The organism is Kribbella sp. CA-247076, assembly GCF_050942445.1.
Taxonomy (GTDB): domain Bacteria; phylum Actinomycetota; class Actinomycetes; order Propionibacteriales; family Kribbellaceae; genus Kribbella.
Genome location: NZ_CP192051.1, coordinates 3374879 through 3431280 on the forward strand (window position 1 = coordinate 3374879; position 56402 = coordinate 3431280).

Consider the following 56402-nt stretch of genomic DNA (forward strand, 5'->3'; position numbering starts at 1 on the left):
GGTCCAGCCCTGCATCTGGTCGATGCCCCGGTGGTGAAGCTTGCCGCAGGCAACTGTCGCGTAGCCGTGCCGCGCCAGCGTGCGCGCGAGGGTGTTGTGCCCTGGGGGCAGATCCTGCCCGTAGCGCAGGCAGCCGGTGGTGCGGGGCAGTTGCCCCGCCATCAGGCTCTGCCGGCCCGGAATGCAGACCGGTGACGGCGTGTAGGCGTTGTCGAAGACCACACCGGTCGCGGCCAGGTGGTCCAGAGTCGGCGTCCTGATCACCGGATCGCCGGCGAAGCCCGCCACGTCGTAGCGGTGCTCGTCGGACATCAGGAACAGGATGTTGGGACTCTTCTCGCGCATCGAGGTCACTTCTGCAACCTTCCTTAAGAAGATCTATTCATCGTGGCACCGGCACACGGGGTCGTCAACACCGAAGGAAAGATTCTGCCTTTTCTGTAAGGGATGTTGACGGCCGTCCACTGCGCCCGGATCATGAGGGGAAGCACTTCTTCAGACGGGTTGAGAAAGTGGGTCGCGTGCGACGTGTGAGGGACGAGCATCGGGCGCAGGTGCTCGGTCGGCTGCGGGCCGACGGCCCGTTGTCCAAGGCGGCGCTCGCTCGTGACCTAGGTCTGAGCGTGCCGACGATCTCGGAGATCCTGGCCGACTTCGAGGCCGAGGGTGTCGTCGTGCCGGTCAGTGAAGGCGCGTCGTCCGGTGGCCGCCGGCCGATCCTGTACGGCGTCCGCATGGACGGACTGCTGGCCGTCGGAGTGAGTGTCGGTCGGCAGCACATCTCGGCGGTGGTGTCGGACCTGTCTGGCCGGGTTCATGCCGAGGTGTCGGCGGACTGCGATCTCGCGGACGGACAGCGGCGGTTCGAACGGACGCTGGAACGCGTGGTCCGTCAGCTGCTGGCGCGGGTGGAGCGGCCGGACCGGGTGACCGGCCTCGGCGTCGCCGTGCCGACCCGGATGCAGCGGTCGCGGCCGGGGCTGTTCCTTCCGCAGCAGGCGCCGGACTGGACCGGTGTGGACCTGCACGCCTTCCTGGCCGAGCGGTTCCAGCTTCCGGTCGTCGCCGAGAACCGCGCGCACGCGGTGGCCGTCGGCGAGCATCTGTTCGGCGCCGGCCAGGGCGCGACCGACCTGCTGTGCCTGGTGCTGGACGAGGGTCTCGGTGGCGCGGTGATCACCGGCGGCCGGTTGTTCACCGGCGGCGACGGCGGGGCCGGAGCGGTCGGCCGGATGATCCTGGACCTGAGCGACGGCAACGGTGGCGTGACACCCGTCAAGGCCTCCGAGGTCGTCGGTGCCGCGGGCATCGCCCGCGCGGCCGTCGCCCGCCTCCGCGAGTCCCGACGCAGGCGCCTCGGTGGTGTGCCGTTGTCGGCCGTCGACGCCGACGTCGTCATCGACGAGGCGCTGGCGGGCGATCTGACCATGGCCGACGTACTGGCCGGCACCGGCCGCAGCCTGGGTGCGGTCGTCGCGGCGACCCTGTGCGTGACGGACTCGCCGCTGGTGGTGCTGTGCGGTTCGACGATGCGGGCAGGAGAGCTCGTCGTCGGTCCGTTGCGCGAGGTCACCGACCGGCGGCTGCCGTTCGCGCCGCCGGTGATCCGGCTCGGTCGCCTCGGTGCCCGGGGCGGTGCGCTCGGCGCGGCCGCGCTCGTACTCACCGACATGCTCGGCACGGTCGGGGACCCGATCTCACCGGTTCAGGAGACCACGAGGACGCGGTAGCGGCCCGCACGTCCGGACGTTCCGGTGTGCGGGGCTCGGGTCCGCTGCCGCGTCTCGACCGTCATCGACTCCCAGCTACGGAGGAATCATGCGAGTTCTGGTCCGTGCGGCAGCGGCCGTCGCGGCCCTGGGCCTGGCCGCCGGTGGCATCGTCCCGGCGTCGGCGGGTCCGGCGGGTCCAGCGGGCAGGGCGGGTGCGGCGGTGCCGTGCCCGTCACGGAGCGGCCCCGGTGCCTATCCCAACCCGTTGCACGAGTGTCCGGCCGCCGATCCCGGGATCGTCGTCCGCGGCAACACCTGGTACGCGTTCACCACCGGACTCAAGCAGTACCGGTCGCGCGATGCCGGCCACACCTGGGAGGACCTCGGCCGCTTCGTCGAGCCGCCCGCCGGGTACGTCGACTTCTGGGCGCCGGAGGTGTACGAGATCGACGGGAAGTGGGTCGCCTACTTCAACATGCGGACGGCGCCCGGCCAGTTCAACAAGATCTACGTCGCCACGTCCGACGACCTCGAGTCGGGCTGGGTCCTCGACCCGACGCCGATCGCCGGTGAGCCGGACTACTCGCTGATCGACGCGAGCATGTTCCTCGACCGGGACGGGACCAGGTACCTGATCTGGAAGGACGACATCCAGGGAACCCTCACGAAGCGCATCTCGATCGGCAAGCTCTCGCCGGACGGGCTGACCAGAGTCGGGCCAGCGACCCAGATCATGCATGTGACGCTGCCCTGGGAGGGCAACTCGGTCGAAGGGCCGACCATGATCTACCGGCCCGAGCACGGTCTGTACTACCTGTTCTACAGCGGGAACCTGTACACCTGGAACGGCAACTACGCGGTCGGCGTCGGCCGGGCCACGTCTCCGACGGGGAACTTCGACGCCGGCAAGCACCGGGAACCGATCCTGCGCGGCGACGACCGGGTCGCGTCGCCTGGCCACCAGTTCGTCGCCGACGTCCGCATCGGCGGGCAGCAGCGGCAGATGCTCTTCTACCACGGGTACCCGTGGTACGACGCCGACGGCAACCAACTGCCGTCGGTGCAGACGCGCAAACTCATGATGGACGAGTTGCACTGGGACGCGGAGGGCTGGCCATGGGTGTACGACGGCACTCCCAGCGACTGACGGACGACGATCGCGAGCTGTCGCCGTACACCGGCTGGACGCACGAGCACTGGCGGACGATCGCCGACCGGACCTTGCTGGCGCTCAGGGATTTCGGGAGTCCCGGTCACGCGAGCCTGGATCTCCCGGGCCCGCCGTCCAGGTCCGGGCCGGCCAGTGACGGGCTGGAGGGCTTCGCCCGATCCTTTCTCACCGCGGGGTTCCGGCTCGCCGGGTCGGACGAGGACCCGCACGACCACGCCGGTTGGTACGCCGAAGGTCTCGCCGCGGGCGCGGATCCTTCGTCCCCCGAGGCCTGGCCGCGGCTGACCGACTTCGGCCAACCGCGCGTCGAGGCAGCCGCGATGGCGATCGCTCTGCACGAGTCTCGCCGGCAGGTGTGGGACAAACTCGACGACCGGACCCGGTCGCAGGTCGTCGAGTGGATGGCGCCCGCACTCGAGGTCACCTACCCGGCGAGCAACTGGCTCTGGTTCCAGAACGTCACGCTGGCCTTCCTGCGCTCGGTCGGCGGGCCCTGCGACGACGGCGTGATCCAGGAGAACATCGCGACGCTGGACACGTTCTACCAAGGCGACGGCTGGTACACCGACGGTCTCCGCTCCGGCCGCGCCACGCACTACGACTGGTACAACGGCTGGGTCATGCACCTGTTCTCGCTCTGGTACTGCCGGATGTCGGGCTCGGACCTGCTCGACGGCTACCGGGACCGGCTGCGGCAGTACCTGGACACGGCCCAGCATCTGGTCGGATCCGACGGCGCACCTCTTCATCAGGGTCGCTCGCTGGTGTACAGGTTTGCGACCGCCGCTCCGTTCTGGGCCGGCGCGATCTTCGACGCCGGTTCGCTGCGGCCGGGTGCGACCCGGCGGCTGACGAGCGGCATCCTGCGCTGGTTCGTCGAGGCCGGTGCCTGGGACGACCGCGGTCTCCTGGGTCTCGGCTGGCGTACGGCGTTCCCGCCGATGCGGCAGTCGTACTCCGGCCCGGGATCGCCGTACTGGGCCGGTCTGGGTTTCGCAGGCCTCGTGCTGCCACCCACCCATCCGGTGTGGACCGACCGCGAGGAGCCGTTGCGCCTCGAGCAGTCGGACGTCGCCGTGGTGGCGCGGCCGCCGGGGTGGCTCATCTCGGGTACGACGGCCGACGGCATCGTGCGGGTGGTCAATCACGGCACGGACCATGCCGGACCGGAGCCTGGCCTGGAGGATCCGCTCTACTCCCGGCACGGCTACTCGACGACCACCGCGCCTGACCTGGTCGGCGCCGAGGAGCGCCCGGACAGCCAGGTCGCGATCCGAACTGCCGACGGCCGGTGGTCGCAGCGACGCCCGATCACGGTGCTGACGTTGACCCCGCACGTGGCGGTCAGTCGCTTCCCGGTGCACTTCGGCGAGGCGGAAGTCGGCCTGACGGTCGTGACCGCGTCCGTCGTCCGCGGCCCCTTCGAAGTCCGCATCGTCCGCGTCGACGGAGAGTACGACGGGGAGTCGCTCGCGCTGACGATCTCCGGCTACGCGACCTGCGGGCCGGCGTCCACCGTCAGGCCCCTGATCGGCGAGTGGCAGGAGGGCTCCACGACCCGCCACGGCGTGAACGCCTTCGGTGACGTGTCGGTCACGCCCTGGGTCGAGGCAGCGCTCGAGCCGGGACGCATCTACGCCGCGCTCGTCGTCCTCGGCGACTCCGAGTACGACGACCAGATCACCGCCGGCATCGACGGTGCCACGGTTGTCGTCACCTGGCCCGACGGTCGGCAGGATCTCGTCAGTCTGGCGGAGTAGCGGCCCGGGCCTCGGCGGACATGGCTTCGGTGAGGACTTCGGCGGTCAGGGCGATCTGCCATTCGCGGGCGCCGTGGTCGCGGAGGAAGTTGCCGACCACGTCGAGCGTCAGGTCGGCCGGGGGCGCCCAGGCCAGCCGGCGGATCGTGTCCGGGGCCATCAGGTTCTCGGTCGGGAGGCGGTGGGCCTCGGCGATCTCGCCGACGGCCGCGCGGGCGGCCGACAGCCGGGCGGCCGCGTCCGGGTCGCGGTCGGCCCAGGCGCGGGCCGGCGGCGGGCCGTCGTACCGCGGGCCCTGCTTGGGGAGCTGGGAGTCGGGCAGCCGGCGGGCGTGGTCGATGGCCTCCCACCAGGTGCGCATGTGCCGGTGCGCGCCGCGGCCCTTGAACGCGGTCAGCCGCTGCAGCGTGTCCCGGTCGGCCGGCATCGCCGACGCGGCCTCGACGATCGCGGCGTCCGGCAGGATCCGGCCGGGGGAGATGTCGGCGGCCTCGGCGATCTGGTCGCGGGCCTCCCACAGCGCGCGGACCACGGCCAGGCTCCGGCGGTTGCGGACCCGGTGCATCCCCGACGTCCGCCGCCACGGGTCCGGCTTCGCCTCCCGCGGGGGCGCGGACAGGATCGCGGTGAACTCCTGCACGGCCCAGTCCCACTTGCCCTCGCGGCGCAGCTCCACCTCGATCGCGTCCCGGAGCTCGATCAGCATCTCGACGTCGAGGGCGGCGTACACCAGCCACGGCCCGGGCAGCGGGCGGGTCGACCAGTCGGCGGCGGAGTGCTCCTTGCGCATCCGGTAGCCGAGTACTTCGCTGACGAGTGAGGCCAGCCCGACCTTCGGGTACCCGAGCAGGCGGCCGGCCAGCTCGGTGTCGAACACCGTTCGCGGCACCATCCCGACCTCGGCCAGGCAGGGCAGGTCCTGGTTGGCCGCGTGGATGATCCACTCGGCGTCGACGATCGCGTCGCCGAGCGCGGACAGGTCGCCGAACGGGATCGGGTCGACCAGGGCCGAGCCGGCGCCCTCGCGGCGCAGCTGCACCAGGTACGCGCGGTGGGAGTACCGGTAACCGGAGGCGCGCTCGGCGTCCACGGCGACCGGGCCGGTGCCGGACCGGAACGCCTCGACCACGTCGGTCAGCGCGGAGTCGGTGTCGACGACGTCGGACAGGCCGTCACGGAGCTCGAGCAGGGGCAGGTGCGCGGTCGGGTCGTCCGGGACTGGCGGCTGCTGGGTCTCGGCCGGGCTCATCGGCCCCGCTGTCCGCGCCGGGTCGGCATCGCCACCACCCCCGGCGGCACCGGCGGCAGGCCGGCCGCCGTGCAGAGCACCTCGCCCCACGCCTCCGCGTGCCGGGTCACGTCCACGGCGCCAGCGGCTCCCGGGACCGGACTCCAGGACGCGCGGATCTCGATCTCCGCCGTCGCCTCGTCGTCGGCCATGCCGCCGAAACTCTCCGATACCACCCTGGTGACGGTACCGCTCGGCGCCAGGAAGTCGGCACCCCGGTCGGCGAGCGCCTCCATCAGCCAGGTCCAGCCCACGCCGCCGAGCAGCGCGTCGGTCACCATCTCCGGCTCGACGGCCGCACGCACGTACGCGACACAGCGGAAGGTCGACTGCCAGGCGTCGTTCCCGTCCGGGTCGTAGAGGATGACCAGCCGGCCGGTGGCGATGTCGTCGCCGTCGACCGTCACGTCGGCGCTGACCGCCGCCGCATGCGGTGCGATCCGCTGCGGTGCGGGCATCTCCTCGACGAATACCTCGGGCCGGAACCGGGCACCGCGCAACTGCGACACTGCCTCGGCGAACTCCGCGGGTGGCGCGTCGACCTGCTTGCGGGCACCCATGCTGGCAGCCTACGACTGATTACACACCGACGCTGCCCTCGACGCGCCGGTAACTGTTCGCGGTGCTTTGGCCGGGCCTCCGTGTCAGCGTGGTCGAGGCTGCGTGGGATCATCGCGGTGTGTCTTCGACTTCGCCCTCGCTGGATCGCTCTCCGTTTCTGCTGGCTGCCCGGGGTGAGCGCGGTCCGCACACGCCGGTGTGGTTCATGCGGCAGGCGGGGCGCTCGTTGCCGGAGTACCGGGCGATCCGTGCGGGCACCACGATGCTCGAGTCCTGTATGCGTCCCGACCTCGTCGTCGAGATAACGCTGCAGCCGGTACGCCGTTACGGCGTCGACGCGGCCATCTTCTTCTCCGACATCGTGCTGCCGCTGAAGGCGGTCGGCTTCGACATCGAGATCAAGCCCGGCGTCGGCCCGGTCGTCGCCGTGCCCGTCCGGGACGCGGCCGGCCTGGACTCGGTCCGCCCGGTCACGCCCGCGGACGTGCCGTACACCACCGACTCGGTGAAGCAGTTGGTCTCCGAGCTCGGCGGCACCCCGCTGATCGGCTTCGCCGGGGCGCCGTTCACCGTGGCGTCGTACCTGGTCGAGGGCGGGCCGAGCAAGGACCACGCGAAGACGAAGGCGCTGATGCACGGCGACCCGAAGCTGTGGCACGCGCTGGCGGACCGGCTCGCCGACGTGGCGATCGCGTACCTGACCGTGCAGATCGAGGCGGGCGCGTCCGCGATCCAGCTGTTCGACTCCTGGGCGGGCGGACTCTCGGCCCGCGACTACGCCGAGTTCGTCCAGCCGCACTCGGCCAAGGTGTTCGACGCGCTGGCGTCGTACGGCGTCCCGCGGCTGCACTTCGGCGTGAACACCGGCGAGCTGCTCGGCCTGATGAGCGAGGCGGGCGCGGACGTCGTCGGGGTCGACTGGCGGGTCCCGCTGGACGAGGCCGTACGGCGGATCAGCGCGGCCGGATCGGGGCCGAAGCCGGTGCAGGGCAACCTGGACCCGGCGCTGCTGTTCGCCGGCTGGGACGCGCTGGAGCCGGAGCTCGACCGGATCCTCGCGGAAGGCGCGGCGGCCCCCGGCCACATCTTCAACCTCGGCCATGGCGTACCGCCGGACGCCGACCCCGAGGTCCTGCACCGCGTCGTCCGTTACGTCCAGGAGAAGTCGGCGCATGTACCGGCTGCCTGACCACGACGTGACGCTCGAACCGCTGACCGCCGGGCACGCCGACGCGGTCCTGGCCTTCGAGCTCGAGAACCGGGCGTACTTCGCGCAGTCGATCACCGACCGTGGGGACGCGTTCTTCGAGGAGTTCCCGGCCCGGCTCGCGGCGCTGCTGGCCGAGCAGGACGCCGGGATCTGCCGGTTCCACGTGCTCGTCGACGACGCCGGAGCCGTGGTCGGCCGGGTGAACCTGGTCGACCTCGAGAACGGCTCGGCCGAGCTCGGCTACCGGATCGCGGAGAAGGCGGCCGGGAAGGGTCTCGCCACGGCGGCGGTGCGTGCGCTCGCCGGGCTGGCCGCCTCCGAGTACGGGCTGACGACGCTGCGCGCGGGGACGTCGGCAACCAACGTCGCCTCGCAGACGGTGCTGACGCGCGCCGGTTTCCGCCGGGTCGGTGAGGACCACCAGAACTACGAGTTGACGCTGGAGGGCTCGTGACCTCGGTCGTCGTGGTCGGCGGCGGGATCAGCGGGCTCGCGGCCGCGCACGCGCTGGCGACCGGCCCGAATCCGCCCCGGATCACCGTGCTCGAGGGCGCGCCCCGGCTCGGTGGCAAGCTGGCCGGCGCCGAGCTCGAAGGCGTGCCGGTGGACCTGGGCGCCGAGTCGGTGCTGGCCCGGCGGCCGGAGGCGATCGACCTGATCAAGGCGGTCGGGCTCGGCGACGACCTCGTCCACCCGGCGACCACCTCGGCCGGACTGTGGATCGGCGACCGGATCCGGGCGATCCCGCCGACGGTGATGGGCGTCCCGGTCGACCCGTCCGCGACGGCCGACGTACTCGGCCCCGAGGCGGCCGAGGAGGTCGCGCACGAGGCAGAGTTGCCGTCGCCTGCGCTGGCGGAGGACGTCGCGATCGGCCGGTTCGTGGCCGAGCGGATGGGCAGCGCGGTCACCGACAAGCTGGTCGACCCGCTGCTCGGCGGGGTGTACGCCGGCCGGGCGGAGGAGATCTCGCTCGCGGCCGCCGTACCCGAGCTGTATGCGAAGCTCCAGACCGCGCCGAGCCTGCTGGCCGCGACGGCCGAGCTGCGCGCGGCCGGGCAGAAGCGCGCCGGGCAGCCCGTGTTCGCGGGCATCGTGGGCGGCGTCAACCGGCTGATCGAGGCGTTGGAGAAGGACCTGACCGCCCGCGGTGTGGACATCCGCCGGAAGCTCGCGGTCCGCAAGCTCACCCGTGGACCGGAGGGCTTCGGGCTCGAGGCCGGGCCGGTGCCGGCACCGACGTACCTGACCGCGGACGCGGTGATCGTCGCCGCTCCCGCGGCGCCCGCGGCGCGGATGCTGGCCGGCCTCGTGCCCGCGGCGTCGACCGAGCTGGCGTCGATCGAGTACGCGAGTATGGCGATCGTGACGCTCGCGGTCCGCAAGCGGGACTGGCCGGAGGCGGCGACCGGGTCCGGTTTCCTCGTGCCGTCGGTCGAGGGGCGGACGATCAAGGCGTCGACGTACTCGCACGCCAAGTGGCAGTGGTCGAGTGACGCCGGGGGAGAGCTGGCCGTACTGCGTGCCTCGGTCGGACGACTCGGTGAGGAGTACGTGCTGCAGCGGTCCGACGACGAGCTGGTCGCGCTGGCTGCCGCGGACCTGCGGCGCGCTGTCGGACTACAGGCGCCCGTGGTGGGGTCTCTGGTGACCAGGTGGGGTGGCGGCCTCCCGCAGTACGCCGTCGGGCACCTGGGCCGGGTGGATCGGGTCGAGCAGGCTGTCGCGGCCGAGCCCGGTCTGGCGGTGTGCGGAGCGGCGTACCGGGGTGTCGGGATCGCTGCGTGCGTCGCGTCGGGCGGCCGGGCGGCAACCCGGGTGCAGGCTCACCTGGCGGCATTGGAGACAATGGCACCGTGACAGAGAAGCCGAAGGCGCGTGAGCTCAACAATGTGATCCGGTACACCATGTGGTCGGTCTTCAAGGTGGAGACCCCGCTGGGCGACGCGGACCGCGACGAGCTGACCGCCGAGCTGTCCGACCTGGTCGCCAAGCTGCAGGCCGACGACGTGGTCATCCGCGGGATCTACGACGTGGAAGGATTCCGGGCGGACGCCGACTTCATGATCTGGTGGCATGCGCCGACCTCGGACGCGCTGCAGAAGGCGTACCACGCGCTCCGGCGCTCCCGGCTCGGGCGGCACCTGTCGCCGGTCTGGTCGCAGCTCGCGCTGCACCGTCCGGCCGAGTTCAACAAGAGCCACATCCCGGCGTTCCTGGCCGACGAGGAGCCGCGGGCCTACGTCTGCGTCTACCCGTTCGTGCGGTCCTACGAGTGGTACCTGCTGCCGGACGAGGAGCGCCGGTTCATGCTGGCCGAGCACGGCAAGATGGCCCGCGGGTACCCCGACGTCCGGGCGAACACGGTGGCCTCGTTCGCCCTCGGCGACTACGAGTGGATGCTCGCGTTCGAGGCCGACGAGCTGCACCGGATGGTCGACCTGATGCGCGACCTGCGGGCGTCCACCGCGCGCCGGCACGTGCGCGAGGAAGTGCCGTTCTACACCGGCAAGCGGACCGAGCTCGGCGAGCTGGTCGCCAACCTGGCCTGACGGTGCGGCGCAAAGCGTTCCCGGTGCTGTACGTCACCGACGTCCGCCGGTCCGTCGACTTCTACACGCTGCTCGGCTACGAGCCGACGTACCAGTTCCCGCTCGAGGGCGACCCGCACTACGTCGGCCTCGAGCGCGGCGACTCCTCCCTCGGCATCGCCGATGCGAACTGGCCCGAGGCCCAGCTCGGCATCACCGTCGGCACCGCCCCGCGCTTCGAGCTCTTCGTGTACGTCGACGACGTCGAGGCCGAGGTGGAGACGTTCCGCGCCGCCGGTTACCCGATCCTGCAGGAGCCGGCCACCATGCCGTGGGGCGAACGCCAGGCCTACGTCTCCGACCCCGACCAGAACCCGATCGCCCTGGCCACCCCGGTCTGATGCCCGAGCACCTCACCGGCGGCCGGTTCGCCGCGCCGGTCCGCCACGGCGATGTGGTCGAACGCCAGGCGCTCCCGCCGAACTCCCGGGCCCTCCTCCGGCACTTCGAGACCGTCGGCTTCGACCTGGCCCCGCGCTACCTCGGGACCTCGGCCGACGGCCGGCGGGACCGGTTGAGCTACGTCGAGGGCGCGACCGGCTCGCCGCCGCTGCCCGCGGCCCTGCGGTCGGACGAGGCGCTGGTCAGCGTGGCGCGGGCGATCCGGGCGATGCACGACGCGACCGAGGGATTCGTCCCGGTCGACGACGGGTGGCGGCACCAGGAGTACGCCGTACCGGTGGTGACCGACTGCATCGGCCACGGTGACCTGGCGCCGTGGAACCTGGTCTTCGCCGGGACCGAAGTGACAGGCATCATCGACTGGGACACCGCCCGGCCGTCGAACCGGGCCTGGGACCTCGCGTACGCGGCCCACCAGTTCGTCCCGTTCCACCCGACCGGCGACCTGCCGCTGTGGGGCTGGCCGACACCACCCGACCGATCCGCCCGCCTCCGGCTGTTCTGCTCGGCGTACGGCGCGGACGTCACGCCGGCCGACCTGGTCGACCTCGCGGTCCTGCGCCTGCTCGGGGTGGCCGCCGAGATGGCGCAGCAGATCCGCGCGGGCAACCGGGCGTACGCCGTCCAGGCCGCGGACGATCATCCGGCCGGCTACCGCAAGGCGGCGGCCTGGATCCTCGCCGAGCGCGAGTCGCTGCTCGGCTGAAACTCAGGTGCCGGGTTTCTGGAAGAGGTAGTCCTCGGCGCGCATCGACGTCGGCGGTTTGACGTCGATCGGGAGGAGCTCGCGCAGGTCGCGTTCGGTCAGGCTGTCGGGGTCGCGGGCGGACAACCGGGTGGCCTGGTTGGAGATGGCTTCCTCGAGCACGTTCCGGATGAAGCGGCCGTTGCCGAAGTTGTGGCCCCGCGGAGCGGGCGGGATGATGTCGCGGACGACGTCCAGCACCGCGTCGGTGTAGAGCATGCCCTTCTGCCGCGCCTGCAGCTCGAAGATCGCGACCAGCTGGTCGGTGTCGTACTCGCTGAACGACAGCAGCTTCGGGAAGCGCGACGCCAGACCGGTGTTGGACTCCATGAACCGCTGCATCTCGCGGTGGTACCCGGCGACGATCACCACGCACTCGTCGCGGTGGTCCTCCATCATCTTCAGCAGCGTGGCCACGGCTTCCAGGCCGTAGTCGCCCGGGCTGTTCTCCGGGACCAGCGTGTACGCCTCGTCCACGAACAGCACCCCGCCGAGCGCCTCGCGGAACTTGGCCGCGGTCATCGGCGCGGTGGTGCCGACGGTGGAACCGACCAAGTCGGACCGGTCGACCTCGACCACGTGGCCCTTCTCCAGTACGCCGAGCTGCTTGTAGACCCGGCTGAGCAACCGGGCGATCGTGGTCTTCGCGGTACCGGGCTTGCCGACGAACACCATGTGCCGCGCGCGCTCGTGACTCGGCAGCCCGAGCTCCTGGCGGCGCAGGTTGGTCTTGATCTCGGCGACCATCCGGCGGACGGCGTCCTTGACCGACTCCAGACCGATCAGCGAGTCCAGCTCGGCGAGCGGGTTCTCGCTGTAGTCCACCGGTCCCTCGGTGCCGGGCTCCGGGTCGGCCTGCGCGCCGGCGGAGCCGGTGTCGCCCTGGATCGACCGCCACGCGCCCGACAGGCTCTGGTCCGACTGGGGCGACGCGGACCGCGCCCCGAGGGCTTCCCGCTCCCGGTCGAGGGCCCGGAAGAACGTGGTCAGGTCGGGGACCTGCGGCTCCGGCCACGGCCGGTCCGCGAGTACGCCGGCCAGGTGGACGGAGACCCGGGTCGCCGCGGCGGCCCACGACCGCGCGAGCGGTGCCTGGCCGTGTCGGACCGCGCGCGCCAGCCGCTCGGCGTTGCCGGTCAGCCAGAGCTGCGCGTCGTACCCACCCCGGATCTCGGCCAGCGCCTTCTCGACGTCCTGGGTGGCGCTGCCGAGGACCTGGGCGACGGCCGGTGGGATGCCGCCGAGCCCGGTGGTCAGCAGCACGCGGGACAGCAGTTGGGCGAAGTCGTCGGTGTCGTCGTCCGGCAGCGCCATCACCAGTCTGGCCTGGGCGTCCCGGAGTGAGTTGAGCGAGTAGCGCAGAGCCGACGTCGGGCCGGCCAATTCCGGGAGGGCTGCCCGCTCGGTGTCGGTCAGTGCCGTCGTCCGCCAGTACTGCACGATCTCGTCGTACCCGGCACTCGTGTGCATCCGGGTGGTCTCACGGTCGGCCAGCACCCGGTCGAACGCGCCCACCAGCGCCCTCGCACGGGTGGCCATCGGCGGCGCGTCGACGAACAGGGCGACCACGTCGCGGGAGAGCTGCAGTGCTTGCCGACGGCCCTGTTCCCGGAAGCCTTGCGCGCCGGCGAGCATCTGCAACGGCCAGTCGAGCGCCGCCACCCGGATCACGTGTCCCGACCCGCCGATCCGGACCGACGGCCGGTAGAAGTCCCGGGTGAGGACGGCGGAGATGTCGGCGTACTCGCCGTGCAGCACCGGGATCCAGCCGGTCAGCAGCGGTGCGACCTGGTGGGTGAACCACACCGCCGCCGGCGTCCCCTTGGCGAAGTCCGGGAAGGCGTCCGACCGCAGCGGCCGCAGCGTGCCCGGGTCGTCGCCCCAGGCCCGCGTCCGGCCGCGGATCCCGGCCAGCCACTCCTCGGGCACCTCCCAGGGCTCTCCAGCCCCGAGAACGTCGAGCACACGCCGTCGACGGGTCTGGTCAGCCACATGAATCCTTTCCGCCCTGAGGCACAGCGCACCGGGCCGGCTACGCGCTGGCTCACTCTAGTGCGTCAGCAGCCGACCGCGGCGGCCGGACTCAGGAGGCGGGCTGGAGGGTCAGGCTGACGCTGTTGATGCAGTAGCGCAGGTCGGTCGGGGTCGGGTAGCCCTCGCCCTCGAACACGTGGCCGAGGTGGGAGCCACAGTTGGCGCAGCGGACCTCGACGCGCTTCATGCCGAGCGTGGAGTCCTCGATGTACTGCACCCGGTCCTCGGCCAGCGGGGCGAAGAACGACGGCCAGCCACAGTGCGAGTCGAACTTGGACTCGCTGCGGAACAACTCCGCGTCACACGCCCGGCACTTGTACACCCCGACCGTCTTGGTGTCGGTGTACTCACCGGTGAACGGCCGCTCGGTGCCGGCCTGGCGCAGTACGTGGAACTCGGCGGGGGAGAGCTGCGCCTTCCACTCCGCCTCCGACTTCTGTACGGCGTACTGCTTGATGTCATCTGTCACGCCTCAAGTATCGGCGTCCGGGCAAGGAAAACCCCGCCCGGACGCCGCCCGTAAGGCTCCCGTGATCAGCGCACCCAGGACGGCAGCGGGATCACCCGGGCGACCTGCGGGTCGTGGTCGCTGATCTGGTCGGGGAACTCGGAGTTCATGTGGACGATGTCGTACGACGACGCCGGCCGCAGGTTCTGCGAGATCAGGATCTGGTCGAGGATCTGGCTGTTGCCCTCGAACACGTAGCTGTAGCGCTCCTTCACCGGCAGTGTCCGCGGCAGGTCGACCAGCGCGGTCTTGCCGGAGCCGACCAGGATGTCGGTCGTCCGGGAGAAGTCGAAGTCGTTGATGTCGCCGAGCACGATCACGTTCGCGCCCTTGTCCTTCGCCAGGAGCTGGTCGACGAAACCGCGCACCGACTGCGCCTGCTGGTGCCGCTTGGGTGCGGTCACCTGGACCGGCGGCTGGGTCCGGCCCCACAGCGGGTCGTCACCACCCTTGGAGCTGAAGTGGTTGACCACTACGAACAGACTCTGGCCGTGCCAGGTGAACTCGCCGGCGAGCGGCACGCGGGCGGCCTCCCACGCCGGGTTGGCCGGGTCGACGCGGCCGGGCGAGGAACTCAGGTGCGGCCGGCCGAACCGGTCGGTGACGATCGTGGTCGGGACGGTGGAGCCGCCGCCGGCCCGGTCGACGAACTTGACCGGCTTGTCGGTCCGGTACAGGAACGCGACCCGGATGTTGCCGCCCGGCTCGCCGCCCTCGGCGTTGTTCACCGGGTCGATCTGGCGCCACGCGTACTTCGGCCCGCCGGCCTTGACGATCGCGGCCGTCAGCAGGTTCAGGGTCACGTCGGCGGCCGTCGTACCGGAGTTGGTCGCGCCGTCGTTGTCCTGCACCTCCTCCAGGCCGATGATGTCGGGCGAGGCGAGGTTGCGGACGACCGTCTGGGCCAGCCCGTCGAACTTGGCCGCGCCGTCGGACGGGTCCAGGTTCTCCACGTTGAAGGTCGCCACCGACACCTGCAGCGGCGACGACCGCCGGGTCGACTCACGCTGCACACCACCGTCGACGACGGTCGGGGTCTGCGTGGGCAGGAACTTGAAGTTGCCGAACGAGTAGTCGAGCACACCGGCCACGACACCGGCCAGCTTGTCGCCGGTCTTCGCGTCCGGGATCGGCGCCAGGACGTCGTCGAGCAGTACGCGCTCCGGGTTCGAGTCGGTCTTCTGCAGCACGATGCCGCCGCGGACGGTCCGCACACTCGAGCCCGCCGGTACGACGGACAGCTCGCGGAAGGAACTGGTCGGGCCGGTGACCTGCGGCCGGTCGATGCCCAGCCACATGCCCTCCAGCGACTCCCAGAAGTCGAGACCGTCGGTTGCCGGCTGGAAGGTGCCGGTGGTCTCGACGTCACCGGTGGAGTCGTCGTCGATCACGGTCGACGGCGGCACCCGGCCGCCCGGGCCGACGATCGTCGGAGCCGGTACGGCGGCCGTGCCCGTGACCGTGATCGTCGGGTTGGTGAGCTCGGTGGTGGTCAGGTTGTCGGTGCCGCCCGAGCCGCCGGGACGGAACTCGGTGACCGTGCCCTTCACGGTCACGGCGTCACCGGCGTTCACCGTCGGCGCCGAGCCGGTGAAGACGAACAGGCCCTCGCTGGTCGCCGGGTCGGTGTCCGGCTGCGGGTCCTGGAACCAGAAGCCGTTGCCGCTCTTCGCGGTGACCACGCCGGTGACGTTGCCGACGACCTTGCCGGCCAGCGGCGACAGGTGCGCGGAGCCCTGGATGTCGTGGATCTTCGCGTCGACGGGGTCCGGGTCCGGCGGCGTCGAGGTCAGCGTCTTCGGCGACGGCGCGGCCGCGGCGAACTCGGTGCTGTTGTTGTCCGCGTCCGCGGTCGGGACCTTGCGGGTGGCCGACGTGGTGTTCGACAGGCCCGGCGCCGCCGCGGTCTCGAAGTCGTTCGCCGTACCGTAGCCAACGAAGTCGACCACACCGGCCGCGGTCGAGCAGGTCGCCCCGCAGGTCAGCGCCGTCTGGCCGTTCACCAGGGCGACCTTGCCGGACGACGAGGACATCGGGATGGTGCCGGTCGCGTCCGGAGCCGGCAACGGCGTCGTACCGCCGGCGCCCTGCGCCTCCTGGACGAGGTAGGCGGCTCCCGGGGCGATGCTGCCGCTGAGGTTGGTGACCTGCCACGTCGTGCCGGCGGCCGACGCGTACTGGACCGACCATCCGCTCAGGTCGATCGGGCTCGTGCTGTTGTTGGTCAGCTCGATGAAGTCGTGCGTGTACTGCGCGCCGCTGTTGCCGCCACCGCCGTACACCTCGGTGATGACGACGGTCGACGAGGCGGCGTCGGCCGGTGCGGCGACGACGGCCACCACCGCTCCGGAGACGACGAGACTTGAGGTGACCACGAGGGCGCCCAGGCGGCGCCGTGATCGGATCTGGGCAGACATGGCCCGGATTCTCACACCCGGACCGGTCCCGGCCAAGGTCCAACACATGAACACCAGGTACGCCCGCGAAAGGCACGGGGGATCATTCGCCGGCCAGCGACACCAGTCGGTAGACCTCGAGCGGCTCGGCCTTGCCCTTGAGCTCCACCAGCCCCAGTGACTCGGTCACCGCCGCGGGCAGGAGCGCCTTGGTCGCCGGCCCGATGGCCACGCCGCCGCCGGGTGCCTTCCCCTCGATCCGGGAGGCGACGTTGACGGTGTCGCCGATGACGGTGTGCGTCCGGCCGCCTTCGGTACCGAGCAGGCTGACGGAGGCGACCCCGCTGTTGATGCCGACCCGGAACCGCGGCCACTGCGGGTGCGCCGCCTGGACGGCGGCTGCCGCGTCCTGCAGGGCGAGCCCGGCCGCGGCCGCCCGTGCGGCGTGGTCCGGCTGGTCGCCGCGCTTGTTGAAGGTGACCATCAGCGCGTCGCCGATGATCCGGTCGACGTCGCCGCCGTGCCGCCGTACGACGGGTGGGACGACGACCTGGAAGTACGTATTCAGCATCGCGGTGACCTCGGCCGGGTCGTGGTGCTCGGAGAACGTGGTGAACCCCTGCAGGTCGGCGAACAGCACGCTCAGCTCACGCCGGCCGGACACGGTGTCCTCGAGGTACAGGTCGGCGAACCGCTCCTCGTACCACTGGATCCGGACACCGGCCACGACCAGTACGAACGCGGCCAGCATCAGCACGTGCCACTCCCACCACGACAGCGCCCAGTTCCGCGCGAACACCAGCGCCACCATCGCCTCGGCGAGCAGGACGAACGCGGCGATCATCGACAGCAGCATCAGCGACGGCCGCTCCCACCACGTCCGCAGGTACCGCCCGGCCGCGACGGCGTACAGCACGATCGCGGGAATCGCGAGCCCGGTGAGGATGCCGTCGGCAACCTCCGGTACGACGGTGTCGTGCAGCGGAGGCAGTCGCAGCACCGACGCGAGTGCCCACAGCGCCATCAGCACCAGCAGGGCCGCCCGCAGCCACCGTCCCCACCTGACCGCGGAGACCGCCCGTCCGCCCGAGAAGTTCAGACTCGACAGGACCGCGAACACCGAGGCCAGCGCGACCCCGAACGGCGTCGCAAGCGTGAAGCCGGCGTTCGGGGTCTCGAGCAGGACCTTCGGCGTCGCCAGCGCGTGCAGCCCCAGGAAACCGGCCGCCGAGAGGAACGCCAGCGACACGAACAGCACCCGCGGATCACCCCGCCGCAGCGCGGCCGCACCAGTCACGTACGCGAGTACGGCGCTCAGCACCGCGGTCACCAGGACCAGCCAGAAGTGCGACGGGTGGTGCTGCCAATGAACGTCCAGTTGCGGCCGCTGCAACAGCAGGAGCAGGCCCGCCAGCGGGATGAGCAGCACCAGTGCGGTCAGCGCGATCATCGCCGGCGTGTAGACGAACCGCCGTTCAGACATCCGCGGTCGCCTTCAGGTGCGTGTGGATCTGGGACACCACCACCGAACCCTCGCCGACCGCCGAGGCGACCCGCTTGACCGACCCGCAGCGGACGTCGCCGATCGCGAACAGACCGGGCAACGTCGTCTCGTACGGCTGCGGCGGCCGGGACTCGTTCCACTGCGGATCGGCGGCCGCGTCGGTCCCGCTCAGGACGAACCCGCGGCCGTCCCGGCCGACCTTCTCCGGCAACCACTTTGTGCCCGGGACCGCGCCGATCATCACGAACAGCCCGGCGGACGGCATCGACTCCTCGGCGCCGGTCTGCCGGTCCCGCACGGTCACCTGCTCGAGCCGCCCGTCACCACCTCCGCCGACGATCTCGCTGTCGGCCCGCACGGTCACGTTCGGCGCCGCGTCGATGGCGTCGATCAAGTACTGCGACATGCTCGCGGTCAGATCGGGTCCACGGATCACGAGCGTCACCAGGCGGCAGTACCGGGCCAGGTGCAGGACCGCCTGCCCGGCCGAGTTGCCGCCACCGACCACGCAGGCATCCATGCCCTGCAGACCATGGGCTTCCGAAACACTCGCGCCGTAGTACACGCCGTTGCCCATCAACGACTCCAGCGCCGGTACGTCGAGCCGTCGGTACGACACCCCGGTCGCCAGGACGACGGCCCGCGCGGTCACCTCACCGACATCGCCGATGACAGCGCGGAAGTGGTCGTCCTCCTTCTCCAGCGAAACGATCGACCGCATCAGCACGAAGTGAGCGCCGAACACCCACGCCTGCTGGTACCCGCGCTGCGCCAGCTCCGACCCGCGGATGCCGCGCGAGAACCCCAGGTAGTTCCGGATCAGCGAGCTCGTGCCGGCCTGCCCACCGATGGACTCCCGCTCGACCACCAGCGTCCGCAGCCCCTCCGAGGACGCGTAGACCGCAGCGGCCAACCCGCCCGGCCCGGCGCCGATCACCAGGACGTCGAACGCGTCCGCGCCGTCGGCCAGCGTCGTCGGCACCCCCCACGCCTCGGCGATCTCCGCGTCGGTCGGATCATGCAGTACGGCGCCGCCGACGGCCGGCATCCACACCAGGACGCCGTCGCCGGGATCCGGCTCGCCGATGAACCCGAGCGCGGCCTCGGCCAGCGGCGTACCGCTGGCGCGGAAGGCGCTCGGGATCCCGTTGCGGGCCAGCAGGCTGCGGATCGCCTGCCCGCGGACCGAGTGGTCGGACGCGATCACGACCACCTCGCGCAGGTTCGCGACCTCGGTGCGGGACCACTCCTGGATGAACTCGGCCACCGTCCGGTGGAACAGCTCGTCGCGCTCGATCCACGGCTTCAGCACGTAGTAGTTGATGTCGCCGACGGACATCGCGGTCAGGATCGCGGACGCGGTCGAACGGTCCGCCCACGATCCCCACTCGACCAGCAGGGCCCGGCGCGCGTCCGGGTGCAGCGTCCTGGCCTGGTCGAAGATCGCGGTCCGGTCGTCGTCGGCGAGCACGTGGTCGACGAGGACGACGGCGACCCGCTGTTCCAGCTCGTGCGCGAGCCGCAGGACCTCCGACGCCGCGGCCGCGGTCAGCTCGCCGCGGACGCGGAAGTCGACGCCGAACGCCCGCTCGAGCTCTGTCTCACTCCGCTCCAGCTGGACCGGATCGGTATCCACGACCAGTATCAGTGGCCGTGCCTCACGCAGGCTGGACCTGCCCCCGGGTTCCCCTCCCATGCTTGTGACGGTAGGTCCGCGCGCAGCGATGAGCAATGGACAAAACGTTTGTTCGCCGGTCCTGTCCGCCCCAGTGGGACAGGACCGGCGAAAACCGATCACTCAGTTGACGCTGACCGCCGACCACGCCGCGGCGACGACCGCGCGCTCGTTGCTGCTCGCGCCGTACAGGTCGGTGGCCGCGTTCAGCGTCGCGGTCCGGGCCTGCGCGTACGTCGTCCCCGTCGTCATGTACGTGGTCAGGGCGCGGTACCAGATCTTGCCGACCTTGTCCCGGCCGATCCCGGTCACGGCCGAGCCGTTGCAGCTGGTGGAGTTGTGCGGCAGGCCGCCGAACTCCTTGGCGCCGGTGCCCTCCGCGGCCAGGTAGGCGAAGTGGTTCGCCACGCCGGACGAGTAGTGCACGTCGAGGTTGCCGACACCGGAGTAGTAGCAGTCGACCGAGTTGCCGTCCTTGCTGGGCTTGTCCATGTACCGCAGCGCCGGCCGGTCCTTCATGATCTCCTCGCCGATGTAGTAGTCACCGGGATCGGCGGCGTTGCCGGCGTAGAACTCGACGAAGGTGCCGAAGATGTCGCTGGTGGCCTCGTTCAGGCCGCCGGACTCACCGGAGTAGGTCAGGTTCGCGGTGGCGGTGGTGACGCCGTGGGACATCTCGTGACCGGCCACGTCGATCGACACCAGCGGACCGGCCACGACGCCGTCGCCGTCGCCGTACGTCATCTGCTTGCCGTCCCAGAAGGCGTTCACGTAGTTGTTGCCGTAGTGCACCCGGCTCGGGACGCCCTTGCCGTCGTTGAAGATGCCGTTCCGGCCGTGCTGGGTCTTGTAGTAGTCCCAGGTCTTCGCGGCGCCGTAGTGCGCGTCGACGGCGGCGGTCTGCCGGTTGGTGTTCACCCCGTTGCCCCAGTGGTTGTCGGCGTCGGTGAACCGGGTCGGCACCGGGCAGCCCAGGCCGAACAACTGGCACAGGATCGAGTCGGTCTTGTTGTTCGCGTCCGCGGTGAAGCCGTTGCCACGAGCCGGGTCGGTCAGCGTGAAGCCGCCGGTGGCCGGCGTACTGTCGATCGGCACCGTCCCGCTGTACAGGCTCTGGCCGTCGCCGGTGGCGGTGTGGATGTGCTGCTCGGCGACCAGCTTCGCGCCGGTCAGCGCGTCGATCGTGGTGGTGACGTGGCTCGGCGTACCGTCCGCCTGCGTCCCGGCCGAGGCGACCTGATACGCCAGTCGCGGCGCACCCTTGCGGGCCTCGATCACCAGCGCGGGTTTCCCCTCGGCCTTCTGACCGCGGGAGAGCGCCTTCGCCGTGGCGGTGGCGGCGCTCAGCTTCGGGGTGCGGCTGACGTCGGCCGGGCGGCTCAGCGTCAGGCTGGCGCCCTTCCAGCCGCCGTCCTTGGCCTGGTGTACGACGACGTCGCCGCCGAGCACCTTGAGCCCGCCGATCGTCCGGTCCATCCGGACGTGGGTGGAGCCGTCCGCGTCGACGATGACGTCGCGGACGACGAAGGCGTCGGCGCCGGTGGCCTTGACGGCGGCGGGATTGCCGTCGATGGCAGCCTTGGCCCGGGCGACTGCGGCCGTAGGCGCGGGGACGGGGTCGGCCGTCGGCGCGCCGGTGGCGGTGGTGGCGCTGGTCAGACCGAGGGCGGTCGTGGTCGCCACTGCGGTGGCAGCGGCGAACAGGGCGGATCTGTTCATCCTCGCGCTCCTTGTTTCGGCGTCCCGGGGGCCTCACGCCCCGGGAACGAGGTGCTCGCACGTTACCGCTCGGTCACCTACCGTGGCCAGAGGTGGAGAAAAGTTGCCTTTCCGCCGCACGACGACCGGATTTGGTCGGTCCCGGGCGATACCGTCACGCCATGGCGAAGACCACAGCGGTGATGCTCCCCGTCGGGGACCGGGAGGTCCGCGTCTCCAGCCCGGAGCGGATCGTCTACGAAGCGACCGACTGGGCCCCGGAGGTCACCAAGCTCCAGGTCTGCGAGTACTTCGCCGGCGTCGGTGCCGCGTTCATGCACGCGTCCGGCGACCGCCCGGTCGCGCTGGAGCGCTGGCCCGGCGGCTGGCGCGAGGGGATGACGCTGTCGGTCGACGCGACCGGCCGGCAGACCGGCGACGGCTTCTACTCGAAGCGCCTGCCGAAGGGCGCCCCGGACTGGCTCGAGACCTGCAGGGTGCTGACGCCGAACGACCGCCCAATCGACGAGCTCTGCCTGACCGAGATCGGGGCCGCGGTGTGGGCGGCCCAGATGGGCACCCTGACCTTCCATCCCTGGGCGGTTCGCAAGGGCGATCTCGACCATCCGGACGAGCTCCGGATCGACCTCGACCCGCAGCCGGGCGCGACATTCGCCGACGCCCGGCGGGTCGCCGGCGTCGCCCGTGAGTTGCTCGAAGAGCTCGGGCTCCGTGGCTATCCGAAGACCAGCGGCAACCGGGGGATCCACATCTACGTCCGGATCCGGCCCGAGTGGTCGTTCGACGACGCCCGGCACGCGGCGATCGGCCTCGGGCGGGAGCTCGAGCGCCGAGACGACAGGGTCACGACCGCCTGGTGGAAGGAGGAGCGCGGCGACGCCGCGGTCTTCCTCGACTACAACCAGAACCTGCGCGACCGCACGGTCGCCGGTGCGTGGTCGCTCCGGCCGCGGCCCGGTGCCCCGGTCAGTACGCCGATGACGTGGGAGCGGCTCGCCGAGGTCGACGATCCGCGGGCGTTCAACCTGCACACCGTGCCGGAGTACCTCGCCGACGGTGACCCGTGGGCGGACATGGACGAGACGGCGTACTCGCTCGACCCGCTGCTGCGGCTGTGGGAGGAGCTGCCGGGCGGTGAGCTGAACTTCCCGCCGGACTACCCGAAGATGCCGGGCGAGCCGCCGCGGGTGCAGCCGAGCAAGAAGGTCGCCGACCACTGGGACGAGCAGGGCAACCGGATCGCGCCGTAGGCCCGCGGCGCCGACCCGGTCGAGTCCCCGATCGGGCTCAGAAGCTGCGGAGGGCGCCGCCGTCGACGGGGATGATGGCGCCGGTGAGGTAGGACGCGGCGGGGGAGAGGACGAACGCGGCCACCCGGCCGAACTCGTCGGGCATGCCGTAGCGGCGCAGCGGGATGGTCTTCTCGGACGCGCGCCGGGCGGCCTCCGGGTCGCCGCCCTTGGCGTCGAGCTCCTTCAGCCGGTCGGTGGCGATCCGGCCCGGCATCAGGCCGTTGACCCGGGTCCCGTTCGGGCCGAGCTCGTCGGCCAGCGTCTTCGCGACCATCGCCAGGCCGGGACGCAAACCGTTCGAGATCGCCAGGCCCGGGATCGGGGACTTCACCGACGACGAGAGCACGAACGCGATCGACGTACCGTCGGAGCCGGCCCGGGCGACCGAGCGGGCGATCCGCAGGCCGCCGAGGAACACGCTGTCGAACGCGTTCCGCCAGTCGTCCTCCTCGGTGTCCAGCGCCGTCCCGGGCCGGGGCCCGCCGACGCTGATCAGGGCGCCGTGCAGCGCGCCCCACTTCGCGACCGCGGTCGCGGCCAGCCGCTCCGCGCTCTCCGGATCGGCGTTGTCGACCGGGATGCCGACCACGTTCTCACCCAGCTCGGCCGCGGCCCGGCCGATCGACTCCTCGTTGCGGCTGGAGATGACGAGCCGGGCGCCTTCCGCGGCGAGGGCCTTCGCGGTGGCGAAGCCGAGGCCGGCGCTGGCGCCGGTGACGATGTAGGTGCGATCGCGCAGTCCGAGGTCCACGGGCTCCATCCTGCCTCACCGCCACCGATCACGCACGCCGGCGCCAGTCGGTGCCCAGGGCAAGCTCTCGCCGCCGGTCCGCGCAGACCGCTCAGTACGCCGACCGGCGCAGCGGCGACTCGTGGCTGTCCAGGTGCCAGGCGGTGTTCACCAGGCCCAGATGCGAGAACGCCTGCGGGAAGTTGCCCAGCATCCGCCCGCCCACCGGGTCGTACTCCTCCGCGAGCAGGCCCACGTCGTTGCGCAAGGCAACGAGCCGGTCGTACAGCTTCCGGGCCTCGCCGACCCGGCCGATCAGCGCCAGCGAGTCGGCCAGCCAGAACGAGCAGATCAGGAACGCGCCCTCGCCGCCGGGCAACCCGTCGTCGGTGTGGCCGGTGACGTACCGGTGGACGAAGCCGTCGTCCGCGAGCTCGCGCTGCACGGTCTCGACGGTGCTGATCACCCGCGGATCGTCCGGCGGGAGGAAGCCGACCTGCGGGATGAGCAGCACCGACGCGTCCAGCGCCTTGCTGCCGTAGGCCTGGGTGAACGTGCCGCTATCGGTGTCGAAGGCCCGCTCACAGACCTCGCGGTGGATCTCGTCCGCGGTCGCGCGCCACTGCTTGGCCGGCCCGTCCAGGCCGAACCGTTCGACCGCCCGCGCGGCCCGGTCGAACGCGACCCACGCCATCACCTTGGAGTGGGTGAAGTGCTGCCGGCCGCCGCGGACCTCCCAGATGCCCTCGTCCGGCTGGTCCCAGATCCCGCTCAGGTGGCGCATGAGTCCGCACTGCATCGCCCACGCGTCGTCGCTCGGCCCGATGTGCGTCTCCCGGGCGAGGGCCAGCACGTCCATCACCTCGCCGAACACGTCGATCTGCAACTGTTCGGCGGCCGCGTTCCCGATCCGCACCGGTCGCGAGCCGGCGAACCCGGGCAGCCAGTCGGCCTCGAACTCGGTCAGCCGGCGTTCTCCGGTCACGCCGTACATGATCTGGACGTCGGCCGGCGAGCCGGCGATCGCCCGGAGCAGCCAGTCGCGCCAGGCCTGCGCCTCCTCGGTGAACCCCGATCGCAGCAGCGCGGTCAGCGTCATCGTCGCGTCCCGCAGCCAGCAGAACCGGTAGTCCCAGTTGCGTGGTCCGCCGAGGGCCTCGGGTAGCGACGTGGTCGGCGCGGCGACCAGGCCGCCCGTCGGCGAGTAGGTGAGCGCCTTGAGCGTGAGCAGCGACCGGGTGACCTCCTGCTCGAACCCGTCCGGGTCGGTGCTGCGGGCGATCCACTCGGTCCAGTACGTCTCGGTCGGCTCGAGCGCGCCGATCGCGTCGGTCGGCGCGGGCGCCGGCTCGTGCGACGGGTGCCAGTTGAGCACGAACCAGGCCTGCTCGCCCGCCGAGATCCCGAAGTCCGCGTACGTCGCGAGGTCGCGGCCGTACTGGTTCACGTCGGACCGCAGCGAGACCGCGTCCGGACCGGCGATCGCGACCACCTGACCGTCGTACCGGCGGACCCAAGGCACCACGTGCCCGTAGTCGAACCGCAGCCGCAGCTCGGACCGCATCGCGACCCGACCGCTGACGCCTCGCACGATCCGTACGACGTCGGGCGCTTGGTCCCGTGGCGGCATGAAGTCGATCACCCGGACCGTGCCGGTCGACGTGGACCACTCGGTTTCCAGGACGAGCGTGTCGCCGCGATACCGGCGGGTGTTCCGGGCACCGGTCTCGCGTGGCGCGACCCGCCAGTGGCCGTTGTCGTCGGTCCCGAGCAGGGCGGCGAAGCAGGCCGGTGAGTCGAACCGCGGCAGGCACAGCCAGTCGATCGAGCCCGTCGTCGACACCAGCGCCGCGGTCTGGGTGTCGCCGATCAGCGCGTAATCCTCAATCCGCCGCGCCGGCCCGGACCTCGGGTCGTTCCGGTCCGGCCGCGTCGTCGTCGGGGGAGGAGGAGTCACCACGTGTGTCCTGTCGGGAGAAGTAGATCAGTCCGCCGAGGGCGAGCAGGGCGAAGAAGAACCATTGCAGGCCGTAGAAGAAGTGTGGACCGTCGTCGATCTCGGGGCCGGGCAACGTGCCGAACGCCGGGTCGTTGGCGGGCTGTTGCTGGTCGATCGTCAGGTAGCCGTCGTACAGGTCCAAGCCGAGCGCCTTGGCGTAGTCGGGGCCGTTGATCAGCCGGGCCGTCCCGTTGTCCGGCGTACCGCCGTTGGTGCTGCCGCCGCGTTCGCTGCGCCGCAGGCGACCGGTGATGGTGACCTCACCGGACGGTACGGCGGGGATGGTGCCCGGGGCGAGCTCGGCACCCTGGCGGGCCAGGAACCCGCGGTCGACCAGGACCGCCTTCCCGTCCGGGAGCACCAGCGGGGTGACGATCTCGAACCCCGGCCGGTCCTTCACGTTCCGGTACCGCAGGACGATCTGCTTCGAGGCGTCGTACCGGCCGGTGACGACCGCGGTCCGCCAGGCGTGCCGGTCGCCGACGACACCGTCCTGACCCACGATCTGGTCGATCGGCGCCGGCGGGGCGGCCAGGTTGGCCCGGGTGACGTCGTTGCGGTCCTTGCGTTCGTCGAGCCGGTGGAACTGCCAGCGACCGAGCTGGACGCACACCCCCGCGAGGATCACGATCGCCAGCGCGGCGGCGATCCAGCGGACATTCATCAGACGACGCACATCTCGAACTTAAGCCATCGGCTGAAACCGTCGGTGCCCGGCACGTAGGCTGGAGGCGTGACGGCTACGGATGAGGTGACTCAGCTGGGGCTGGCGGACCGGTTCGGCCGGGTCGCCACCGATCTGCGCGTGTCCCTGACCGACCGCTGCAACCTGCGCTGCACGTACTGCATGCCCGAGGAAGGCCTGGACTGGCTGGCCAAACCGGAGCTGCTCACCGATGACGAGGTGGTCCGGCTCGTTTCCGTGGCCGTTCGGCTACTCGGCGTACACGAGATCCGTTTCACCGGCGGTGAGCCGCTGCTCCGCCGAGGCCTGGTCGGCATCGTCGGGCGTACGGCGGAGCTGCAGCCACGGCCCCAGGTGTCGCTGACGACCAACGGGATCGGCCTGGCCCGGCAGGCGCAGGCGCTCAAGGACGCCGGTCTGGACCGGGTGAATGTGAGCCTCGACACCATCCGGCCGGACACGTTCCAGCAGCTGACCCGCCGGGACCGGCTCAAGGACGTCCTCGCCGGACTCGAAGCCGCCCGGGCCGCCGGGCTGACGCCGGTGAAGGTGAACGCCGTGCTGATGCGTGGCCTGAACGACGACCAGGCGCCCGAGTTGCTCGAATTCTGCTTGGCGAATGACTACGAACTGCGCTTCATCGAGCAGATGCCGCTGGACGCGCAGCACGGCTGGGACCGCGCGACCATGGTCACCGCCGACGAGATCCTCGAGCAGCTCGCCGATCCGTTCGGCCTGGAGCCGACCGACGCCGCCGCCCGGGGGAGTGCGCCGGCCGAGTCCTTCACGGTTCGCGGCGGGCCGCAGACCGTCGGCATCATCGCCTCCGTCACGCGCCCGTTCTGCGGCGACTGCGACCGGGTCCGGCTGACGGCCGACGGTCAGGTGCGCGACTGCCTGTTCGCGCGGACCGAGTCTGATCTGCGGACGGCGCTGCGGTCGGGCGCCGGCGACGAGGAGCTGGCGGATCGCTGGCGGCGGGCGATGCGCGGCAAACTTCCGGGACACGGGATCAACGATCCGAGCTTCCTGCAGCCGACCCGTCCGATGTCCGCGATCGGCGGTTGAGCGCCGTACCAAACCGGCCCAAACCGGAAATGTACTTTTTCGGTGCGCTGCTGCCTTTACCCGGAGAAAGGCTCGACCTCACGCAGGAATGACCGGCGGTCGAGGAAGTCGGACAAGCTGTCCTTGTGCTGGTCGCACGCCAACCAGGTCTTGCGCCGCTCGGGGGTGTGGATCTTGGGGTTGTTCCACTGCAGCGCCCACCGGGCCGGGGCGCCGCATCCCCTGGCAGAGCAGAGGGACGCGGGTGCTTCGTCAACCATCCGGGGCCTATTCCTGATTACTCAATAATCAAAAGGGTGGGGAAATGAAGCGACGTCGGACAGCCACGGGGGGAGCCGTCCGACGCCGCATCAAGACCCTGAATTCCACTCGTGAACTTCAGAGCACGCGGGAGATTCTGACACGGATGCTGCCAAAGTTTCCAGTCCCGGCGAAGATCACTTTTCGGTGTCGTTCTCGCGGTCGGGATTGGGCGGTGTGATGACCACGTGGTGGGCCTCGAGCGCGGGCCGTTCGGGGGCGACGAAGGGGTCCGCGCCGGAGACCTTCGTGGTCCGGTGCGCGTTCGCCAGCACGACCGCGAAGTACGGCAGGAAGACCGCCGCGACCACGAACATCCACCGCCACGGCGAGGGCGTGACGACGGCGAGCACGAAGCACACGATCCGGATCGACATCATCCAGGCGTACCGCACGATCCGGCTGTCCAGATCCTCCGACCGCCCCGGCTGCGCACTCGTCACCGAAACGACGGTCTCAGCGGTCCGCTCACGGCGTCTCGACATCTATCCTCCTCACCAATACAACGGTACGCCGCGTCCGTCGCCCAGGCGCAGCCAGGATGGAGAGGTACGTCTCATGACCGACCGCACCTACCGGGTCACCGAGATCGTCGGCACGTCCAAGGAGGGCGTGAAGGAGGCCATCACCAACGGCATCACCCGGGCCGGCGAGACCCTGCGGCACCTCGACTGGTTCGAGGTCACCGAGATCCGCGGCCACATCGTCGACAACCGGATCGACCACTACCAGGTGGGCATGAAGGTCGGCTTCCGCCTCGAAGACTCCTGACCCCGGACCGTCGGGCCACCCGCCGTCCGGGCGACCGGACGGCGGGCGATAGCGTTCGTCCGACCGACGACGTGAGGAGGGCTTGTGAGCAGGTCTGTGCTGGTGACAGGTGGCAGCCGGGGCATCGGGCTGGCGATCGCGACCGCGTTCCGGGAGGCCGGTGACCAGGTCGCCGTCACGTACAACACCAGCGAGCCGCCGGCGGGCTTCCTCGGGGTCAAGTGCGACATCACCGACCAGGAGCAGGTCGACGCGGCGTTCGAGACCATCCAGGACGCCCACGGCCCGGTCGAGGTGCTCGTGGCGAACGCCGGCATCACCCGCGACACGCTGCTGCTGCGGATGTCCGACGACGACTGGGACGCCGTCCTGGAGACCAACCTCACCGGCTCGTTCCGGGTCGCCCGCCGGGCGGCCAAGGGCATGCTGCGGCTGCGCAAGGGCCGGATCGTGTTCATCTCCTCGGTCGTCGGCCTGCTCGGCTCGCCCGGCCAGGTGAACTACGCGGCCAGCAAGTCCGGCCTGATCGGGATGTCCCGGTCGATCGCCCGCGAGCTCGGCAGCCGCGGCATCACCGCGAACGTCGTCGCGCCCGGGTTCATCGAGACCGACATGACCGCGGTGCTGCCCGAGGAGACCCAGAAGCAGTACCTCGGCCAGATCCCGCTCGGCCGGTTCGGGCGGACCGAGGAGATCGCGAGCGCGGTCCGCTGGCTCGCCTCCGCGGAGGCCGGGTACATCACCGGTGCGGTGATCCCGGTCGACGGCGGCATCGGCATGGGCAACTAACTCGTCATCACCTCTAGAAAGGGCATGCCGGTGGGCATCCTCGACGGCAAGCGGATCCTGGTCGCCGGAGTCACGCTGGACTCCTCGATCGGCTTCGCCACGGCCAAGGTGGCGCAGGAACAGGGCGCCACCGTGCTGATCTCGAACTTCGGCCGCGCGCTCAGCATCACCAAGCGGATCGCGAAACGCCTGCCGGCCGAGCCTCCTGTTTTGGAGCTGGACGTCACGAATCCTGACCACCTCGCGGCGCTGCCGGACGCCGTCCGCGAGCACGTCGACGGCCTGGACGGCGTCGTGCACTCGATCGCCTACGGCAACCCGGAGACGATCCTCGGTGGCAAGTTCCTGGATGGTCCGTGGGAGGACGTGTCCCAGGCAGTGCAGGTGTCGGCGTACTCCCTCAAGGCGCTCGCGGTCACCTGCGCGCCGCTGATGAGCAGGGGCGGCAGCGTGGTCGGGCTGACCTTCGACGCCACTGTCGCCTGGCCCGGGTACGACTGGATGGGGGTGGCCAAGGCCGCGCTCGAGTCGACGAACCGGTACCTGGCCCGTGACCTGGGCGCCCAGGGGATCCGCTGCAACCTGGTCTCGGCCGGTCCGCTGAAGACGCTCGCGGCCAAGGCGATCCCGGGTTTCGAGAAGTTCGAGGAGCCCTGGCTGGACCGGGCCCCGCTCGGCTGGGACCCGTCCGACCTCGAGCCCACCGGCCGCACGATCGTCGGCCTGCTCAGCGACTTCTTCCCCGCGACCACCGGCGAGATCGTGCACGTCGACGGCGGCTACCACGCGATGGGAGCGTAGGGGTTGGCCACTTCGCTGGTTGAGCTCCGGGTCCTGGACGGCGCCAACCTCTACTTCAGCCGTGCCGCCGTCAAGCTCACGCTGGACGTGTCCGCACTCGTCGACGCCCCGGCCCCGGCCGCGAAGGCGTACGCCCAGGCGATCGGTCTCGGCGCCACCCGGCCCGGCCGGATCGGCTCCGGGTTCCGGCAGCGGTTCGCGATCCGGGTCGCCGGTCACGTCGTCCGCCGGATCGCCCGCGAGGCCGGGATCGGGCGGATCGGCGTCCGGGTGCGCCCGGAGTCCGACGTACGGCGGCTCGTCGTCGCCTTCCCGTGGGCGCACGAGGGCCGCGCGCGGGCGCTCGGGGCGGCGATCGTGGAGGTGCTGGACGCGTTCGGCGCCGACGACCTCACCGACCTGATCGCCGCCGTCGGCGACCGGGTCCGGGACGAACCGCCTGGCAACCCGCCGCCGACGCTGCGGCCGAAGGTGCCGGTGGTCGCGGTGACCGGGACGAACGGCAAGACCACGACCTCGCGGATGATCGCGCACATCGGCCGTGCGGCCGGGCTGCACGTCGGCTGGTCGAGCACCGACGGCGTGTACTTCGACGGCGAACTGGTCAAGTACGGCGACTTCTCCGGGCCGAGCGGCGCCGGCCAGGTGCTGTCCCAGCCGGGCATCCAGCTCGCGGTCACCGAGACCGCCCGCGGCGGCATCCTCCGGCGCGGTGTCGGTGTGGCCTTCAACGACGTCTCGGTGGTCACCAACGTCTCCGCCGACCACCTCGGCCTGGGCGGCATCGACACCGTCGACCAGCTGGCCGAGGTGAAGGCGGTCATCACCCAGATCACCCGCCCGCGCGGCTGGTGCGTGGTGAACGGCGACGACCCGCGGACGTTCGCGATGCGGCTCGGGTCGCCGGCCAAGTGCTGGGTGTTCTCCCGCGATCCCGACTCGCCGTCGATCCGGACCGTGCTGGAGGAGGGCGGCCGGGCGACCACGGTGCTGGACGGGTTCGTCACCGTCCTCGACCAGGCCGCCGACCCGGAGCCGTTGCTGAAGGTCGTCGACGTACCGATGACGCTGTCCGGACTGTCGCAGTACAACGTGGAGAACGCGCTGGCCGCGGCGTCGGCGGCGCTCGGGCTGGGGTTGCCGCGGGCCGCGGTGATCGAGGGCCTCAGCTCGTTCGCGCCGAACGAGAACAACCCCGGCCGGATGAACATGTACTCGGTGCGCGACTTCACCGTGGTCATCGACCTGGCCCACAACGAGGCCGGGCTGGAGGCGCTGCTCGAGATCATGAACGGCGTCCGGCCGCCGGGCGGACGGTTGCTGCTGGCCCTCGGTTCGCCCGGGGACCGGGCCGACGACATGGTGTCCGCGCTCGGCGCGATCGGGGCCCGCGCCGCCGACCGGGTGGCCATCGGTCACAAGAGCGACTACCTGCGCGGGCGGCCGCCGGCCGAGCTCGACGCGTTCTTCCGGGAAGGCGCCGCGTCCGTCGGCGTGGACGACGTACCGTCGTTCCCCACCGAGTTGGAGGCGGCGCAGGCGCTGGTCGCCGAGGCGGGGCCGGGGGACGTGGTCGCGGTGATGTCTCTGCAGGATCGGGCGAGTCTTGACGCCTGGTTGCGGGCCGAGGGAGCTACCGTCGACACACCGGAGATCTTGAAGGCCAAGGTCGAGAGAGCCCAGCACTAGCCCCCGTCGGCCCTGTCGGGGGCGGGAACGGGGTGAACATGCGCTACCTCTGGTCGGTGCCGTCCGCGGTCGTCGCCTGGTTCGTGGCGGGTTTCGCGGCCACCTACCTGAAGGGCCTGCCGGAGGGTACGACGCTGTTCGTGCCGGCCCGGCTGGACCTGCTCGTGCTCGGCGGCTTCGCCGGTGGGCTGGCCGCGGGGCTGTTCGTCGGCCGGATCCGGTACACGCTGCCGCTGGTCCTGGTCGTTGCCTCCGGCATGTGGTGGCTGACCGGCAACTCGTTCACCGACCGGGCCTCGCTGATCACGTTGCTGCTGGCAAGCGCCCTCGGCGGGCTGTTCGGTGCCCTGGGCACCAGGAGCTCGGTGGTCGCCGCGTTCGCGCTCACGATCCCGGTCGCCTGGCTCGCGCTCCGTCCGGCGAACCACCTGGCCGACTGGCAGTGGCTGTGGCAGCTGAACGGTCTTCTGGTCGCCGCCGGACTCGCGATCCTGCTGTACGTCGCCTGCTGGCGTCGCGGCTGGCGGTCGGCGTACTTCTGGCTGCCGCTGACCGCCTGCTACCTGGCCGCCTTCGGAGTCGTCGCCGGGATCCGGGTCGTCAGCCGAGCGCCCGCCGGCCGGTCGCCGGACCTCACCGCGGACGAGGCGACCGACGCGTTCTTCGGGACCTTCGAGCCGATGCTGCGCGAGTACTGGCCGTGGCTGGTGCTGGCCGTGCTGCTCGCGATCCCGATGGTCGCCCTGAAGCTCCGCGCCCTCCCGCCCCCGCCACCCCCGCCCGACCCGTACGCCGACCGCCCCAACGACGCCGTACTCTCCGAAGACCTCGACTGGATCGACCGCGAAGAGCCCCGCCGACGCCTCCTGCCCCGGCGAGACCCGGTGTCCTAGGCCACACTACCGAGGCGTGGCGAGAGTGCACTGGTCGCCACAGCCGTGGCGCTGCGGGGGATTCGCCGGAGGCGCCGTGAGCTTGCCGGCTGCGTCGAGCGGAGTCACCGAGGCGACCGTGGCGTTCTTCTTCGGGATGAGGACCGTGAAGAAACGGAGTTGGTCGGTGGCCGGGGTGGCGGTCGCGTCGGCAATGTAGGTCGTGCCGGCCGACTTGAGGTGGACCTTGCGGGCGTCGGCGGAGACCGCACCGACGACCAGCGTGTAGGGGAGCACCTCGCCGCTCTTCTCACGGGTGTGGGCGGCGGCGACGTGAAAGGCGCTGCGCTGGCCGGGAGCCCAGTCGTCGAAGCAGACGTGGACGCGGCCGAAGCTGTTGGCCGGGCCTTCGTCGGTCACAACGCAGCCCTGGCGGGAGTACGTGAGTACGCCGTACTGCTGCGTCGGGATGCTGCCCTTGGCGAGGTAGTACGCCTTGGGCCGGTAGGCGTTGGCGTCCGGCAGCTTGGTGAACACCTCGTCCGACCAGGGCGCCGGCATGACCGTGGTGTGGTCACCCATCGGCGTTTTGGTTTGACGGGGCGTGGTGGCGGTCGTGGTGACCGTGGGCGTCACCGATGGCACGGGTGGCGCGAAGCCGGCCACCTCCGACTCGGTGCCGGTCGAGCGGTGCGAACCCAGGAGCGGTCCGACGGACAGCGCGGCCGCGGTCACTGCAGCGGCCGTGACCACGATGGCGGCACCGCGGCGGCGACGACGGCGACGGTCGATGCGGAGGCGGATCGATGCCGCCGGGTCGACGGGCTCGGGGCGGTCCTCGGTCAGGACGGCGAGACGGGTGCTCAGGTCGTCGGTCATGCGATCCCCTTCCCGGCCAGCTCGGCCAGTTCTTCGGGCGTGATGAAGGTGGTGTCGGTGCGGAGCGTGTCCAGGCCGCGGCGGGTGTGCTGCTTCACGGCGCCGACCGAGCAGCCGAGCAGGTCGGCCACGGTGTGCTCGGACAGGTCCTCGGCGTACCGCAGATAGACGGCGGCGCGCTGGCGTGGGCTCAGCCGCGCCATCGCGGCGCGCAGGGCGAGGCGCTCGTCGACCTGACCGGTGGCCGGGTCGACGGCGGTGTCGGGCGGTGTATCGGTGGGGCGTTCGCCGATCCAGCGGCGGCGCCGGCCGGACAGGAACGTGGTGGTGACGATCTTGCGCAGGTACGCCTCCGGGCTTCCGCCGCTCAGCTTGCGCCAGTGGAACCAGAGCTTGGTGAAGGCTTCCTGGGCGAGGTCTTCCGCCTTCTGGTGGTCCAGCGTGAGCGCGTACGCGAGTCGCGCGGTCGCGGTCCACCGCGCCCGCACGAAGTCGTCGAAGTCGTCGGCTTGTCTCATCGGCATCCCTTCCTCACCCCTCAGAACGCCCTGACGAGCGTCGCAGGGTGACAGGTCAGCCGAGGAGTTTGTGGGCGAGCCAGGAGCCGGGCTGGAAGCCTGGCGGGAGGGCGAAGACGGCGGAGCCGATGGTGGTGGTCCACTCGTTCAGGGCGTCGGCCGCGTCGAGGCGGGCGAGCAGGGGAAGGAACTGGCCGGCGACGTCGGCCTGGTGGCTGAGGAAGATCAGCCCGGACTCGCGGGTCGGGCCGTTGTCCTGCACGTAGTTGAGGCCCTTGCGGAAGATCCGGCGGCCGTCGTTCTCCGAGTGGTGCGAGAGCCGGGCGTGCGAGTTCTCCGCGATCACGAGCCGGCCGTCGGCGTCCCGGGCCTGCAGGTCGAGCTCGTCGTGCTCGGCGGTGCCGGTCAGCGGTGCGCCGGTGGAGAGCTTCCGGCCGACCGCGCGTTCCTGTTCCGAGCGGGTGAGCTCGTCCCAGGTGTCCAGGTTCATCCGGATCCGTCGTACGACGAGCGTCGTACCGCCGTGGAACCAGTCGGGGCCGTCGGACGACCACACCGTGCGGTCCAACTCCGGCGTACCCACGGCCGGGTTGCCGGTGCCGTCGACCTGGCCGAACAGGTTGCGTCCGGTCACGGGCCGGCCGTCGGCGCCGGTGCTGTTCCAGAAGCCAGTCTGCCGCCAGAGCGGGGAGGCGAACGGCTTCGCGTCCGCGACCAGGCGCCGTACGGCGTGCACCACGCTCACCGCGTCGTCCGCGCCGACCATGACGAGGAGGTCGCCGCCGGACCAGGCCGGATCGAGGCGGTCGTGCTTCATCACCGGCAGGTCGTCGAGGCCGGGCGGCTTGTGCCCGGTCAGCTGGAACACCCGCGGCCCGAACCCGATCGTCGTCGTCAAGGCGACGTTCGCGACCGCCAGCTCCGGAGCCGTGTCACCCGGCGCCGGCCGCCCCTCGGCCAGCGCCACGACGTCACCACTCCACAACCGCATCAACCGCCCGAGCCCGGCCTTGTCCACCCCCGACCGCAGCTTCAACGCCACCAGCTCGGCGTGCTTCGGCGTCGGCCCCGCGATCCCCGGCTGATGCTCGCCGTACGGACTGATACTTCGCCGGACGGGAGCTTCCGGTGCCGAGTCGGTGCCCATGGCAACCACGCCACCGCCCGCAGCCACCCCGGCAGCAGCTACACCGGCGAACCCAAACACCTGCCGCCGCGACGGCCTACCGGTCACTTGGCGGCTGGGGTTTCACTCGGGTGGTAGTGCTCTTCTTCCTCGGTGAAGGCTTTCACCGGGACGGTCAGGTCGTGGGTGGTGCCGTCGGAGAACTTCAGGGTGAGGGGGAGCTCGTCGCCCGGTTTCAGCGGCTGCTGGAGGTTCATCAGCATGACGTGGTCGCCGCCGGGGGACAGGTGTGTGTGGGAGGTGGCCGGGACGTTGATTCCGCCAGCCTTCTCCTGCATGACCATCTTGCCGTCCTTCATTGCCATCTCGTGCAGCTGCACCATCCCGGCCACCGGAGAGGTTGCCGAGGTCAACCGGATGTCCGTGTCGCCCGGGTTGGTCAGCGACATGAACGCCGCCGTCATCGTGGTGTCCTTCGCGCCGACCGTCGCCCGCACCCACGCGTCCTCGATCAGCACCGACGGCGTACTGGCGGCCGCCTGAGTGGTAGCGGGGGCGGCGGACTCCGGGGACCCGCAGGAGGACAGCAACACCGGGACAGCGACCGCGAGCGCGGCCGTCAGTAACGTCAGCTTCACGGACAGGCCAACGACCCTGACCTCGGCGGAGTTCCGCGGACCGCCAGGCCATCACAACCATCCGATCGCCGCCGCGCTGAGCGGAGGCCGTGCCGGTACCGGGAGGTTGTGATGGCGCTGGGGTCCGGTCAGTCGCTCGGGGTGTCGGCTTCCTCGTCGGGCTGGACGAAGTCCGGGTCGCCGCCCTCGTCACCCGAACGCGCGCCCGCCTGCGCGAGGTGTGAGACGGACTCGAGCTCGGTGAGCACGGTCTGGTGCTGGTCGACGCACAGGACGACCAGGTCGCCCGGGTTCGACCGGGCGAGTGCGTGCCGGATCGCCTCCAGCTCGTCGAGCACGAGGTCGACCTGGCGGCAGCGGGCGCCGTTCTCCATCGCGGCCCGAACGCCGGCCTCGACCAGGGCCGCCGACTCACCGCGCTTGCGCCCGCGCAGCCGGGCGTCCTCACGGACGACGACCACGTCGAAGTGCTGGGCCGCGACCTCGCCGAGCTCGCGGATATCGTCGTCGCGCCGGTCGCCCGCGGTCGCGACCACGCCGATCCGCGACGGCCGTCCGAGCTCCGAGGACGCGTTCAGGCTCTCGCCGAGCCGGTCGACGAAGTCACCGAGCATCCGCATCGCCGGCGCGTTGTGGCAGTAGTCGACGATCACGGTCCGGCCGTCGACGTCGATCTCGTTCAGGCGGCCGGGGGACAGGTAGTACGACGTACTGAACGTCCGCAGCCCCTGGCGGATGTCGTGCAGCGACGCGCCGGCGGCGAACGCGGCCGCGGCGGCCGCCATCGCGTTCTGCACGTTCATCATCGCCCGCCCACCGAACGTTGCCGGCAGCAAGTGGGTCCAGGCCAGCTGCATCGACCGGCGGCCATGCTTGACCACGATCATGTCACCCAGGTCCGACCGCTCCAGCACGACGGCCCGGCCACCCCGCCGGCAGTGACCCTCGATGTACTCGCGCACCTCGCTGCCCGGCTCGGCCATGCTGAACCACACCACCTGGCCGGAACACTTCCGCCGCATCTTGCGCACCAACGGGTCGTCCGCGTTCAGTACGGCGTACCCGGTCCGTGGCACGGCCTCGACCAGCACGGCCTTCACGTCGGCCAACTGCTCGAGCGTCTCCACTCCACGCAGCCCCAGGTGATCGGGCTGGATGTTCAGGACGACGGCCACGTCGTTGCGCTCGTAGCCGAGGCCCTCGCGCAGGATCCCGCCGCGGGCGACCTCGAACACGGCGAAGTCGACCCGCGGGTTCTGCAGCACCATCCGGGCCGACTTCGGGCCGGACGCGTCCGCGCGGATGACCAGCCGCTCGTCGATCACGATGCCGTCGGTGGACGTCATCCCGACCTTGCGGCCGATGCCCTTGAAGACGTGGCTGATCATCCGGGCGGTGGTGGTCTTGCCGTTCGTCCCGGTCACCGCGACGATCGGGATCCGGCTGGTCGCGCCCGGCGGGAACAGCATGTCGACCACCGGCTTGGCGATGTACTGCGGCTCGCCGATCGTCGGGTTGGTGTGCATCCGGAACCCGGGCGCCGCGTTCACCTCGCAGATCGCGCCGCCGGTCTCGCGCACCGGCTGGGTGATGTCGGGGCAGATGAAGTCGATACCGGCGATGTCGAGCCCGATCATCCGGGCCGCCTCCTCGGCGATCTCGACGTTCTCCGGGTGCGCCTCGAAGGTCCGGTCGATCGAGATGCCGCCGGTGGACATGTTCCCGGTCAGCGTGAGCTTGACCATGGTGTCCTCGGGCGGTACGTCGTCCAGCTCGAAGCCCTGGCTGCGAACGAGCTCCCGGGCGGCGTTGTTGATCGTGATCCGGGTCAGGATCTTCTCGTGCCCGACCCCGCGCCGCGGATCGGCGTTGGTGATGTCGACCAGCTCGGCGACGGTGTGCACGCCGTCGCCGACCACGTGCGCCGGCACGCGTTCGGCGATCGCCTCCATCCGGCCGTTGATGATCAGACAGCGGTAGTCCTTGCCGGTGACGAAGTTCTCCACGATCACCCACCCGCGCCGGGACTGCTCGGCCGCGATCGGGAACGCCTCGCGGACGGCGTCCGCGTCCTGCAGGTTCAGGCAGACGCCGCGGCCGTGGTTGCCGTCGAGCGGTTTGCACACGACCGGGTAGCCGAGCTTGTTCGCGACCGTGACCGCTTCCTCGACGGTGCGCACGGACTCCGACCGCGGCACCGGCAGCCCGGCCGAGGCGAGCAGCCGCGTGGTCAGGTCCTTGTCGCTGGCGATGTCGACCGAGATCGACCCGGTCTCGGACGTCATCGTGGCCCGGATCCGCTTCGCGTGCACGCCCTGGCCGAGCTGGACCAGGCTGGCCTTGTTCAGCCGGATCCACGGGATGTCGCGGGACACCGCCTCGTCCACGATCGCCTGGGTGGACGGGCCGAACGCGGTCCGCTCGGCCTGCTTGATGTACTTCTCCAGCTCGGTGGTGAAGTCGAATCCCGGGTCCGGTTGCACCAGGTGGTTGACGAACCGGACGGCGAGCTCCCCGGCGGCCAGTCCGACGAACTCGTCGGCGTACGCGTAGGTGATGTTGTAGCGGCCCGGGATGCCCTTGACCTGGCGGGTCTTGCCGCGCCGCATGTCGTGGCCGGCCTCCTGCTGGAGTTGCAGCGCGACGTGCTCGGCGATGTGGCCCAGCCAGGTCCCTTCGTGCAGCCGCTCGATGAAGCCGCCCCGGCGGCCGCGCGAGCAGTGGTGCTGGTCGAGCCGGGGCAGGAGCTCGAGCAGTTGCTCGGTGAAGCCGGGGATCGTGTTCGACGGGAAGTCCTCCAGCGAGCCGAGGTCGACGACCAGGTGGATGGCCGGGTCGTAGCTCCACACGTTCGGCCCGCGGTACACGCGGGTCTCGATGATCTTCAGGTCCGGGCTGGGGGCGCCCTGGGTGGGGTGGGTGTCGAGGGTGTCGGTCATGCGGTCCCACTGTCTGGTTGCGGTGCGGGCAGGTCGGGGTGCTCGAGTTCGGCGCCGGCCGTGATCGGCTCGGTCGCCTCCGGTCTGGACTCACCGGCGGCCGCCGGTCTCTTCGAGGTCCGTCGGCCCGCCCGCCGCTTGCGCTCCGCGTAGTACTTGGGTGACACCCCCTCGGCGGCGATCTCCTTGGCCAGTTTGCGCAGGTCCGCCTCGGCGGCCTCGATCCCGGCGATCTCCTCGGCCGGCGGCTGCGGACCGTAGGACAGCAGCACCCGCGCCTGCAGGTCGAACGTCGCGGTCGCGGGCAGCACGTGCAGGACGACGCCGGACGCGAGGATCGGCTCGGACCGCTTGGCGTAGTGCGCGTTCGAGGTGATCCGGCTGCCGTCGAAGATCGTCACCGCGCCGCGGCCGACGACCTCGAGGTGACTGCCGCGGACGACTGCCGCGGTGTCCTCGTCGACGCCGATGCCGAGCAGGCCGGGCGACTGGGCGACCAGCGACAGCAGCCGGCCGTACCGGTTCCGCTGGGCGAAGTGCTGGTCGACGATCGCGCCCTGGACCAGGCCGAGGCCGCCGGACAGCTGGCTCATCCGCTGCCGCGGCGTCGCGCCGGAGCGGCCGAACGCGATCATGTGCTCGGCCAGGATGCTCGCTCCGGCCGACGTACCGCCGACCGCGGCGCCGCGGGCGTGGGCGGCGGTGACCGCGCGGCCGAACGCCGTCCCGGTGACGACGCCGGCCAGCTTGAGCTGGTTGCCGCCGGTCATGAAGATCCCGGTCGCGTCGGCCAGCGGCTCGAGGAACGCCGGGTCATCGGCATCCTCCCGGGTCTCCGGGCGGACGCCGACGACACTCGCGGCGCCGAGGGCGGCGAACAGGGCGTGGTAGACGTCGACGACGTCCGGGCCGAGCGTGGACGCGGTCGGGACGACCACGATCCGCGCCTTCGGCCCGCCGGCGGCCTCGACGAACTCCTGCAGCACCGTGCGTTTCTTCAGCTTGTCCTCGGCGCCACCGATGGCGAACAGGGCCCCCGGCCCACTGCTCACCCCACCCTGCTGTTCAGACATAGCCGAAGGATAGGTGCTCACCCCCTCCCCGGCCGTAATCCGGTCAGCGGGCGAAGGTGAACCAGTTGACGTTGACGAAGTCGGCCGGCTGGCCGCTGGTGAAGGTCAGGTAGACGTCGTGGACGCCGGTGACCCGGGAGATGTTGGCCGGGACGGTTCGCCAGGACTGCCAGCCGCCGGTGTTGGCGACCGCGAAGCTGCCGATCGGCGCGTTCGACCGACTGTCCAGGCGTACTTCGACCAGGCCGCTGACCCCGCCCGCGGCTCCGGACGCGACCCGGGCGACGAACTGGGTCGCGGCCGTGCTGCCGAAGTCGAGGCCGCGGTAGAGCGCCCAGTCGCCGTTGCCGATCTGCATCAGGTTCTGCCCGCCGCCGGTGTCGGTGGTGTTCTCTACGCCGATGGTCGCCCGCTGGGTCGAGGTCTCGGCCTGGATCGTGCCGTAGGCGCTGCCACCACCCGGAGGCGGCGTCGTCGGGGGAGTGGTGCCGCCGCCCTTCTTGGTGACCGCGACGTAGTCGACGATCAGCGGGTGACCGGGGACCGTCTCCGGTCGTGGCGTCGGTCCGTTGAGCGCGTCCGGGAATGCTCCGCCGATGGCGACGTTCAGCAGGATGAAGTAGCCGGCGTGCGAGGTCATGTCCGTCCACGTGTCGGCCGGCAGTTGGCCCTGACTGACCGAGTGGTACTGCTGCCCGTCGACGTACCAGCGCAACTGGTTCGGCGAGATGCTCGTGTCCCACTCGAACCGATAGGTGTGGAACGCCGACTGACAGGACGCGCCCGGGCACACGCGGCTGGCGCCGAGGCCGCTGGTCTCGTTGCACGGGCCGCCGGGGTTCACGCCGCAGTGCAGCACGCCCCACACGGAGTTGATCCCGTTGACGTTCTCCATGATGTCGAACTCGCCGATGCCCGGCCAGTTCCAGTAGTTGCCCCGGTACGGCGCGCCCAACGCCCAGAACGCCGGCCAGTAGCCGAGGGCCGCGTTGCCGGTGACGTTCGGCATCTGGAGCCGGCTCTCGATCGCGAGCACGCCGCCGCTCGGCGGTTTGAAGTCGGCGCGCTGGGTCTCGATCCGGGCCGACGTCCAGTTGCCGGCCGCGTCCCGGCGGGGCGTGATCCGCAGGTTGCCGGTGCCGTCGAGGGCCAGGTTGTTCGTGCTGTTCGTGTAGTTCTGGATCTCGCCGGTGCCCCAGTTCCCGGGGCCGCCGGGATAGCCGTGGCCGGTGTCGATGATCCAGTTGGCGGCTGACGGCAGGGTGCCGCCGGGTCCGTCGAAGTCGTCACTCCAGACGGCGGTCCAACCGTCACCAGGCGGCGGGACACTCGCCTCGGCGACGTTGGACCGGGCACCGCTGACGGTGCCGGCCAGCACGCCGGTGACGAGGAGTGGGGCGAGCAATGCGGCGATCAAGGGGCGGGAACGCATAGCGACCTCCAGGGATTGGTAGGTCAATGTGAGCGCTCTCATGGCGGCGTGTCAACAGCTCGTCACAGTCCGGATCCCGGATCAGGAGGTCGAGCGGTAGACCGTCGTACTGCGCCGCACCCGCATGCCGAGGCGTTCGTACATCCCGAGCGCACCGGTGCCGGAGTGCGTCCAGAGGATGCAGTCCCGCCGCCCGAGTCCGTGGAACACCGCGCAGGTCTCCTCCAGCATCGCCCGGGCGATGCCCTTGCCCCGGTGGTCGGCCCGGACCGCGAGTTGTTCGACGTATCCCTCGTCGCTCTCGGGCAGGTCGAGCGCGATCACGGCGCCGACGAGTTCGTCCCCGGCGTACGCCAGCGGGGACGCATCCGGGCGGAAACTCGGTCGCTCCACGCTCAGCCGGGCCCATTCGTCGTACGACTTCCGCCGCGGCTGGAACTCGGCGAACGCGTCCTCGATCAGCTCGTGGACGTCGTGCGCCGCCTGGTCGGTGTACGGCGTGAGCGTGAGGCCGGCCGGGAGGTTTCGCGGCCCGGGAGCGGTGATCGGGCGTTCGAGGAGCCAGTTGGTCGCGAGTACCTCGTAGCCGCGCGACCGCAATAGCTCGGTCCCCGCGTCGTCGGCGTCGTCGACCGCCTGCGCGGTCCACTCACTGCCCTCCGCGCGCGACCGCGCCTCGACCCAGTCGAGCAGCGCCGTCCCGAGCCCGCGTCCCCGGTACGCCGGGTGGACGTCGACCTGGGCGCGTTTGCCGAGGTGGATCCACGCCCATCCCGCGAGGTCGCCGTTCGCGGCGTACACGACGAGGGTGTCGCGGTCGAGGTGCAACTCCGGGCGCCGGAGGTCCGCCTCGATCGCGTCCGGGACGACTTCGGCGCGGCCGTGCCACTCGGTCTCGGCGGCCGCCATCAGCCGGTGGATCGCGGGTGGGTCGTCGTGCGTCGCGGGGCGGGACGTGAAACCTTCCGGGAGCATGGGGCGATCATCGCGCACCCAGGGGGGCATGCCGGTCAGGCCGGGTTGTCCGCGTCCGCGGCCTCGACCTCCTCGCGGCTGATGCCGAGCAGGTACAGGATCGTGTCGAGGTACGGCACGCTCAGGTGGGTGTCGGCCGCCTCCCGGACGACCGGTTTGGCGTTGAACGCAACCCCGAGGCCGGCCGCCGCGAGCATGTCGAGGTCGTTGGCGCCGTCGCCGATCGCGACCGTCTGCGACAACGGCGTACCGGACTTCTCCGCGAACCGGCGCAGCGCGACCGCCTTGCCGGCCCGGTCGACGATGTCGCCGACCACCCGGCCGGTGAGCTTGCCGTCGACGATCTCCAGCTGGTTCGCGGCGGCGTAGTCGATGCCGAGGTCCGCGGCGAGCTTGTCGGTGATCTGGCTGAAGCCGCCGCTGACGATCGCGAACTGGTAGCCGAGCCGCTTGAGCGTGCGCACCAGCGTGCGCGCACCCGGCGCCAGCTGGATCGCCTGGTACACGTCGTCCAGCGCGGACTCGGGCAGGCCTTCGAGCTGCGCGACCCGGTGGTGCAGGGACTCGGCGAACTCGAGCTCGCCGCGCATCGCCTGTTCGGTGACCCTGGCAACTTCCTCGAGCCGCCCGGCATGGCCGGCGAGCATCTCGATGACCTCGCCCTGGATCAGCGTCGAGTCGACGTCCATCACGATCAGCCGCTTGGCCCGCCGGTACAACCCGCCCGCCTGGACCGCGACGTCCAGCTTCTGCCGGACGCCCTCCAGCGCGAGCACGGTCCGCAGCGCCTCGGGATCGGCGCCGGAGACGGCGATCTCCATCGCGGTGACGGGGTAGCGCGCCATCCGGCTGATCCGGTCGATGTTCGCACCGGTGTCGGCGATCCGGCCGGCGATCGCGGCCAGGCCGGCGGCGGACAGCGGGTGTCCGATCACGGTCACCTGGCTGCGGCCCTTGCGCCGGGGCTCGTTGTCGCCGATGCCCTTCTTCACCGAGATGTCCACGTCGAGGACGGGCTCGAGCGCCTTCAGTTCTTCCTTGAGGGACTTGTGGTCGCGCGGCGCGGACAGCAGTACGCCGAGGATCAGCCGGCCCCGGAGCACGACCTGCTCGGCGTCGATCACCTCGAGCCCGCGGGTCGCGAGCGTCGACAGCACCGCAGAGGTCAGCCCCGGGCGATCCGTCCCGGTCAACGTCACCAGCACGGTCGGCCGATCGGCCGACGGCATCTCGAGCTCGTCCAGTCCACTCATGGCACCCCGAACGCTACCGAAATCCCCGGAACGGCAGCCGTCCGGCCCACATCCCAGGCGTGAACGACCAGCGACCTCAGGCGTGCACCGGCGGTGCGCAGGCGGCGACCTCAGGCGTGCACCGGCGGTGCGCAGGCGGCGACCAGCGCCCGGCGGGCCGCGGCGTCCAGATCGAGGAGGGTACGGCGGCGCGCGTCGGCCTCGGCCCCGGTGACCGCCGCGCCGTCGTCCTCGAGGGCCGCGTCGGCGATGGCCAGGCACCGGCGCGCGGTGGCCGCCGCCTTGACCGCCCGCGGTTGGTAGCCGGGGGCAAGGTCGTCGTCGCGTCCGCTGCCGATCTTGCGGATGTCGATCAGCGCGTCCGCGATCTCCGGCTTCCACCGCGCGACGTCGAGCGCAGCCAGCGACTCGGCCGCCTCGATCAACGCCATCCGCAGTCCACGGTCGGCCTCGCCGAAGTCGGCCGGCATCGGACTCGCGGCCGTCATCGCGGTCCACTGCACGGCCGGACCGACGTACGCCGGAACGAGGCCGATCCCCGCACCCGTCAGGACCACGGCCTCACCGGACTCGAGCGCGGCCTCGTTGAACGTCGGCGGACCGGCCAGCCCGATCGGGTCGCCCGGGATCGGCAGCGCGAGATGCGCCTCGGTCGTCCCGGTCGCGCGCAACAGGTTGAGCGCGACCGGCAGCGTCGCCGGCTCGGGATGCGCGGCCAGCCCCGCGACGTGGTGGCCGACGTCGTCCCCGAGGATCTTGTGCGCAGCCGTGTCCGGATCACAGGCACCGGTCAGCATCGCGTTCGTCCACACGGTGAACCGAACGGAGGCAGAGGTCGTCAACACGCCCGCCAGTCTCCCACCACCCAGACCGGCTCGCCGACACCACCGGCGTACCCGCGGGGTGCGCGTGAGGCCGGGGGAGCGACCCCGTAGGTTTTGGCACATGACTGCAGTGGTGGAGCTGGCCGGGGTGTCGATCGTTCGGGGTGGGGCGCGGCTGCTCGACGGGATCGACTGGACCGTCGACGAGGCCGACCGCTGGGTGGTGATCGGCCCGAACGGCGCCGGCAAGACGACCCTCCTGCAGATCCTCGCGGCCCAGCTCCACCCGACGTCCGGCGTCGCCGGGCTCCTCGGCGAGGTGCTCGGCGCGATCGACGTGTTCGAGCTGCGGCCGCGGATCGGACTGACCAGTGCGGCCTTGGCGGACCGGTTGCCCCGCGGCGAGCGGGTCTCGGACGTGGTGGTCTCGGCGTCTTACGCCGTACTCGGGCGTTGGCGGGAGGAGTACGACGAGCTGGACCACCAGCGGGCCAAGGAGTTGCTGACCGAGCTCGGCATCGGTCATCTGGGGGATCGGACGTTCGGCACGTTGTCCGAGGGCGAGCGCAAGCGCGTGCAGATCGCCCGCGCGCTGATGACCGACCCCGAGCTGATGCTGATGGACGAGCCCGCTGCCGGCCTCGACCTGACCGGGCGCGAGCAGCTGGTCCGGTCGCTCAGCTCGATCGCGACCGCGGTCGGCGCGCCGGCGATGGTCCTCGTCACCCACCACGTCGAGGAGATCCCGCCCGGCTTCACCCACGCCCTCCTCCTCAAACAAGGCCGCATCATCGCCGCCGGCCCGATGGACGAGGCCCTCACCTCCGAAACCCTCAGCGAAACCTTCGACCTGGCCCTCTCCCTAAAACAAGAAGACTCCCGCTACACAGCCCGAGCCCTCTAGCCCCGCCACCGCCCACCCCCCGCGCCTCCCGCCCCACCAACGCCTCCCGCGGGACCCGCCTCCCGCCCCACCCACGCCTCCCGCCGCAATGCGCGTGCCGGCCCATCCGCGGTTCCCGCTCGACCCGCGGTTCCCGCCATCCGGGCTTCCTGCGCTCCCGGGCTTCCTGCGCTCCCGGCCTTCCTGCGCTCCCGCGCTCCCCGCGACGCCCACGCTTCCCGCACCTCCCGGTGCCCCCTCCGACCGAGCCGGCCTCGCCGCACGCCTCCCGTCCCACCCCCCGGTCCCGCCGCACCCGTGCGTCCCGCCGTACCCGCGGTCCCCGCCCCGTCCGCGCATCCCGCCGTACCTGCGCTTCCGCTCTATCTGCGCGTCCCACAACGCCCGCCCTTCCCGCGCTCCCGGCCTCTCCCGCGCCGGCCTCACCTCACGCCTCCCGCGACGCGCCCAGCCCTGCCGACCCCTGGTCGTTTCGGTGGTTAACCCATCGGGTTGTGGGTTATCCACCGTGGTTCAGGGTGGATAACCCACAACTTGGCGGGTCAACCAGCGAAATGGGTGGGAGCGGGGGGTGGGGGAGGCGCGTCGGATGGTTGTGGACCTGCTTGGGGACCGGAACGTGGATAGGCTTGGCAGATGATGGATTGGCTGCGGGACAACATCTGGGCGGGGTGGCTGACGGTGGCCGCCGTCCTCGGTCTGGCCGAACTGGCTTCCCTCGACTTCACCCTGTTGATGCTGGCGGCCGGTGCGCTCACGGCGGCCGGCGTCGCGGCGTTCTTCCCGGGGCTGCTCTGGCTGCAGATCGTGGTCGGGCTGATCACCGCCGCGGCCATGCTGGTGGCGATCCGGCCGTTGCTGGCCCGCAAGTTCCACCACGGCGGTGAGCTGAAGACCGGCTCGGCGCACGTGATCGGCCGGACCGGCACGGTGGTGAAGGAGATCCACCCGGACGGCGGCGGCTCGATCCGCATCGGCGGCGACCTGTGGACGGCACGACCGTTCGACGAGGTGTCGACGATCGCACCGGGAACGCGGGTGGAGATCATGTCGATCGACGGCGCCACGGCCGTCGTCTACCCGGTCGGCGACCCGCTCCATCAGCTACCCAACCCGCAACCCACGCGCCCGGACCCCGACCCACAGCCGACCGGCCAAGACCCAAACCCCACCGACCCCCCACAGCCCTGACCCGGGACCGGCCACACCCCGGCTCGTCGCCATGACCGGCACGCTGCGGTACGTCGCCCCCCCGGCATGCTCCGGTACGTCGCCCCGCCGGCTTGACTCGCCGTCCCGGTAGGCATGCATAGGTAGTCGCAGTCGGCACGCCCGATCCGTCACTCCCATCGGCGCGGTTCCGTTCGTCGCCTCGGTCGGCCCGCTCGACCCGCCGGATCCAGTCGGCCCAACGATCCGTTGCCCTGGCCGGCTCGCTTCGGTACGTCGCCCCGTCGCACGCTCGACCGTTGCCCCGGCCGGCATGGCTAGGTCGCCCGTCAGCTCGCCTTGGTACGTCGCCCCCGTCGGCGTGCTCGTCCTGTTGCCACGGTCGGTGCGCCAGATCCGTTGCTCCGGTCGGCATGCTTGGTCGGTTGCCTCGGTCAGCACACTCGGTCCGCCGCCCCGGTAGGCATGCTCGGGTCGCACTGGTCAGCGCGCTTCGGTACGTCCTCTCGCTCGGCTCGTTCACCTGTCGGACCCGGCTGGCGCGCCCGATCCGTCGCCCTGGACGGTGCGGGCGATCCGTTGCCCTGGGCGGCGTACTTCGGTATGTCGCCCGTCGCACGCACGACTGTTGCCCCGGTCGGCATGCTTGGGTCGCCCAGGCCGGCGCGCCTGAGCCGTTGCCCTAGTCGGTGCGCTTTGGTGCGGCGCCGTCGTCGGCGGGCCCGGTCCGGTGGCCTGGTTGGCGCGAATGGGTTCGTTGGGGTGGGCGGGTGGGTGGTTTGTTGGGCGGTTGGCGTGGGGGTTGGTGGGGTTGAGTGGGTGGGGGAGGGCAGTAGGGTCGACGGTAGGGGACGGCTGACGGCCTGCGTGATCGGGTGCGACGCGCCGGGGAACCGGGGCGCGGAGTGGACCGTCGATAGGAAAGACTGTCCGTCCTGAGGGTTCTGTCGAGTGGAGGGTCCAGTGACCGCGTTCCTGGTAGTGCTGGCAGTGGTCGCCTTGCTGGTGATCGTCACGTTGGTCAAGTCCGTCCGGGTGGTGCAGCAGCAGACCGTCGGGATCGTCGAGCGGTTCGGCAAGTTCAAGACCGGGTTGCAGCCCGGGCTGAACCTGTTGACCCCGTTCGTCGACAAGGTCCGCTACACCATCGACATGCGCGAGCAGGTGGTCGCGTTCCCGCCGCAAGGTGTCATCACCGAGGACAACCTGATGGTGTCGATCGACTCCGTCATCTACTTCCAGGTGAACGACCCGGTCCGGGCGACGTACGAGATCTCCAACTACATCCAGGCGATCGAGCAGCTGACCATGACGACGCTGCGGAACATCATCGGTGGCATGGACCTGGAGCAGACGCTGACCTCGCGTGAGGAGATCAACGAGAAGCTCCGGTACGTGCTGGACGAGGCGACCGGCAAGTGGGGCATCCGGGTCAACCGGGTCGAGCTGCGCTCGATCGACCCGCCGCCGTCGATCCAGGACTCGATGGAGAAGCAGATGCGCGCCGACCGCGACAAGCGTGCGGCGATCCTGACCGCCGAGGGTATGCGGCAGTCCGCTGTGCTCTCGGCCGAGGGTCAGAAGCAGTCCGCGATCCTCACCGCGCAAGGTGACAAGGAGTCCCGGATCCTTCGGGCGCAGGCCGAGCGGGAGGCCCGGATCCTGAAGGCGCAGGGTGAGGCGCAGGCCATCACCACGGTGTTCAACGCGATCCACGCCGGCAAGCCGGACCAGGGGCTGCTCGCGTACCAGTACCTGCAGATGCTGCCGTCGATCGCCCAGGGCGACGCGAACAAGCTGTGGATCGTGCCGAGTGAGATCGGCGACGCGCTCAAGGGTCTCGGCAGCGCGGTCGGCCAGGTGGCCGGCATCCCGCAGAAGGCCGAGGGCCAGTGGCAGGCGCCGGAGCTCGCCAACGGCGAGGTCCCGGCGATCGACAGCGGGTCCGAGACGACGCCGGACGCGGCCGTGGCCGAGGCCGACAACGCGGTCGCCGAGGCGATCGCCGCCGCGCAGAACGCGGCCGTCAGCAGCCGCAGCCAGCAGCAGGCACCGCCGTCGCTCGGCCAGAGCACTCCGGGCCAGACCCCCGACCAGACTCAGGGCCAAACTCCGGGACAGTCGCCGGAGCCCCCGGTCCCGCCGTCGCCCGAGCCGCCGCTCGAGCGCTGACGCCCGAGCAGGAGTAAGCAGAACGAAAGCCGCCCCGGGCACACCCCCGGGGCGGCTTGCTGTTGATCGGCCTGCTCAACCGACGGACCGACGCGCGCATCGCCCGGTCAGGTGCGTAGAGTCTGGCAGCGATGACATGGTTCGAGGCGCTGTTCGTCCTGGTGGCGGGGGTAGGCGCGGGCACGATCAACGCCGTGGTGGGGTCGGGTACGTTGCTGACCTTCCCCGCGCTGCTGGCGGTGGGCATCCCGCCGGTGCTGGCGAACGTGAGCAACAGCGTCGGTCTCGCGCCAGGTACGGCGGCCGGAGCGATCGGCTACCGGCGTGAGCTCGAGGGCCAGCGCGGCCGGATGATCCGGTTGATCCCGGCCTCGCTGATCGGCGGCATCGTCGGGGCCGTGCTGCTGCTGACCCTGCCCGACTCCGCGTTCCACGCCGTGGTCCCGGTGCTGATCCTGCTCGGTTGTCTGCTGGTCGCGTTGCAACCGTGGCTGAAGAACTGGATCAGCGTCCCCGAGCACACGCACCGCGGTGCCTGGTGGGTGATCCCGGCGGTCTTTGCCACCGGCATCTACGGCGGGTACTTCGGTGCCGCGCAAGGCGTCCTGCTGATGGCGATCCTCGGCCTCGGCCTGGATCCGGACCTGCAGCGGATGAACGGCCTGAAGAACGTGCTCGCGACCGTCGTGAACTCGGTCGCGGCCGTGCTGTTCATCATCGTCGCCGAGGTCGACTGGCTGGCGGCCGGCCTGATCGCTGTCGGCTCGACCGTGGGCGGCTTCCTCGGCGCCCGCTACGGCCGGAAGCTCCCACCGGTCGCGCTGCGCGCGCTGATCGTCTGCATCGGCGTCGTCGCCATCGTCACGATGGTGTTCTGACCTGCAGCCCGGCCAGCAACAGCTCGAGCCCGTAGTCGAACTGCTCGTCGCCGCCGGTCGTCCGGGCCAGCTCCGGCGCCAGCTCGACCACGGTCGGGAACTCCCGCGCGGACAGTGACTCCATCGTCGTCCGCAGCCGCCGCCACGCCTCCGGATCGCGGCGCTCGGCGGCCATCTGGATCTCCCAGGACGTTGCCCCGAGCACGTAGGTGAACAGGGTCGTGTGCGTCCGCGCCGCGACCTCCGGCTCGAACCCTGCGGTCCGCAGTACGCCGAGCAGGCCTTCGGCGACCCGGGCGGTCTCGTGGCCGCTCAACGGCCGGCCGGCTAGTAGTTGCGCAAGGCAAGGATGCTGCAGCATCAACAGCCGCAGGCTCCGGCAGACCGCCCGCACCTGGTCGGGCCACGGGACATCCGCGGGTACGGCGGGAAGCAGCCCCATCAGGTGGTCGCGGACGGCGTCGTACAGGTCGTTCTTGTTGCGGAAGTACGTGTAGAGCGCCATCGGGCCGACCCCGAGCTCCGCGGCCACCCCGCGCAGGCTGAAGCCGTCGGTGCCCCTGGACTCCATCAACTCCAGGGCCGTCCGCACGATCAGCTCGGAGCTGAGTGTGTTGCGCGGTGTCCTCGCCATGTGACGCACCTCCCGTCGACGACCATAACGTACAGTGTATAGTACGGTGTATGCGAGCCATTCAGATCACCGAGTTCGGCGGGCCCGAGGTCCTCAAGGTCAGCGACGTCCCGGAGCCGGCCGCCGGCGACGGCCAGGTCCTGATCACGGTCGATCGGGCCGGCATCAACTACGCGGACACCCACCAGGTGGAGAACTCGTACCTCTCCAAGACCGTGCTCCCGGCGATCCCGGGCGGTGAGGTCGTCGGCCGGACCGGCGACGGTCGCCGGGTGGTCGCGCTGGTCGGCTCCGGCGGCTATGCGGAGAAGGCGGTCGCGCACGCGCCGTACGTCTGGGATGTGCCGGACGGTGTCTCCGACGGCCAGGCGCTCGCCTTGGTGCTGCAGGGGACGACGGCCTGGCACCTGCTGAAGACCTCGACGCACCTGCAACCCGGCGAGTCCGTGCTCGTGCACGCCGGTGCGGGTGGTGTCGGCTCGCTCGCCGTACAGCTCGCGAAGCTGTGGGGCGCGGGTCGCGTGATCGCCACCGCGTCGAGCGACGAGAAGCGCAAGCAGGTCCTCGACCTCGGCGCGGACGCCGCGATCGACGGTACGCCGGACGGCCTGAAGGACCGCGTTCTCGAGGCGAACGGCGGCAAGCCGGTCGACATCGTGCTGGAGATGGTCGGCGGGCCGACGTTCGACGAGTCCTTCGCGGCGCTCGCGCGGTTCGGCCGGCTGGTCACGTTCGGGGCTGCGTCCCGGCAGGCGGCCGCGCCGATCGACGCGAGCCGGTTGATGAAGGGCTCCAAGACAATCGCCGGCTTCTGGCTGGCCGACTGCTTCCGTGAGCCGGCCCTGCTGGGCGACCCGCTGGCCGAGCTGTTCGACCTGACCGCGAGCGGCAAGTTGCGCCCGATCGTCGGCGGCGACTATCCGCTGTCGGATGCGGCCACTGCACACGAAGACCTCCGAGCGCGCCGGACCGTCGGCAAGCTCCTCCTCGACCCCACCCGCTGAAACTCCAGGAGATCCTGTGACCATCGCAGTAGAGAAGGTTTTGTACACCGCCAAGGCCACCGCCCAGGGCGGCCGGGACGGCAAGGTCGCCAGCAGCGACGGCAAGCTCGACGTGGTCGTCGCGCCGCCGGTCGAGATGGGCGGCAACGGCCGGGGAACCAACCCGGAGCAGCTGTTCGCGGCCGGGTACGCGGCCTGCTTCCACAGCGCGCTCAAGCTGGTCGCGCGCAAGGCCCGGCAGGACGCCGACGGCTCGACGGTGACCGCCGAGGTCGGCATCGGGCCGATCAACGGCGGCGCCGGCTACGGGCTGGAAGTCGTGCTCGAGGTCAGCCTGCCGGGGGTCGACCTCGCGGTCGCGGAGGAGTTGGTTGCGAAGGCGCACGAGGTCTGCCCGTACTCGAACGCCACCCGCGGCAACCTCAAGGTCGACCTCAAGGTCGTCTGACCCCGGGCTTCAGTCCATCCGGGTCAGCGCTTCCTTCAGCAGGTTCTCGGTCTGCGACACCGGCGCGGCCGCGATGGTCAGCGCTTCCATGATCGCGACGTACTCGTCGACCTCCTCGAGCTTGTCGAGGTACAGCGCGCTGGCCGCGTGCTCGATGTAGACGATGTCCGGCAGGTCACCCTCGGGGAACCGCAGCAGGCTGAACGCGCCACCCGCACCGGGGTAGCCGACGCTGCTGAACGGCATCACCTGCAGGGTGATGTTCGGCTGCTGGGACCACTTCATCAGGTGCTCGATCTGGGCCCGCATGATCTCCTCGCCGCCGACCGGGCGGTGCAGCACGGACTCGTCGATCACCACCCACAGGCGGGCCGGGTTCGGCCGGGTGAGGATCTGCTGCCGGGTCACCCGGAGCGCGACCCGCTGCTCGATCTCCTCCGACGGCAGGTACGCCTTGCCGAGCTGGACGACGGCGCGGGCGTAGTCCTCGGTCTGCAGCAGGCCGGGGACGAACATCACCTCGTACGTCCGGATCAGCGTGGCCGCGACCTCCAGGCCGACGTAGTTGGTGAACCAGGTCGGCATCACGTCGCCGTACCGCGACCACCAGCCCGGGTTGTTCGCCGCCCGGGCCAGCTCCATCAACCGGAAGCGCTCCTGCTCGTCCTTCAGCCCGTAGAGCTCGAGCAGGTCGCCGACGTCGCGTTCCTTGAACCCGACCCGGCCGAGCTCCATCCGGCTGACCTTGGACTCGGAGGCGCGGATCTGCCAGCCGGCGTCGGCGCGGCTGATCCCGGCCTGCTCCCGCATCCGCCGCAGCTGTCCGCCGAGCATGATCCGGAGCGCGGTCGGCCCGCCGTCTCCACCCGCCACCGTCACGTCCTCACCCACGCCCTCGCCCTGCCCGGGGAATCCAGGGGCAGCCCGTGCCCGTCCACTCACCCATTTCAGCCCGCGATGCTACCGCCTGTCCACGGCAACAGGCGGTGAGCGACCCACAACTTCCCCCAGGTACGCCGACACGCCGGGGTGGCTAGAGTGGCAGACATGGAGAAAGAGATCAGCGTGGTGGACGCGAAGGAGCGCAGCCGGTACGAGGCGGTCGACTCCGAGGGCAACCTGATGGGCTTCGTCGACTACAAGCTGTACCCCGACGTGATCGCCTTCCTGCACGCGGAGACGCTGCCCGAGTTCCGCGGCCAAGGGGTGGCCGGCCGGATCGCGACCAAGTCGCTGGAGGACGCCCGGGACGCCGGGCTGCGGGTCAAGCCCGCCTGCCCGTACTACCAGGACTTCCTCGCCGAGCACACCGAGTACGCCGACCTGGTGAAGCGGAACGGCGAGTGACCGGGCCGGTTCTGGGCAAGCTCGAGTGGCGGCCGGCGGCCGAGGTGCCGGAGTTGCTGGCCGAGCCGGTCCGCGACGGCCTCGGCTCGATCGCCGGGTACGCCGCGCCGATCGACCCCGGTCTCGCGGACACGGCCGCGTTCTGCGCGGAGTACGACGTACCGATGGCCGCCTCGGCCAACTGTGTGATCGTCCACGGCAAGCGCGCGGGTGAGTCGACGTACGCCGCGGTGATGGTGCTCGCCACCCACCGCGCCGACGTCAACGGGGTGATCCGCAAGCACCTCGGCGTCCGGAAGATCTCGTTCGCGGCCCAGGACGACGCGGTCAGCTCGACGAGGATGGAGTACGGCGGGATCACGCCGATCGGACTGCCGGCGGACTGGCCGGTCCTGGTCGACGAGGCGGTCGCGACCGCCGGGCCGGTGGTGATCGGCAGCGGTGTCCGCGCGTCCAAGCTGCTCGTCGACGGCGCCGACCTGGCCAAGCTCCCCACCGCCGAGGTGCTGTCGCTCGCTAGCTGACTGTTTGCGATTCGTCACTCCTGGGGTACCAGCCCGGATGGTGTGCCACGCCCGGCACACCGTTCGTCACGCGGGCCGCGGGAGGAGCACGGATGAGCAGCGAGCACGCACTGGAAGAAGGCAGAGCGATCCCGAGTCTCGTGCCGGCCCGGATGGACCGGCTGCCGTGGACTCGGTTCCACTGGATGATCGTCGTCGGTCTCGGCGTCTCCTGGATCCTGGACGGGCTCGAGATCCAGCTGGTCTCGCTGGTCGGGAACGTCCTCAAGGAGACCGAGACGCTGGGTCTGACGACGGCCGAGGTGGGCCTGCTGGCCTCGATCTACCTGGCCGGTGAGGTCGTCGGTGCGCTCTGGTTCGGCCGGCTGACCGACAAGTGGGGCCGCCGCAAGCTGTTCATCATCACGCTGCTGGTCTACCTGATGGCCTCCGGTGCGGCCGGCCTGGCCTGGGACTTCTGGTCGATCGCGGTCTGCCGGTTCATCGCCGGCATGGGGATCGGCGGTGAGTACGCCGCGATCAACTCGGCCATCGACGAGCTGATCCCGTCGCGGTTCCGCGGCCGGGTGGACATCGGCATCAACGGCACCTACTGGGCCGGTGCGCTGATCGGCTCCGCGGTCGGTCTGGTCTTCCTGAACGAGAACCTGGTCCCGATCGAGTGGGGCTGGCGGCTGTGCTTCCTGATCGGCCCGGTGATGGGGCTGGTGATCATCTACCTGCGCCGGCACATCCCGGAGAGTCCGCGCTGGCTGATGACGCACGGCCAGGTCGAACAGGCCGAACGGACCGTCGACGACATCGAGGCGTCCGTCCGCCGGCAGGGCGGCGAGCTGCGCGAGGTCGGCGACGACGAGGCGATCAACGTGATCGACTACCCGCCGGTGACGTACCGCGAGATCGCCCGGGTGATGCTGCGCGACTACCGCAGCCGGTCGTTCCTCGGGTTCTCGATGATGGTCACCCAGGCCTTCCTCTACAACGCGATCTTCTTCACCTACGCGCTCGTGCTGAAGGCGTACTTCGGCCTGAACGACTCGAGCATCGCGCTCTACTTCTTCCCGTTCGCGATCGGCAACCTGGCCGGTCCGCTGCTGCTCGGCCACTTCTTCGACACCGTCGGCCGGCGCAAGATGATCCTGCTGACGTACTCGACCTCGGCCGTCGTGCTGTTCGTCACCGCGTTGCTGTTCAACGCCGGGACGCTGAACGCGATGACGCTGACCGTGCTGTGGTGCGTGGTGTTCTTCTTCGCCTCGGCCGGCGCGTCGTCGGCGTACCTGACGGTGAGCGAGATCTTCCCGATCGAGCTGCGCGGGCAGGCGATCTCGTTCTTCTTCGCGATCTCGCAGCTCACCGGTGGCGTGGTGGCGCCGTTCCTGTTCGCCTCGCTGATCGGTGAGGGGGACAACCCGGCGCGCGGTCCGCTGACCGTGGGATACATCATCGGTGCGGGCGTGATGCTGATCGGCGGTCTGATCGCCTGGTTCTTCGGGGTGGACGCGGAGCAGCAGTCGCTCGAGAACATCGCCAAGCCGCTGTCGGCCCGCGAGGGTGGCTCGACCAGGTTCCAGGGTGCCCGGCCGCGGCTGCCGAGCACCGACGCCCAGGGCCGCCGGATCACGCCGGTCAAGCCCGAGTCCGAGCAAGGCACCGGGCGGGAGCCGTACGACGAACCATAGGATCACCCCGTGGGTTCGCTGCTGATCGCCGGTACGACGTCCGACGCGGGGAAGACGACCGTGGTGACGGGGTTGTGCCGGTGGTTGGCGCGGCAGGGCGTGCGGGTGGCGCCGTACAAGGCGCAGAACATGTCGAACAACTCGATGGTCTGCGCGGACGGCGCCGAGATCGGCCGTGCGCAATGGATCCAGGCGGTCGCCGCCGGCGCCGAGCCGGAGGCCGCGATGAACCCGGTGTTGCTCAAGCCGGGCAGCGATCACCGCAGCCACGTCGTGCTGATGGGCGAGCCGTGGGGTGAGCTCACCGCGCGCGGCTTCCTGACCGAGCGCGCCGAGCTGGCGAAGGCGGCCTTCGCGGCGTACGACGAGCTGGCGTCGCGGTACGACGTGGTGATCAGCGAGGGCGCGGGCAGTCCGACCGAGATCAACCTGCGGCAGTCCGACTACGTGAACATGGGTCTCGCACAGCACACGCGGTCGCCGGTGGTCGTGGTCGGCGACATCGATCGTGGTGGGGTGTTCGCGTCGATGTTCGGCACGGTCGCGTTGCTGGACGCCGCGGACCAGAAGCTCCTTAGCGGGTTCCTGGTGAACAAGTTCCGCGGTGACCTGTCGTTGCTGCGGCCGGGGATCGACATGCTGACGACCGCGACCGGCCGGCCGACGTACGGCGTACTCCCGTGGCTGCCGGAATTGTGGCTCGACTCCGAGGACGCGCTCGACATCCCAGTACGCCGGACGTCGTCGGCGGACCTGCTGACGATCGCCGTCGTGCGCTTCCCGCGGATCAGCAACTTCACCGACCTGGACGCGCTCGCGGTCGAGCCGACGAACAGCGTGTTCTTCACCACGAGTCCGGCCGAGGTGCGGGACGCCGACCTCGTCGTCCTCCCGGGATCGCGGGCGACCGTGGCCGACCTGCGGTGGTTGCGGGAGCACGGCCTGGCCGAGGCTGTGGCCGCCCGGGTCGCGGCGGGCCGGCCGGTCCTCGGGATCTGTGGTGGCTATCAGCTGCTCGGCGGCGCGATCTCGGACCCCGACGGGGTCGAAGGCGGTGGCGAGCACACCGGCCTGGACTTGTTGCCGGTCGCAACTGTGTTCGGGGCCGCGAAGGTGCTGGCCCGGCCGGCGCCGACGGCGTACGAGATCCACCACGGCGTGGTGAGCGTCACCGGGGACGCCGCGGACTTTCCCGGGGGGTGCCGGGCCGGGAACACGTGGGGGACGATCTGGCACGGCCTGCTCGACGACGACGCGGCCCGGCACGCGTTCCTGACCGAGGTCGCCGGGCTGACCGGCAAGCCGGCACCGGACGGGACGGTCTCGTTCGCGGCCCTCCGCGAAGCCCGGCTCGACCGACTCGCTGACGCCATCGACGAGCATGTGGACACGGCGGCGTTGATGCGACTGATCGAGGACGGTCCGACGGAGCGGCCGTTCGTCCCACCGGGTGCGCCGAAAACTGTCTGAGGGCCGGGTTAGTGTCCTGACCATGACGGAGCCACTGGCGCTTGAGCTGCAGAAGTACCTCCAGGCGACCCGCGCGCTGCTGCTGGCGAAGCTGGACGGCCTGTCCGAGTACGACCGGCGCCGGCCGCTCGTGCCGTCCGGGACGAACCTGCTCGGCCTGGTCAAGCACGTGGTCGGGATCGAGTACGTCTACCTCGGGACGAGCGTCGGCCGCCCGCCGGAGAAGCCGCTGCCGTGGGA

General features: G+C 70.9%; 52 protein-coding genes (2 of these 52 running past the window's edge). 27 read left to right on the forward strand and 25 right to left on the reverse strand.

Annotation, left to right across the window (positions count from 1 at the left end):
- A protein-coding gene (locus ACQPYZ_RS15940) for a sulfatase-like hydrolase/transferase (RefSeq protein WP_433168886.1) crosses the window boundary here: on the reverse strand, positions 1 to 345 show its 5' end (the start). It extends 1056 nt beyond the left edge of the window; the window shows 345 of its 1401 coding nt (coding positions 1-345); its start codon is at positions 343 to 345; its stop codon lies off the left edge, out of view.
- Positions 346 to 521: 176 nt separating this feature from the next.
- Here ACQPYZ_RS15940 and ACQPYZ_RS15945 point away from each other — a divergent pair, with 176 nt between their 5' ends.
- The 3 genes from ACQPYZ_RS15945 to ACQPYZ_RS15955 all read left to right on the forward strand — a co-directional run bounded on the left by ACQPYZ_RS15945 (position 522) and on the right by ACQPYZ_RS15955 (position 4643).
- Positions 522 to 1730, forward strand: coding sequence for an ROK family transcriptional regulator (locus tag ACQPYZ_RS15945; protein ID WP_433168888.1), 1209 nt, complete (start codon positions 522 to 524; stop codon positions 1728 to 1730).
- 88 nt (positions 1731 to 1818) lie between these two features.
- Positions 1819 to 2859, forward strand: coding sequence for a glycoside hydrolase family 43 protein (locus ACQPYZ_RS15950; RefSeq protein ID WP_433168890.1), 1041 nt, complete (start codon positions 1819 to 1821; stop codon positions 2857 to 2859).
- Entirely contained in the window at positions 2829 to 4643 is a 1815-nt protein-coding gene (locus ACQPYZ_RS15955; RefSeq protein ID WP_433168892.1) for a DUF2264 domain-containing protein, read from the forward strand. The genes ACQPYZ_RS15950 and ACQPYZ_RS15955 overlap by 31 nt, the downstream gene beginning before the upstream one ends.
- On the opposite strand, the gene ACQPYZ_RS15960 is transcribed toward ACQPYZ_RS15955, so the two are convergent.
- A complete protein-coding gene (locus ACQPYZ_RS15960; RefSeq protein ID WP_433168894.1) occupies positions 4627 to 5892 on the reverse strand; it encodes an HRDC domain-containing protein in 1266 nt (421 codons plus the stop codon). The genes ACQPYZ_RS15955 and ACQPYZ_RS15960 overlap by 17 nt on opposite strands.
- Positions 5889 to 6491, reverse strand: coding sequence for a DUF3000 domain-containing protein (locus ACQPYZ_RS15965; RefSeq protein ID WP_433168896.1), 603 nt, complete (start codon positions 6489 to 6491; stop codon positions 5889 to 5891). Before ACQPYZ_RS15965 ends, ACQPYZ_RS15960 begins: the two co-directional genes overlap by 4 nt.
- Before the next feature lie 206 nt (positions 6492 to 6697).
- Between ACQPYZ_RS15965 and hemE the strand changes: the two genes are divergently transcribed.
- Genes hemE through ACQPYZ_RS15995 form a run of 6 tightly spaced genes read left to right on the forward strand, consistent with a single transcriptional unit; the run spans position 6698 to position 11401 of the window.
- Complete coding sequence (hemE, locus tag ACQPYZ_RS15970) at positions 6698 to 7681, forward strand: uroporphyrinogen decarboxylase (protein ID WP_433169696.1); 984 nt, start codon at positions 6698 to 6700, stop codon at positions 7679 to 7681.
- Positions 7665 to 8156, forward strand: a complete 492-nt coding sequence (locus ACQPYZ_RS15975) for a GNAT family N-acetyltransferase (RefSeq protein ID WP_433168898.1) — start codon at positions 7665 to 7667, stop codon at positions 8154 to 8156. Before hemE ends, ACQPYZ_RS15975 begins: the two co-directional genes overlap by 17 nt.
- Positions 8153 to 9562: a protoporphyrinogen oxidase gene (gene hemG, locus ACQPYZ_RS15980; protein ID WP_433168900.1), complete on the forward strand. Its 1410-nt coding sequence runs from the start codon at positions 8153 to 8155 to the stop codon at positions 9560 to 9562. The genes ACQPYZ_RS15975 and hemG overlap by 4 nt, the downstream gene beginning before the upstream one ends.
- A 47-nt stretch (positions 9563 to 9609) precedes the next feature.
- Entirely contained in the window at positions 9610 to 10254 is a 645-nt protein-coding gene (gene hemQ, locus ACQPYZ_RS15985) for a hydrogen peroxide-dependent heme synthase (RefSeq protein WP_433169697.1), read from the forward strand.
- 2 nt (positions 10255 to 10256) lie between these two features.
- The gene (locus ACQPYZ_RS15990; protein ID WP_433168902.1) at positions 10257 to 10634 is read left to right on the forward strand and encodes a VOC family protein; all 378 of its coding nucleotides are present in this window, start codon (positions 10257 to 10259) and stop codon (positions 10632 to 10634) included.
- Positions 10634 to 11401, forward strand: coding sequence for a phosphotransferase (locus tag ACQPYZ_RS15995; RefSeq protein ID WP_433168904.1), 768 nt, complete (start codon positions 10634 to 10636; stop codon positions 11399 to 11401). Before ACQPYZ_RS15990 ends, ACQPYZ_RS15995 begins: the two co-directional genes overlap by 1 nt.
- Before the next feature lie 3 nt (positions 11402 to 11404).
- On the opposite strand, the gene ACQPYZ_RS16000 is transcribed toward ACQPYZ_RS15995, so the two are convergent.
- From ACQPYZ_RS16000 to ACQPYZ_RS16025, 6 genes are all read right to left on the reverse strand, one after another.
- Complete coding sequence (locus ACQPYZ_RS16000; protein ID WP_433168906.1) at positions 11405 to 13432, reverse strand: AAA family ATPase; 2028 nt, start codon at positions 13430 to 13432, stop codon at positions 11405 to 11407.
- 91 nt (positions 13433 to 13523) lie between these two features.
- Positions 13524 to 13943: a peptide-methionine (R)-S-oxide reductase MsrB gene (gene msrB, locus ACQPYZ_RS16005; protein WP_433168908.1), complete on the reverse strand. Its 420-nt coding sequence runs from the start codon at positions 13941 to 13943 to the stop codon at positions 13524 to 13526.
- Positions 13944 to 14008: 65 nt separating this feature from the next.
- The gene (locus tag ACQPYZ_RS16010; RefSeq protein ID WP_433168910.1) at positions 14009 to 16399 is read right to left on the reverse strand and encodes a lamin tail domain-containing protein; all 2391 of its coding nucleotides are present in this window, start codon (positions 16397 to 16399) and stop codon (positions 14009 to 14011) included.
- 82 nt (positions 16400 to 16481) lie between these two features.
- The gene (locus tag ACQPYZ_RS16015; protein ID WP_433168912.1) at positions 16482 to 17861 is read right to left on the reverse strand and encodes an adenylate/guanylate cyclase domain-containing protein; all 1380 of its coding nucleotides are present in this window, start codon (positions 17859 to 17861) and stop codon (positions 16482 to 16484) included.
- On the reverse strand, positions 17854 to 19518 hold the full coding sequence (locus ACQPYZ_RS16020) for an FAD-dependent oxidoreductase (protein ID WP_433168914.1): 1665 nt from the start codon (positions 19516 to 19518) through the stop codon (positions 17854 to 17856). Before ACQPYZ_RS16020 ends, ACQPYZ_RS16015 begins: the two co-directional genes overlap by 8 nt.
- 162 nt (positions 19519 to 19680) lie before the next feature.
- Entirely contained in the window at positions 19681 to 21276 is a 1596-nt protein-coding gene (locus ACQPYZ_RS16025; protein ID WP_433168916.1) for a M4 family metallopeptidase, read from the reverse strand.
- A gap of 161 nt (positions 21277 to 21437) precedes the next feature.
- Here ACQPYZ_RS16025 and ACQPYZ_RS16030 point away from each other — a divergent pair, with 161 nt between their 5' ends.
- Positions 21438 to 22526, forward strand: a complete 1089-nt coding sequence (locus ACQPYZ_RS16030; RefSeq protein WP_433168918.1) for a DNA polymerase domain-containing protein — start codon at positions 21438 to 21440, stop codon at positions 22524 to 22526.
- A 37-nt stretch (positions 22527 to 22563) separates the two neighbouring features.
- Here the strand turns inward: ACQPYZ_RS16030 and ACQPYZ_RS16035 are convergent, their stop codons facing one another.
- The 3 genes from ACQPYZ_RS16035 to ACQPYZ_RS16045 form a co-directional block, all read right to left on the reverse strand.
- Complete coding sequence (locus tag ACQPYZ_RS16035) at positions 22564 to 23328, reverse strand: SDR family oxidoreductase (RefSeq protein WP_433168920.1); 765 nt, start codon at positions 23326 to 23328, stop codon at positions 22564 to 22566.
- 82 nt (positions 23329 to 23410) lie between these two features.
- The gene (locus ACQPYZ_RS16040; protein WP_433168922.1) at positions 23411 to 25255 is read right to left on the reverse strand and encodes a glycoside hydrolase family 15 protein; all 1845 of its coding nucleotides are present in this window, start codon (positions 25253 to 25255) and stop codon (positions 23411 to 23413) included.
- Positions 25182 to 25961: an SURF1 family cytochrome oxidase biogenesis protein gene (locus tag ACQPYZ_RS16045; RefSeq protein WP_433168924.1), complete on the reverse strand. Its 780-nt coding sequence runs from the start codon at positions 25959 to 25961 to the stop codon at positions 25182 to 25184. Before ACQPYZ_RS16045 ends, ACQPYZ_RS16040 begins: the two co-directional genes overlap by 74 nt.
- A gap of 69 nt (positions 25962 to 26030) precedes the next feature.
- Here ACQPYZ_RS16045 and moaA point away from each other — a divergent pair, with 69 nt between their 5' ends.
- Positions 26031 to 27050, forward strand: coding sequence for a GTP 3',8-cyclase MoaA (gene moaA / locus ACQPYZ_RS16050; protein WP_433168926.1), 1020 nt, complete (start codon positions 26031 to 26033; stop codon positions 27048 to 27050).
- A 437-nt stretch (positions 27051 to 27487) separates the two neighbouring features.
- Here moaA and ACQPYZ_RS16055 read toward each other — a convergent pair whose 3' ends face one another.
- On the reverse strand, positions 27488 to 27835 hold the full coding sequence (locus ACQPYZ_RS16055) for a DUF3099 domain-containing protein (RefSeq protein ID WP_433168928.1): 348 nt from the start codon (positions 27833 to 27835) through the stop codon (positions 27488 to 27490).
- Between the two features lie 73 nt (positions 27836 to 27908).
- On the opposite strand from ACQPYZ_RS16055, the gene ACQPYZ_RS16060 reads away from it, so the two are divergent.
- The 5 genes from ACQPYZ_RS16060 to ACQPYZ_RS16080 all read left to right on the forward strand — a co-directional run bounded on the left by ACQPYZ_RS16060 (position 27909) and on the right by ACQPYZ_RS16080 (position 32293).
- Complete coding sequence (locus tag ACQPYZ_RS16060) at positions 27909 to 28121, forward strand: dodecin (RefSeq protein WP_132322359.1); 213 nt, start codon at positions 27909 to 27911, stop codon at positions 28119 to 28121.
- Positions 28122 to 28205: 84 nt separating this feature from the next.
- Positions 28206 to 28910 carry a 3-oxoacyl-[acyl-carrier-protein] reductase gene (gene fabG / locus ACQPYZ_RS16065; RefSeq protein WP_433168930.1) on the forward strand — a complete coding sequence of 235 codons (705 nt, stop codon included), beginning with the start codon at positions 28206 to 28208 and terminating at the stop codon, positions 28908 to 28910.
- A 30-nt stretch (positions 28911 to 28940) separates the two neighbouring features.
- On the forward strand, positions 28941 to 29711 hold the full coding sequence (gene fabI / locus ACQPYZ_RS16070) for an enoyl-ACP reductase FabI (protein ID WP_433169699.1): 771 nt from the start codon (positions 28941 to 28943) through the stop codon (positions 29709 to 29711).
- Positions 29712 to 29714: 3 nt separating this feature from the next.
- Positions 29715 to 31400, forward strand: a complete 1686-nt coding sequence (locus ACQPYZ_RS16075) for a Mur ligase family protein (protein WP_433168932.1) — start codon at positions 29715 to 29717, stop codon at positions 31398 to 31400.
- Between the two features lie 38 nt (positions 31401 to 31438).
- On the forward strand, positions 31439 to 32293 hold the full coding sequence (locus ACQPYZ_RS16080; RefSeq protein WP_433168934.1) for a hypothetical protein: 855 nt from the start codon (positions 31439 to 31441) through the stop codon (positions 32291 to 32293).
- A 6-nt stretch (positions 32294 to 32299) separates the two neighbouring features.
- Here ACQPYZ_RS16080 and ACQPYZ_RS16085 read toward each other — a convergent pair whose 3' ends face one another.
- From ACQPYZ_RS16085 to ACQPYZ_RS16130, 10 genes are all read right to left on the reverse strand, one after another.
- Positions 32300 to 33151: a hypothetical protein gene (locus ACQPYZ_RS16085; protein ID WP_433168935.1), complete on the reverse strand. Its 852-nt coding sequence runs from the start codon at positions 33149 to 33151 to the stop codon at positions 32300 to 32302.
- Complete coding sequence (locus tag ACQPYZ_RS16090) at positions 33148 to 33669, reverse strand: SigE family RNA polymerase sigma factor (RefSeq protein WP_433168937.1); 522 nt, start codon at positions 33667 to 33669, stop codon at positions 33148 to 33150. Before ACQPYZ_RS16090 ends, ACQPYZ_RS16085 begins: the two co-directional genes overlap by 4 nt.
- 55 nt (positions 33670 to 33724) lie before the next feature.
- On the reverse strand, positions 33725 to 34816 hold the full coding sequence (locus ACQPYZ_RS16095; protein ID WP_433168939.1) for a Dyp-type peroxidase: 1092 nt from the start codon (positions 34814 to 34816) through the stop codon (positions 33725 to 33727).
- An 83-nt stretch (positions 34817 to 34899) separates the two neighbouring features.
- Positions 34900 to 35433 (reverse strand): copper chaperone PCu(A)C, encoded by a 534-nt coding sequence (locus ACQPYZ_RS16100; protein ID WP_433168941.1) that lies wholly within the window; start codon positions 35431 to 35433, stop codon positions 34900 to 34902.
- Positions 35434 to 35561: 128 nt separating this feature from the next.
- Entirely contained in the window at positions 35562 to 38372 is a 2811-nt protein-coding gene (cphA, locus tag ACQPYZ_RS16105) for a cyanophycin synthetase (protein WP_433168943.1), read from the reverse strand.
- A complete protein-coding gene (locus ACQPYZ_RS16110) occupies positions 38369 to 39445 on the reverse strand; it encodes a cyanophycinase (RefSeq protein WP_433168945.1) in 1077 nt (358 codons plus the stop codon). The genes cphA and ACQPYZ_RS16110 overlap by 4 nt, the downstream gene beginning before the upstream one ends.
- Positions 39446 to 39488: 43 nt before the next feature.
- On the reverse strand, positions 39489 to 40877 hold the full coding sequence (locus ACQPYZ_RS16115; RefSeq protein ID WP_433168947.1) for a carbohydrate-binding protein: 1389 nt from the start codon (positions 40875 to 40877) through the stop codon (positions 39489 to 39491).
- A gap of 81 nt (positions 40878 to 40958) precedes the next feature.
- Positions 40959 to 41852 carry a GNAT family N-acetyltransferase gene (locus ACQPYZ_RS16120; protein ID WP_433168949.1) on the reverse strand — a complete coding sequence of 298 codons (894 nt, stop codon included), beginning with the start codon at positions 41850 to 41852 and terminating at the stop codon, positions 40959 to 40961.
- A gap of 35 nt (positions 41853 to 41887) precedes the next feature.
- Positions 41888 to 43105, reverse strand: coding sequence for a phosphoserine phosphatase SerB (gene serB / locus ACQPYZ_RS16125; protein WP_433168951.1), 1218 nt, complete (start codon positions 43103 to 43105; stop codon positions 41888 to 41890).
- Between the two features lie 110 nt (positions 43106 to 43215).
- Positions 43216 to 43950 (reverse strand): hypothetical protein, encoded by a 735-nt coding sequence (locus ACQPYZ_RS16130; protein ID WP_433168953.1) that lies wholly within the window; start codon positions 43948 to 43950, stop codon positions 43216 to 43218.
- A gap of 100 nt (positions 43951 to 44050) precedes the next feature.
- Here ACQPYZ_RS16130 and ACQPYZ_RS16135 point away from each other — a divergent pair, with 100 nt between their 5' ends.
- The 4 genes from ACQPYZ_RS16135 (at position 44051) to ACQPYZ_RS16150 (ending at position 49053) form a co-directional block, all read left to right on the forward strand.
- Positions 44051 to 44833, forward strand: a complete 783-nt coding sequence (locus tag ACQPYZ_RS16135; RefSeq protein ID WP_433168955.1) for an ABC transporter ATP-binding protein — start codon at positions 44051 to 44053, stop codon at positions 44831 to 44833.
- Between the two features lie 636 nt (positions 44834 to 45469).
- A complete protein-coding gene (locus tag ACQPYZ_RS16140) occupies positions 45470 to 46024 on the forward strand; it encodes an NfeD family protein (RefSeq protein WP_433168957.1) in 555 nt (184 codons plus the stop codon).
- Positions 46025 to 46966: 942 nt separating this feature from the next.
- Positions 46967 to 48175 (forward strand): SPFH domain-containing protein, encoded by a 1209-nt coding sequence (locus ACQPYZ_RS16145; protein WP_433168958.1) that lies wholly within the window; start codon positions 46967 to 46969, stop codon positions 48173 to 48175.
- 131 nt (positions 48176 to 48306) lie between these two features.
- Positions 48307 to 49053 carry a sulfite exporter TauE/SafE family protein gene (locus ACQPYZ_RS16150; protein ID WP_433168960.1) on the forward strand — a complete coding sequence of 249 codons (747 nt, stop codon included), beginning with the start codon at positions 48307 to 48309 and terminating at the stop codon, positions 49051 to 49053.
- Here ACQPYZ_RS16150 and ACQPYZ_RS16155 read toward each other — a convergent pair.
- On the reverse strand, positions 49037 to 49687 hold the full coding sequence (locus ACQPYZ_RS16155; RefSeq protein ID WP_433168962.1) for a TetR/AcrR family transcriptional regulator: 651 nt from the start codon (positions 49685 to 49687) through the stop codon (positions 49037 to 49039). The genes ACQPYZ_RS16150 and ACQPYZ_RS16155 overlap by 17 nt on opposite strands.
- Before the next feature lie 50 nt (positions 49688 to 49737).
- Between ACQPYZ_RS16155 and ACQPYZ_RS16160 the strand changes: the two genes are divergently transcribed.
- On the forward strand, positions 49738 to 50691 hold the full coding sequence (locus ACQPYZ_RS16160; RefSeq protein WP_433168964.1) for a quinone oxidoreductase family protein: 954 nt from the start codon (positions 49738 to 49740) through the stop codon (positions 50689 to 50691).
- Positions 50692 to 50707: 16 nt separating this feature from the next.
- Positions 50708 to 51139: an organic hydroperoxide resistance protein gene (locus tag ACQPYZ_RS16165; RefSeq protein ID WP_433168966.1), complete on the forward strand. Its 432-nt coding sequence runs from the start codon at positions 50708 to 50710 to the stop codon at positions 51137 to 51139.
- A gap of 9 nt (positions 51140 to 51148) precedes the next feature.
- On the opposite strand, the gene ACQPYZ_RS16170 is transcribed toward ACQPYZ_RS16165, so the two are convergent.
- Positions 51149 to 51973, reverse strand: a complete 825-nt coding sequence (locus tag ACQPYZ_RS16170; RefSeq protein WP_433169701.1) for a helix-turn-helix domain-containing protein — start codon at positions 51971 to 51973, stop codon at positions 51149 to 51151.
- Between the two features lie 213 nt (positions 51974 to 52186).
- Between ACQPYZ_RS16170 and ACQPYZ_RS16175 the strand changes: the two genes are divergently transcribed.
- From ACQPYZ_RS16175 to ACQPYZ_RS16195, 5 genes are all read left to right on the forward strand, one after another.
- Complete coding sequence (locus ACQPYZ_RS16175) at positions 52187 to 52486, forward strand: GNAT family N-acetyltransferase (RefSeq protein ID WP_433168968.1); 300 nt, start codon at positions 52187 to 52189, stop codon at positions 52484 to 52486.
- Complete coding sequence (locus ACQPYZ_RS16180; protein ID WP_433168970.1) at positions 52483 to 53010, forward strand: YbaK/EbsC family protein; 528 nt, start codon at positions 52483 to 52485, stop codon at positions 53008 to 53010. The genes ACQPYZ_RS16175 and ACQPYZ_RS16180 overlap by 4 nt, the downstream gene beginning before the upstream one ends.
- Positions 53011 to 53102: 92 nt before the next feature.
- Entirely contained in the window at positions 53103 to 54692 is a 1590-nt protein-coding gene (locus ACQPYZ_RS16185; RefSeq protein WP_433168972.1) for an MFS transporter, read from the forward strand.
- A 9-nt stretch (positions 54693 to 54701) separates the two neighbouring features.
- Positions 54702 to 56162 carry a cobyric acid synthase gene (locus ACQPYZ_RS16190; protein WP_433168974.1) on the forward strand — a complete coding sequence of 487 codons (1461 nt, stop codon included), beginning with the start codon at positions 54702 to 54704 and terminating at the stop codon, positions 56160 to 56162.
- Positions 56163 to 56184: 22 nt separating this feature from the next.
- A protein-coding gene (locus tag ACQPYZ_RS16195) for a DinB family protein (RefSeq protein WP_433168976.1) crosses the window boundary here: on the forward strand, positions 56185 to 56402 show its beginning. The gene runs 361 nt beyond the window's last position; the window shows 218 of its 579 coding nt (coding positions 1-218); the start codon lies at positions 56185 to 56187; the stop codon falls past the right edge of the window.

Bases quoted from the DNA above. Each gene is read 5' to 3' on its own strand.
- ACQPYZ_RS15950 (WP_433168890.1), top strand. From the start codon at position 1,819: ATGCGAGTTCTGGTCCGTGCGGCAGCGGCCGTCGCGGCCCTGGGCCTG.
- ACQPYZ_RS15955 (WP_433168892.1), top strand. From the start codon at position 2,829: ATGGGTGTACGACGGCACTCCCAGCGACTGACGGACGACGATCGCGAG.
- ACQPYZ_RS15960 (WP_433168894.1), bottom strand. From the start codon at position 5,892: ATGAGCCCGGCCGAGACCCAGCAGCCGCCAGTCCCGGACGACCCGACC.
- ACQPYZ_RS15965 (WP_433168896.1), bottom strand. From the start codon at position 6,491: ATGGGTGCCCGCAAGCAGGTCGACGCGCCACCCGCGGAGTTCGCCGAG.
- hemE (WP_433169696.1), top strand. From the start codon at position 6,698: ATGCGGCAGGCGGGGCGCTCGTTGCCGGAGTACCGGGCGATCCGTGCG.
- ACQPYZ_RS15975 (WP_433168898.1), top strand. From the start codon at position 7,665: ATGTACCGGCTGCCTGACCACGACGTGACGCTCGAACCGCTGACCGCC.
- hemQ (WP_433169697.1), top strand. From the start codon at position 9,610: ATGTGGTCGGTCTTCAAGGTGGAGACCCCGCTGGGCGACGCGGACCGC.
- ACQPYZ_RS15995 (WP_433168904.1), top strand. From the start codon at position 10,634: ATGCCCGAGCACCTCACCGGCGGCCGGTTCGCCGCGCCGGTCCGCCAC.
- ACQPYZ_RS16010 (WP_433168910.1), bottom strand. From the start codon at position 16,399: ATGTCTGCCCAGATCCGATCACGGCGCCGCCTGGGCGCCCTCGTGGTC.
- ACQPYZ_RS16015 (WP_433168912.1), bottom strand. From the start codon at position 17,861: ATGTCTGAACGGCGGTTCGTCTACACGCCGGCGATGATCGCGCTGACC.
- ACQPYZ_RS16025 (WP_433168916.1), bottom strand. From the start codon at position 21,276: ATGAACAGATCCGCCCTGTTCGCCGCTGCCACCGCAGTGGCGACCACG.
- ACQPYZ_RS16030 (WP_433168918.1), top strand. From the start codon at position 21,438: ATGGCGAAGACCACAGCGGTGATGCTCCCCGTCGGGGACCGGGAGGTC.
- ACQPYZ_RS16035 (WP_433168920.1), bottom strand. From the start codon at position 23,328: ATGGAGCCCGTGGACCTCGGACTGCGCGATCGCACCTACATCGTCACC.
- ACQPYZ_RS16045 (WP_433168924.1), bottom strand. From the start codon at position 25,961: ATGAATGTCCGCTGGATCGCCGCCGCGCTGGCGATCGTGATCCTCGCG.
- ACQPYZ_RS16055 (WP_433168928.1), bottom strand. From the start codon at position 27,835: ATGTCGAGACGCCGTGAGCGGACCGCTGAGACCGTCGTTTCGGTGACG.
- ACQPYZ_RS16060 (WP_132322359.1), top strand. From the start codon at position 27,909: ATGACCGACCGCACCTACCGGGTCACCGAGATCGTCGGCACGTCCAAG.
- ACQPYZ_RS16080 (WP_433168934.1), top strand. From the start codon at position 31,439: ATGCGCTACCTCTGGTCGGTGCCGTCCGCGGTCGTCGCCTGGTTCGTG.
- ACQPYZ_RS16085 (WP_433168935.1), bottom strand. From the start codon at position 33,151: ATGACCGACGACCTGAGCACCCGTCTCGCCGTCCTGACCGAGGACCGC.
- ACQPYZ_RS16090 (WP_433168937.1), bottom strand. From the start codon at position 33,669: ATGAGACAAGCCGACGACTTCGACGACTTCGTGCGGGCGCGGTGGACC.
- ACQPYZ_RS16095 (WP_433168939.1), bottom strand. From the start codon at position 34,816: ATGGGCACCGACTCGGCACCGGAAGCTCCCGTCCGGCGAAGTATCAGT.
- cphA (WP_433168943.1), bottom strand. From the start codon at position 38,372: ATGACCGACACCCTCGACACCCACCCCACCCAGGGCGCCCCCAGCCCG.
- ACQPYZ_RS16110 (WP_433168945.1), bottom strand. From the start codon at position 39,445: ATGTCTGAACAGCAGGGTGGGGTGAGCAGTGGGCCGGGGGCCCTGTTC.
- ACQPYZ_RS16115 (WP_433168947.1), bottom strand. From the start codon at position 40,877: ATGCGTTCCCGCCCCTTGATCGCCGCATTGCTCGCCCCACTCCTCGTC.
- ACQPYZ_RS16120 (WP_433168949.1), bottom strand. From the start codon at position 41,852: ATGCTCCCGGAAGGTTTCACGTCCCGCCCCGCGACGCACGACGACCCA.
- serB (WP_433168951.1), bottom strand. From the start codon at position 43,105: ATGAGTGGACTGGACGAGCTCGAGATGCCGTCGGCCGATCGGCCGACC.
- ACQPYZ_RS16135 (WP_433168955.1), top strand. From the start codon at position 44,051: ATGACTGCAGTGGTGGAGCTGGCCGGGGTGTCGATCGTTCGGGGTGGG.
- ACQPYZ_RS16140 (WP_433168957.1), top strand. From the start codon at position 45,470: ATGATGGATTGGCTGCGGGACAACATCTGGGCGGGGTGGCTGACGGTG.
- ACQPYZ_RS16150 (WP_433168960.1), top strand. From the start codon at position 48,307: ATGACATGGTTCGAGGCGCTGTTCGTCCTGGTGGCGGGGGTAGGCGCG.
- ACQPYZ_RS16155 (WP_433168962.1), bottom strand. From the start codon at position 49,687: ATGGCGAGGACACCGCGCAACACACTCAGCTCCGAGCTGATCGTGCGG.
- ACQPYZ_RS16160 (WP_433168964.1), top strand. From the start codon at position 49,738: ATGCGAGCCATTCAGATCACCGAGTTCGGCGGGCCCGAGGTCCTCAAG.
- ACQPYZ_RS16170 (WP_433169701.1), bottom strand. From the start codon at position 51,973: ATGCTCGGCGGACAGCTGCGGCGGATGCGGGAGCAGGCCGGGATCAGC.
- ACQPYZ_RS16175 (WP_433168968.1), top strand. From the start codon at position 52,187: ATGGAGAAAGAGATCAGCGTGGTGGACGCGAAGGAGCGCAGCCGGTAC.
- ACQPYZ_RS16185 (WP_433168972.1), top strand. From the start codon at position 53,103: ATGAGCAGCGAGCACGCACTGGAAGAAGGCAGAGCGATCCCGAGTCTC.